General features: G+C 62.0%; 54 protein-coding genes and 1 other RNA gene (2 of these 55 only partly in view). 21 read left to right on the forward strand and 34 right to left on the reverse strand.

Annotation, left to right across the window (positions count from 1 at the left end):
- From ACZ1HH_RS08590 to ACZ1HH_RS08605, 4 genes are all read right to left on the reverse strand, one after another.
- On the reverse strand, positions 1-75 hold the start of the coding sequence (locus tag ACZ1HH_RS08590) for a DUF6497 family protein (RefSeq protein WP_472636394.1). It extends 378 nt beyond the left edge of the window; 75 of the gene's 453 nt are visible here — the first part of the coding sequence; the start codon lies at positions 73-75; the stop codon falls past the left edge of the window.
- Positions 76-545: 470 nt separating this feature from the next.
- Complete coding sequence (locus ACZ1HH_RS08595; protein ID WP_487320240.1) at positions 546-893, reverse strand: hypothetical protein; 348 nt, start codon at positions 891-893, stop codon at positions 546-548.
- Between the two features lie 88 nt (positions 894-981).
- The gene (locus ACZ1HH_RS08600) at positions 982-1,455 is read right to left on the reverse strand and encodes a hypothetical protein (RefSeq protein ID WP_472636396.1); all 474 of its coding nucleotides are present in this window, start codon (positions 1,453-1,455) and stop codon (positions 982-984) included.
- A gap of 46 nt (positions 1,456-1,501) precedes the next feature.
- A complete protein-coding gene (locus tag ACZ1HH_RS08605) occupies positions 1,502-3,034 on the reverse strand; it encodes an acyl-CoA carboxylase subunit beta (RefSeq protein ID WP_011539205.1) in 1,533 nt (510 codons plus the stop codon).
- Between the two features lie 362 nt (positions 3,035-3,396).
- Between ACZ1HH_RS08605 and ACZ1HH_RS08610 the strand changes: the two genes are divergently transcribed.
- Together ACZ1HH_RS08610 and ACZ1HH_RS08615 are read left to right on the forward strand one after the other, a co-directional pair.
- A complete protein-coding gene (locus tag ACZ1HH_RS08610; RefSeq protein WP_011539206.1) occupies positions 3,397-4,590 on the forward strand; it encodes a multidrug effflux MFS transporter in 1,194 nt (397 codons plus the stop codon).
- Between the two features lie 266 nt (positions 4,591-4,856).
- Complete coding sequence (locus ACZ1HH_RS08615; RefSeq protein WP_472636398.1) at positions 4,857-6,245, forward strand: helix-turn-helix domain-containing protein; 1,389 nt, start codon at positions 4,857-4,859, stop codon at positions 6,243-6,245.
- Positions 6,246-6,299: 54 nt separating this feature from the next.
- Here the strand turns inward: ACZ1HH_RS08615 and ACZ1HH_RS08620 are convergent, their stop codons facing one another.
- On the reverse strand, positions 6,300-6,539 hold the full coding sequence (locus ACZ1HH_RS08620; protein WP_011539208.1) for an HP1242/YdcH family protein: 240 nt from the start codon (positions 6,537-6,539) through the stop codon (positions 6,300-6,302).
- A gap of 384 nt (positions 6,540-6,923) precedes the next feature.
- Between ACZ1HH_RS08620 and ACZ1HH_RS08625 the strand changes: the two genes are divergently transcribed.
- The gene (locus ACZ1HH_RS08625; protein WP_254658827.1) at positions 6,924-7,316 is read left to right on the forward strand and encodes a hypothetical protein; all 393 of its coding nucleotides are present in this window, start codon (positions 6,924-6,926) and stop codon (positions 7,314-7,316) included.
- Positions 7,317-7,414: 98 nt separating this feature from the next.
- Here the strand turns inward: ACZ1HH_RS08625 and betA are convergent, their stop codons facing one another.
- The 3 genes from betA to ACZ1HH_RS08640 form a co-directional block, all read right to left on the reverse strand.
- On the reverse strand, positions 7,415-9,070 hold the full coding sequence (gene betA / locus ACZ1HH_RS08630) for a choline dehydrogenase (RefSeq protein WP_472636399.1): 1,656 nt from the start codon (positions 9,068-9,070) through the stop codon (positions 7,415-7,417).
- Positions 9,071-9,226: 156 nt separating this feature from the next.
- Positions 9,227-10,684 (reverse strand): betaine-aldehyde dehydrogenase, encoded by a 1,458-nt coding sequence (gene betB / locus ACZ1HH_RS08635; protein ID WP_416368712.1) that lies wholly within the window; start codon positions 10,682-10,684, stop codon positions 9,227-9,229.
- 203 nt (positions 10,685-10,887) lie between these two features.
- Positions 10,888-12,096: a choline transporter gene (locus ACZ1HH_RS08640; RefSeq protein WP_011539212.1), complete on the reverse strand. Its 1,209-nt coding sequence runs from the start codon at positions 12,094-12,096 to the stop codon at positions 10,888-10,890.
- A 197-nt stretch (positions 12,097-12,293) separates the two neighbouring features.
- Here ACZ1HH_RS08640 and betI point away from each other — a divergent pair, with 197 nt between their 5' ends.
- Positions 12,294-12,884: a choline-binding transcriptional repressor BetI gene (betI, locus tag ACZ1HH_RS08645; RefSeq protein ID WP_011539213.1), complete on the forward strand. Its 591-nt coding sequence runs from the start codon at positions 12,294-12,296 to the stop codon at positions 12,882-12,884.
- A 75-nt stretch (positions 12,885-12,959) separates the two neighbouring features.
- Here betI and ACZ1HH_RS08650 read toward each other — a convergent pair whose 3' ends face one another.
- Positions 12,960-14,033 carry a DUF1036 domain-containing protein gene (locus tag ACZ1HH_RS08650; protein ID WP_472636400.1) on the reverse strand — a complete coding sequence of 358 codons (1,074 nt, stop codon included), beginning with the start codon at positions 14,031-14,033 and terminating at the stop codon, positions 12,960-12,962.
- A gap of 117 nt (positions 14,034-14,150) precedes the next feature.
- The gene (locus ACZ1HH_RS08655) at positions 14,151-15,083 is read right to left on the reverse strand and encodes a DMT family transporter (RefSeq protein WP_472636401.1); all 933 of its coding nucleotides are present in this window, start codon (positions 15,081-15,083) and stop codon (positions 14,151-14,153) included.
- A gap of 293 nt (positions 15,084-15,376) precedes the next feature.
- On the opposite strand from ACZ1HH_RS08655, the gene ACZ1HH_RS08660 reads away from it, so the two are divergent.
- Complete coding sequence (locus ACZ1HH_RS08660; protein ID WP_472636402.1) at positions 15,377-17,014, forward strand: ABC-F family ATP-binding cassette domain-containing protein; 1,638 nt, start codon at positions 15,377-15,379, stop codon at positions 17,012-17,014.
- Here ACZ1HH_RS08660 and ACZ1HH_RS08665 read toward each other — a convergent pair.
- Positions 16,963-17,904, reverse strand: coding sequence for a pirin family protein (locus ACZ1HH_RS08665; protein ID WP_168610572.1), 942 nt, complete (start codon positions 17,902-17,904; stop codon positions 16,963-16,965). The genes ACZ1HH_RS08660 and ACZ1HH_RS08665 overlap by 52 nt on opposite strands.
- A gap of 92 nt (positions 17,905-17,996) precedes the next feature.
- A complete protein-coding gene (locus tag ACZ1HH_RS08670; protein ID WP_472636403.1) occupies positions 17,997-18,626 on the reverse strand; it encodes a LysE/ArgO family amino acid transporter in 630 nt (209 codons plus the stop codon).
- Positions 18,627-18,735: 109 nt separating this feature from the next.
- On the opposite strand from ACZ1HH_RS08670, the gene ACZ1HH_RS08675 reads away from it, so the two are divergent.
- Both ACZ1HH_RS08675 and ACZ1HH_RS08680 read left to right on the forward strand, forming a co-directional pair.
- The gene (locus ACZ1HH_RS08675) at positions 18,736-19,656 is read left to right on the forward strand and encodes a LysR family transcriptional regulator ArgP (RefSeq protein WP_472636404.1); all 921 of its coding nucleotides are present in this window, start codon (positions 18,736-18,738) and stop codon (positions 19,654-19,656) included.
- 20 nt (positions 19,657-19,676) lie between these two features.
- A complete protein-coding gene (locus ACZ1HH_RS08680) occupies positions 19,677-20,534 on the forward strand; it encodes a COG3904 family protein (protein ID WP_487320241.1) in 858 nt (285 codons plus the stop codon).
- A gap of 243 nt (positions 20,535-20,777) precedes the next feature.
- On the opposite strand, the gene ACZ1HH_RS08685 is transcribed toward ACZ1HH_RS08680, so the two are convergent.
- Complete coding sequence (locus ACZ1HH_RS08685; protein ID WP_011539221.1) at positions 20,778-21,518, reverse strand: YebC/PmpR family DNA-binding transcriptional regulator; 741 nt, start codon at positions 21,516-21,518, stop codon at positions 20,778-20,780.
- Positions 21,519-21,979: 461 nt separating this feature from the next.
- On the opposite strand from ACZ1HH_RS08685, the gene ACZ1HH_RS08690 reads away from it, so the two are divergent.
- The 3 genes from ACZ1HH_RS08690 (at position 21,980) to ybiA (ending at position 26,222) form a co-directional block, all read left to right on the forward strand.
- Positions 21,980-23,755 carry an SLC13 family permease gene (locus ACZ1HH_RS08690; RefSeq protein ID WP_011539223.1) on the forward strand — a complete coding sequence of 592 codons (1,776 nt, stop codon included), beginning with the start codon at positions 21,980-21,982 and terminating at the stop codon, positions 23,753-23,755.
- Between the two features lie 288 nt (positions 23,756-24,043).
- Positions 24,044-25,717, forward strand: coding sequence for an FAD-binding dehydrogenase (locus ACZ1HH_RS08695; protein WP_472636406.1), 1,674 nt, complete (start codon positions 24,044-24,046; stop codon positions 25,715-25,717).
- A gap of 31 nt (positions 25,718-25,748) precedes the next feature.
- On the forward strand, positions 25,749-26,222 hold the full coding sequence (gene ybiA, locus ACZ1HH_RS08700) for a riboflavin biosynthesis intermediates N-glycosidase (protein ID WP_472636407.1): 474 nt from the start codon (positions 25,749-25,751) through the stop codon (positions 26,220-26,222).
- Between the two features lie 93 nt (positions 26,223-26,315).
- Here ybiA and ACZ1HH_RS08705 read toward each other — a convergent pair whose 3' ends face one another.
- Positions 26,316-26,780, reverse strand: a complete 465-nt coding sequence (locus ACZ1HH_RS08705) for an META domain-containing protein (protein WP_472636408.1) — start codon at positions 26,778-26,780, stop codon at positions 26,316-26,318.
- A 117-nt stretch (positions 26,781-26,897) separates the two neighbouring features.
- Complete coding sequence (locus ACZ1HH_RS08710; RefSeq protein WP_487320242.1) at positions 26,898-28,676, reverse strand: SLC13 family permease; 1,779 nt, start codon at positions 28,674-28,676, stop codon at positions 26,898-26,900.
- A gap of 281 nt (positions 28,677-28,957) precedes the next feature.
- Between ACZ1HH_RS08710 and ACZ1HH_RS08715 the strand changes: the two genes are divergently transcribed.
- Together ACZ1HH_RS08715 and ACZ1HH_RS08720 are read left to right on the forward strand one after the other, a co-directional pair.
- A complete protein-coding gene (locus tag ACZ1HH_RS08715) occupies positions 28,958-29,581 on the forward strand; it encodes a serine hydrolase domain-containing protein (RefSeq protein WP_472636410.1) in 624 nt (207 codons plus the stop codon).
- A complete protein-coding gene (locus ACZ1HH_RS08720) occupies positions 29,582-29,851 on the forward strand; it encodes a hypothetical protein (RefSeq protein ID WP_472636411.1) in 270 nt (89 codons plus the stop codon).
- A 341-nt stretch (positions 29,852-30,192) separates the two neighbouring features.
- Here ACZ1HH_RS08720 and ACZ1HH_RS08725 read toward each other — a convergent pair whose 3' ends face one another.
- Positions 30,193-31,005: a TIGR00282 family metallophosphoesterase gene (locus tag ACZ1HH_RS08725; RefSeq protein WP_472636412.1), complete on the reverse strand. Its 813-nt coding sequence runs from the start codon at positions 31,003-31,005 to the stop codon at positions 30,193-30,195.
- 376 nt (positions 31,006-31,381) lie between these two features.
- Between ACZ1HH_RS08725 and ACZ1HH_RS08730 the strand changes: the two genes are divergently transcribed.
- Positions 31,382-32,221, forward strand: coding sequence for a 2OG-Fe(II) oxygenase (locus tag ACZ1HH_RS08730; protein ID WP_011539230.1), 840 nt, complete (start codon positions 31,382-31,384; stop codon positions 32,219-32,221).
- A gap of 164 nt (positions 32,222-32,385) precedes the next feature.
- Here ACZ1HH_RS08730 and ACZ1HH_RS08735 read toward each other — a convergent pair whose 3' ends face one another.
- A complete protein-coding gene (locus tag ACZ1HH_RS08735) occupies positions 32,386-32,973 on the reverse strand; it encodes a 5-formyltetrahydrofolate cyclo-ligase (RefSeq protein ID WP_472636413.1) in 588 nt (195 codons plus the stop codon).
- Between the two features lie 22 nt (positions 32,974-32,995).
- Positions 32,996-34,384 (reverse strand): magnesium transporter, encoded by a 1,389-nt coding sequence (mgtE, locus tag ACZ1HH_RS08740; protein ID WP_011539232.1) that lies wholly within the window; start codon positions 34,382-34,384, stop codon positions 32,996-32,998.
- A gap of 138 nt (positions 34,385-34,522) precedes the next feature.
- Between mgtE and guaD the strand changes: the two genes are divergently transcribed.
- Positions 34,523-35,812: a guanine deaminase gene (gene guaD, locus ACZ1HH_RS08745; RefSeq protein ID WP_472636414.1), complete on the forward strand. Its 1,290-nt coding sequence runs from the start codon at positions 34,523-34,525 to the stop codon at positions 35,810-35,812.
- A gap of 98 nt (positions 35,813-35,910) precedes the next feature.
- Here guaD and ACZ1HH_RS08750 read toward each other — a convergent pair whose 3' ends face one another.
- The 3 genes from ACZ1HH_RS08750 to ACZ1HH_RS08760 all read right to left on the reverse strand — a co-directional run bounded on the left by ACZ1HH_RS08750 (position 35,911) and on the right by ACZ1HH_RS08760 (position 38,915).
- Positions 35,911-37,251 (reverse strand): 8-oxoguanine deaminase, encoded by a 1,341-nt coding sequence (locus ACZ1HH_RS08750; RefSeq protein ID WP_487320243.1) that lies wholly within the window; start codon positions 37,249-37,251, stop codon positions 35,911-35,913.
- Positions 37,252-37,461: 210 nt separating this feature from the next.
- The gene (gene hisN / locus ACZ1HH_RS08755) at positions 37,462-38,256 is read right to left on the reverse strand and encodes a histidinol-phosphatase (protein ID WP_487320244.1); all 795 of its coding nucleotides are present in this window, start codon (positions 38,254-38,256) and stop codon (positions 37,462-37,464) included.
- A gap of 287 nt (positions 38,257-38,543) precedes the next feature.
- Entirely contained in the window at positions 38,544-38,915 is a 372-nt protein-coding gene (locus tag ACZ1HH_RS08760) for a helix-turn-helix domain-containing protein (protein WP_011539237.1), read from the reverse strand.
- A 364-nt stretch (positions 38,916-39,279) separates the two neighbouring features.
- Between ACZ1HH_RS08760 and ACZ1HH_RS08765 the strand changes: the two genes are divergently transcribed.
- On the forward strand, positions 39,280-40,254 hold the full coding sequence (locus tag ACZ1HH_RS08765; RefSeq protein ID WP_487320245.1) for an NADPH:quinone oxidoreductase family protein: 975 nt from the start codon (positions 39,280-39,282) through the stop codon (positions 40,252-40,254).
- Here the strand turns inward: ACZ1HH_RS08765 and ACZ1HH_RS08770 are convergent.
- Complete coding sequence (locus ACZ1HH_RS08770; protein WP_011539239.1) at positions 40,223-41,140, reverse strand: LysR family transcriptional regulator; 918 nt, start codon at positions 41,138-41,140, stop codon at positions 40,223-40,225. The two genes, ACZ1HH_RS08765 and ACZ1HH_RS08770, sit on opposite strands and share 32 nt — an antisense overlap.
- A gap of 122 nt (positions 41,141-41,262) precedes the next feature.
- Here ACZ1HH_RS08770 and ACZ1HH_RS08775 point away from each other — a divergent pair, with 122 nt between their 5' ends.
- From ACZ1HH_RS08775 to ACZ1HH_RS08785, 3 genes are all read left to right on the forward strand, one after another.
- Entirely contained in the window at positions 41,263-41,475 is a 213-nt protein-coding gene (locus ACZ1HH_RS08775) for a DUF1127 domain-containing protein (protein WP_011539240.1), read from the forward strand.
- A 228-nt stretch (positions 41,476-41,703) separates the two neighbouring features.
- A complete protein-coding gene (locus tag ACZ1HH_RS08780; protein ID WP_011539241.1) occupies positions 41,704-42,483 on the forward strand; it encodes a Bax inhibitor-1/YccA family protein in 780 nt (259 codons plus the stop codon).
- 104 nt (positions 42,484-42,587) lie between these two features.
- Positions 42,588-43,127 (forward strand): GNAT family N-acetyltransferase, encoded by a 540-nt coding sequence (locus ACZ1HH_RS08785; protein WP_472636415.1) that lies wholly within the window; start codon positions 42,588-42,590, stop codon positions 43,125-43,127.
- A gap of 101 nt (positions 43,128-43,228) precedes the next feature.
- Here the strand turns inward: ACZ1HH_RS08785 and ACZ1HH_RS08790 are convergent, their stop codons facing one another.
- The 7 genes from ACZ1HH_RS08790 to gatC all read right to left on the reverse strand — a co-directional run bounded on the left by ACZ1HH_RS08790 (position 43,229) and on the right by gatC (position 47,831).
- Complete coding sequence (locus ACZ1HH_RS08790; RefSeq protein ID WP_256378200.1) at positions 43,229-43,354, reverse strand: hypothetical protein; 126 nt, start codon at positions 43,352-43,354, stop codon at positions 43,229-43,231.
- Positions 43,355-43,689: 335 nt separating this feature from the next.
- Positions 43,690-43,857 (reverse strand): 50S ribosomal protein L33, encoded by a 168-nt coding sequence (rpmG, locus tag ACZ1HH_RS08795; protein ID WP_010441901.1) that lies wholly within the window; start codon positions 43,855-43,857, stop codon positions 43,690-43,692.
- A gap of 179 nt (positions 43,858-44,036) precedes the next feature.
- Positions 44,037-44,463, reverse strand: an RNA gene (rnpB, locus tag ACZ1HH_RS08800) — RNase P RNA component class A.
- A 115-nt stretch (positions 44,464-44,578) separates the two neighbouring features.
- Positions 44,579-45,238, reverse strand: coding sequence for an N-acetylmuramoyl-L-alanine amidase (locus tag ACZ1HH_RS08805; RefSeq protein ID WP_472636416.1), 660 nt, complete (start codon positions 45,236-45,238; stop codon positions 44,579-44,581).
- A gap of 9 nt (positions 45,239-45,247) precedes the next feature.
- Positions 45,248-46,012 carry a hypothetical protein gene (locus tag ACZ1HH_RS08810; protein ID WP_472636417.1) on the reverse strand — a complete coding sequence of 255 codons (765 nt, stop codon included), beginning with the start codon at positions 46,010-46,012 and terminating at the stop codon, positions 45,248-45,250.
- 40 nt (positions 46,013-46,052) lie between these two features.
- A complete protein-coding gene (gene gatA, locus ACZ1HH_RS08815; protein ID WP_472636418.1) occupies positions 46,053-47,540 on the reverse strand; it encodes an Asp-tRNA(Asn)/Glu-tRNA(Gln) amidotransferase subunit GatA in 1,488 nt (495 codons plus the stop codon).
- Positions 47,541-47,543: 3 nt separating this feature from the next.
- Positions 47,544-47,831, reverse strand: a complete 288-nt coding sequence (gatC, locus tag ACZ1HH_RS08820) for an Asp-tRNA(Asn)/Glu-tRNA(Gln) amidotransferase subunit GatC (protein WP_005679979.1) — start codon at positions 47,829-47,831, stop codon at positions 47,544-47,546.
- A gap of 411 nt (positions 47,832-48,242) precedes the next feature.
- On the opposite strand from gatC, the gene ACZ1HH_RS08825 reads away from it, so the two are divergent.
- Together ACZ1HH_RS08825 and ACZ1HH_RS08830 are read left to right on the forward strand one after the other, a co-directional pair.
- Positions 48,243-48,935 (forward strand): metal-dependent hydrolase, encoded by a 693-nt coding sequence (locus tag ACZ1HH_RS08825; RefSeq protein WP_011539246.1) that lies wholly within the window; start codon positions 48,243-48,245, stop codon positions 48,933-48,935.
- Positions 48,935-50,104 carry a M24 family metallopeptidase gene (locus ACZ1HH_RS08830; protein ID WP_011539247.1) on the forward strand — a complete coding sequence of 390 codons (1,170 nt, stop codon included), beginning with the start codon at positions 48,935-48,937 and terminating at the stop codon, positions 50,102-50,104. The genes ACZ1HH_RS08825 and ACZ1HH_RS08830 overlap by 1 nt, the downstream gene beginning before the upstream one ends.
- Before the next feature lie 220 nt (positions 50,105-50,324).
- Here ACZ1HH_RS08830 and ACZ1HH_RS08835 read toward each other — a convergent pair whose 3' ends face one another.
- From ACZ1HH_RS08835 to ACZ1HH_RS08855, 5 genes are all read right to left on the reverse strand, one after another.
- Positions 50,325-50,927: a DNA-3-methyladenine glycosylase I gene (locus ACZ1HH_RS08835; RefSeq protein WP_472636419.1), complete on the reverse strand. Its 603-nt coding sequence runs from the start codon at positions 50,925-50,927 to the stop codon at positions 50,325-50,327.
- Positions 50,924-51,217: a YciI family protein gene (locus tag ACZ1HH_RS08840; protein ID WP_472636420.1), complete on the reverse strand. Its 294-nt coding sequence runs from the start codon at positions 51,215-51,217 to the stop codon at positions 50,924-50,926. The genes ACZ1HH_RS08835 and ACZ1HH_RS08840 overlap by 4 nt, the downstream gene beginning before the upstream one ends.
- Before the next feature lie 31 nt (positions 51,218-51,248).
- Positions 51,249-51,818, reverse strand: coding sequence for a TetR/AcrR family transcriptional regulator (locus ACZ1HH_RS08845; RefSeq protein WP_472636421.1), 570 nt, complete (start codon positions 51,816-51,818; stop codon positions 51,249-51,251).
- 96 nt (positions 51,819-51,914) lie between these two features.
- Positions 51,915-52,757: an aminoglycoside phosphotransferase family protein gene (locus ACZ1HH_RS08850; RefSeq protein WP_472636422.1), complete on the reverse strand. Its 843-nt coding sequence runs from the start codon at positions 52,755-52,757 to the stop codon at positions 51,915-51,917.
- Entirely contained in the window at positions 52,754-53,206 is a 453-nt protein-coding gene (locus ACZ1HH_RS08855) for a nucleoside deaminase (RefSeq protein WP_472636423.1), read from the reverse strand. Before ACZ1HH_RS08855 ends, ACZ1HH_RS08850 begins: the two co-directional genes overlap by 4 nt.
- A gap of 107 nt (positions 53,207-53,313) precedes the next feature.
- Here ACZ1HH_RS08855 and ACZ1HH_RS08860 point away from each other — a divergent pair, with 107 nt between their 5' ends.
- Positions 53,314-54,565, forward strand: the 5' portion of a protein-coding gene (locus ACZ1HH_RS08860; RefSeq protein WP_472636424.1) for a pseudouridine synthase. The gene runs 17 nt beyond the window's last position; 1,252 of the gene's 1,269 nt are visible here — the first part of the coding sequence; the start codon lies at positions 53,314-53,316; its stop codon lies beyond the right edge, outside the window.

Raw genomic sequence — 54,565 nt, forward strand, 5'->3', positions numbered from 1 at the left:
GGAGGCCGCATGCGCCTGCGACAACGGGGAGGCGCAGACCAAGGCAAACAGGAGCGCGCATTGCAAACGCGCCATAAAAAGACCGACGCCTGCGCGGCGCAGAGCACGGGTCGTGACAGGCGCTGGTTTCGCGCCACCAAACGTCCCGAAGACGGACCCCAAAACTGACCGGGGCGTTGCTGCGGTCCCAAGTCCTGACGACTGAGCAAGCACCGACTTCACAACCCGAAGATGTATGAAAGCCCGGACCAAATTGCCGCAGCCCCGACCCCAATCAGATTGGGCTCCTCCTGCCGGGGCTGCGGGCGCAGCGCCTAGGGCGCGCGCTATACTCGGTCTGGATGTGCCGGAGCATGCATCTGATTCGGCCTCTGTGTCAAATACTGTTAGATTTTTGTGCAGCAGCAGCGCGCAGCGCCCGTTCTGCGCGCAGACTGCGAACTTGCGGTCTCCATCCGGCGCGATCCCTGCGAAAGCGCTGGAGTTTTGACGCAAGTGCCCCGTGGTTTTACGCAAGCCTGTGATTTTACGCAGGATCGAGGTCATCAGAGCCGCCTCCCAGACCGCGTGGCCTGTGCCACCCACCGGGCGCGATGCGCCGGGCACGCCAAGAGATCAGCGATTTCACCGCTCAGGCCCGGCGCCACCGGCGCGGCGACTCGCCCACCCGCTTCAACGCGAATCACGTCACCCTCTCGGGTGAGCTGCACCACGGGGGAAAACCCCCGCACCTTCTGCAGCTTGCGCCACATATCCTGCCGGATCTGGTGCGCCAGCCGCAGGGGATCGCCCTGAGGTAGAGTGGTGTTGGCCACCACATCAAAGCGCGCGGGCATTTGACGCGACAGCGTCAGCCCCCCCGCCCCGCGCGTGATATGCCAGCGCGCACTCATGCCTGCCCCCGATAGGACGCCGACAAGGTGCAGGCGCGCGCACGACCCTGCGGCGCGCGCCTCCAGTGATATGTGGCACCTGCCACCATTACCGCGAGCGCACCCCGAAATGGCGCAGCGCGCTGCATTTCTTTGTCATCGCCGCCGCTTGATTGGGAAAGCGGTGGTCCAGGTTCGACAGACCTTCTGCCGCTGCTTTTTCGGGCCAAAGCATGCTGACAATGATGTTTCTGTCGCGTGTTCTGCCCGCAAAGAGGTCCGGGGATTTTGAACGCATCACCTGACAAATCTCTTTCATCCGCTTTTCGCTGGTCCCCATGCGCTTTGAAAAGGTGCCATTCATCGCGACCACAAAAATATGCGCCTGACTGGAATTCGATTTCGAGTTTCCATCATCCCGCGACAGCGTCGAGGTCAGTGTGGTTTTATCAGAGTGCAGCAAGCACCAGCTGCTGCCATCCGACAGCGCGTAAGACTGCTGCCCCTTGCAGGCTGCCGAAGGCTGTGCGGCAGCGGCAGGCAAGGCCGCCGCTATCAAAAGACACGCGAAAAGATAACGCATAAATCGCTCCTTGGTTGAATAGAGCTTTTGCCTAGCGCAAAATGGCTCAGAGCGGAATATTGTCGTGCTTTTTCCACGGGTTCGCGAGCTTTTTGCCACGCAGGCTGGCAAAGGCGCGCGCCACGCGGCGGCGGGTGGATTTGGGCTGGATCACCTCATCAATGAACCCGCGCTCCGCCGCCACAAAGGGATTGGCAAAGCGGTCCTCGTAGTCGGCCGTATGGGCGGCGATCTTCTCGGGATCATTGAGATCGGCGCGGTGGATGATCTCGGTTGCGCCCTTGGCGCCCATCACCGCGATCTCGGCAGTGGGCCAGGCATAGTTGAAATCACCGCGCAGGTGTTTGGAGGCCATCACGTCATAGGCACCGCCATAGGCCTTGCGGGTGATGACCGTGACCTTTGGCACCGTCGCCTCACCATAGGCAAACAGGAGCTTGGCGCCGTGCTTGATGACGCCGCCGTATTCCTGTGCGGTCCCCGGCAAGAAGCCCGGCACATCCACAAAGGTCAGGATCGGAATTTCAAAGGCGTCGCAGAAGCGCACAAAGCGTGCCGCCTTGCGGGAGCTGTCAATATCAAGACAGCCTGCGAGCACCATCGGCTGATTGGCCACCACGCCCACGGTCTGCCCCTCAAGGCGCACAAACCCGGTGATGATGTTCTTGGCGAAGTCTTCCTGGATCTCGTAGAAATCACCCTCATCCGCCACTTTGGTGATGAGTTCCTTCATATCATAAGGCGTGTTGGCGTTTTCCGGGATCAGCGTATCGAGGCTGTCCTCAATCCGCGCGGGGTCGTCAAAGAACGGGCGCACGGGCGGCTTTTCACGATTGTTGGCGGGCAGGAAGTCCACCAGACGGCGCACTTCGGCCAGCGCTTCGACGTCGTTTTCAAAGGCACCATCGGCGACGGAGGATTTCTTGGTATGGGTGGAGGCCCCGCCCAGCTCCTCGGCGGTCACCTGTTCGTTGGTCACGGTCTTCACAACATCCGGGCCGGTCACGAACATGTAGGAGGTGTCCTTCACCATAAAGATGAAGTCGGTCATCGCGGGGCTGTAGACCGCACCACCGGCGCACGGCCCCATGATGACGGAGATCTGCGGGATCACGCCGGAGGCCATGATATTGCGCTGGAAAATCTCGGCATAGCCCGCCAGCGCGTCGACGCCTTCCTGGATACGCGCGCCGCCAGAGTCGTTGAGCCCGATGATCGGCGCACCATTCTGGATCGCCATGTCCTGAATTTTACAGATCTTTTGCGCGTGGGTTGCGGAAACCGAGCCGCCCAGCACGGTGAAATCCTGCGAGAACACATAGACCTGACGGCCATTGATGGTGCCCCAGCCGGTGATCACACCGTCGCCTGCGGGCTTGTTGTTCTCCATGCCAAAATCCGTGCAGCGATGGCTGATGAACATGTCGAACTCTTCAAAGCTGCCTTCGTCCAGCAGCAGTTCGATCCGCTCGCGGGCGGTGAGTTTGCCGCGTGCGTGCTGCGCATCAATACGTTTCTGTCCCCCTCCGAGGCGCGCGTTTTCGCGGCGTTCCTCGAGCTCGGCAAGAATATCCTTCATGGCAAATGCCCCCTGATCAGTTTGGGCCCACGGTTTCAAACGGGTTGAACCGGGTTCTTTGTGTGCGACCCTAGCCTGACGCAGGCTAGCACCCAAGGCAAATGTGGCAAATTTGCAAATACAATGCATAACCCTCGTGCAAAATGGCAAATCTGCTAATTACCCGTCACGAACCGGGCGGGCACCGGGCAGGCACCGGGCAGTCAGCAGCGCGAAAGCCGGAAGAAACGTGCCACTCCGTGATCTGCAACACAGACGTGCTAGGTGAAGCGCGTCTAGATTGTACCCTTCGGGCAGCAATGTTGGACAAGCCGCCCGCCGCAAACTAAACGGTTAACACGCAAACTAAACCGAGACGTATAGTGACACGCAGCACCCCACCGACCATCTGGACCCTGATCCTGCTCTCCGGCCTCTCTGCCCTTGGCATGAATATCTTTCAGCCGTCCCTGCCCGGCATGGCGGCCTATTTTGGGGTCGAGTATCGCCTGATCGCGCTTTCGGTGCCGTTTTACCTGGCCGCGAGCACGGTGATCCAGATCGTTGTCGGGCCGATTTCGGACAAGATGGGCCGCCGTCCGGTGATGATGGTCTCCTTGCTGCTGTTTCTGCTGGCCACACTGGGCTGTATTTTTGCAACCACGGCCGAGGTGTTTCTCGCCTTTCGGATGGCGCAGGCGGTGGTGGCCACGTGTATGGTATTGAGCCGCGCAGCGGTGCGCGACATGTATGAAGGGCCCAAGGCCGCGAGCATGATCGGCTATGTCACCATGGGGATGACAGTGGTGCCGATGGTGGGGCCGGCGCTTGGCGGGATCTTGGATCAGGCCTTTGGCTGGCACGCAAACTTCTGGCTGCTCTTTGCCACCGCGGCGGTGACGCTGGTGATTTTCTACGCCGATTTCGGCGAGACCGCGACGGCGAGCGGCAAGCCGTTGATCGCACAGTTTCGCGAATACCCGGCACTGCTGCGCTCGCCCCGCTTCTGGGGCTACTCGCTCGCGGCGGGCCTGTCGTCAGGTAGCTTCTTTGCCTACCTCGGCGGCAGCCCTTTTGTGGGCACCAATGTCTATGGGCTCAACAGTGCAGAACTCGGGATCTATTTCTCCGCGCCTGCGGTGGGCTATTTCCTCGGCAATTTCCTCTCCGGACGGTACTCGGAGCGCTTTGGCATCAACACGATGGTGTTCTGGGGCGCGATCGTGAACATCTTTGGCGTCGGGCTTTCGCTCAGCATTACGCTTGCGGGCATGGACACGGTGTGGACCTTCTTTGGACTGATGTGTTTTGTCGGCCTTGGCAACGGCATGGCGATCCCCAATGGCACCACCGGTGCGATCAGCGTCCGCCCGCATCTGGCGGGCACGGCGGCGGGGCTGTCCTCGGCGATCATGATCGGCGCCGGTGCGGCGCTGTCGGCCACGGCCAGCTGGCTCCTGGTGCCCGGCTCCAATGCCGCACCTCTGCTTGAGATCATGTTTGCCAGCGGTTGCCTTGGGTTGGTGGCCATTCTTTACGTGATGCGGCGCGAACGCCAGCTTGGGCTTGCGGCCTGAGATCGGAACGCCCCGACTGGACATAAAGTGTTTCGCTTCGGGCTTTGCCCGAAGCGACCCGCGCGCAAGCGCGCCCCGGTAGGGGCGCGCTTGCGCGCTTGGCCCAACTGCGGGCCTTGCTTTTTCTAAGCAGGGGCCGTGGGCGGGAGGTCTCCCCTCGCCCTTTCGGGGAGCTCAATATGGGCACGGTTATAACCAGTGCGGCTTGCCAGAGTGAGTTTGCAGTTATACAAATTAACTCAGCTCAATTTGCAAAGGCAAGCCACATGGCCACCCAAAAGCTCTATGCCGGGGCGAAGCTGCGCGAGATGCGCAATCGGATCGGCCTCACGCAAAAGGACTTTGCCGCCAAGCTCGGCGTCTCGCTGCCCTATCTGAACCAGATGGAGAACAACAACCGGCCTGTGTCCACCACGGTCGTCCTGGCGCTGGCGCAGGAGTTCGGGCTGGATGTGACAGAGCTGTCGTCTGGAGATAGCGAACGGTTGATCTCTGACATGCGCGAGGCCATGGCCGATCCGGTCTTTGCCGATGATGTGCCGCCCCTGGCCGATCTGCGCCTCACTGCGTCAAACGCCCCCGCCCTCGCCCGCGCTTTCCTCAGCCTGCACCGCGCTTACCGTCAAACCCACGAGCGGCTTGCCTCGCTGGATGAGGCGCTGGGGCGTGCGGATGCGCGCATTCAGGCCAGCCCCTGGGAAGAGGTGCGCGACTTCTTTCATTACTGCGACAACTATATCGACGCCGTGGACCGCGCGGCCGAGCGGTTCTCGGGCAGTGGCGACACCCGCCAAAACGCAGAGACCGCCCTGCAAGAGATCGGCGTGACCCTGACCCTGCGCGACATGGAGGGGTTGCGCGCCTATGATCCCGACACCAAAGTGCTGGCGCTGTCGCATCGCTCCGCGCCGCAAACGCGGCTGTTTCAGATGCTCTTGCAACTGGCGCTTTTGCGCTACGGGAATTTGCTGGAGGCGACACTCGATTTTGCAAAATTCCAGACCGATGAGGCCCGTTCGATTGCAAAGATCGGCCTTGCAAATTACTTCGCCGGCGCAGCCCTGATGCCCTACACGCGGTTTCTGGAGGCCGCACAGGCCTGCCGGCATGACCTGGAGCTGTTGTCGATCCGCTTTGGCGCCTCGATCGAGCAGGTGGCGCATCGCCTGTCGACCCTGCAACGTCCCGGCGCCAAGGGCATTCCGTTTTTCTTTGTGCGCGTCGATCAGGCGGGCACGATCACCAAGCGCCATTCGGCCACACGGTTGCAGTTTGCCCGTTTTGGCGGCGCGTGTCCTTTGTGGAACGTCCACCGCGCCTTTGAAACACCGGGGCGGTTTTTGCGACAGCTCGCCGAGACTCCCGACGGGGTGCGCTATATCTCGCTGGCGCGGGATGTCTCCAAACCGGGCGGATCCTTTGGCGCACCGGTGCGACGCTATGCGATCTCGCTGGGCTGCGAAGTCAGCCACGCGGATGCGTTGGTCTTTGCGGATGGGCTTGATGTGACGCAGGCCTCGGCCTTTGAACCCATCGGCATCTCCTGCCGGATTTGCGAGCGCCAGCATTGCCACCAGCGCTCGGTGCCGCCGCTGGAGCGACGACTTTCGGTGGACACCAACGAGCGCAGCGTGTTGCCCTACCGGGTCAATTGAACGCAAAAAGGCCGCCCCGCGTGAGGGCGGCCCGTGATGCGTCATCGCCTGAGATCAGGCTTTGGCCAGAATGCCCCAGATCTCATCCTTGAGAGCAGCGCGTTTCTTGCGCATGTCGTTCTCGGCCTGCTCGGACACCGGTTCCACATTGGTTTCGGCCCGGTGCACGGCGCGGTTCACCTCGTGGTACTCATCCGCAAGCTTGGCAAAATGCGCGTCCGACTGCTTGAGTTCGCTCATCAGAGCGGCTTTTTCGGGGAATTCCTCGGCCAGTTCATGAGGGGTATGGGACATCTTGTTTGCTCCTTCAATGCGTTGTTTGACAGGAGCTTAGAAGATGACTCGCAGACGCACTTTGACCGGGATCAAGTTTTTGGGGAATTCCAAACCCCAAATGACGTGCGGCCAGCATCGCTGCGATATCCGGGCCTCAAGTCAAGCTACCGCACCAACGCCCGAATTGAAGCGCCGCAACATATTATTCCCTGTGGTGGCAAAGGTTGCAGCCGTGTGAAGAGCTGTGCACCTGCTCCACCCCACTCCGACAAGGAGCAGATCTCTGATCGGGCACAGGGAGAGGAGTAAAAGGACAGCTTTCAAATCGGGGTGGTCTGCATTGAGCCCTTCACAGCTATAAAGCGTTGTTCGCTGGCTCGGATTATGCGAGCCGTTTCTTCCATGACAGACCTGTATTTGACCGAGCCTGACTTCGAAGCTGAGATTACGATCCTTACCGAAGAGCAGCGAGGGCGCCAAACGCCGCCACACAACTACATTCGCTGGGATTTCGGCTATGCAGAGGACAATCCTCTAGAGCCAGAGCGCAATCTGGATGCAGAAATCTACATGATTTGGCCAAATTTTCTGGATACCGAAGGCACACCTATTCAGAAGGGCATCCCGCTTGTAGGAACATACAAGGCTTGGATGCACATCTTGGTGAGAGAAATGGTGTGCTACCACCGGAAACGGATATCGGTTGGTCTAAAATTCAATTGCTATGAAGGCGGCCAGATCGTGGCAAGAGGGGTCGTAACAGAGCTTCGGGCCATTTCGCTCAACGGCAACTAAATACCGCTTTCCGACCACAATGACTTTCAGGCATGTCTATAAAAAACCGCCCCTCTGCGGATGCAGGGGGCGGCTAGGCGTGACTAACAGTGCAGGGTTCAACGCTGCGAGGTCTGCCAATCCGGATTAAACCAGGGTTCGGCATTCGACGACGGCAGCCGTCGGCCGAGGATATGGTCGGAGGCTTTCTCGCCGGTCATGATCGAGGGCCCGTTGAGGTTGCCGTTGGTGATGCGCGGGAAGATCGAACTATCGGCGACCCGCAGCCCCTCGACGCCGATCACCCGGCATTCGGGGTCAACCACGGCCATCGGATCATCCACCGCACCCATCTTGCAGGTGCCGCAGGGGTGATAGGCGCTCTCGACATGTTCGCGCAGGAATCCGTCGATCTCCTCGTCCGTTTGCAGGTCGGTGCCCGGCTGGATCTCGTGCTTCACAAAAGGCTTCATCGCATCCTGTGCAAAGATCTCACGCGTGAGGCGGACGCATTTGCGGAAATCGATCCAGTCCTGCTCGGTGGACATGTAGTTGAACAGGATCTTTGGCGCGGCGTTGGGATCGGCGCTGGCCAGCGTTACCTCGCCGCGCGACTGCGAGCGCATCGGGCCGACATGGGCCTGAAAGCCGTGGCCCTCGGCCGCCGCCTGCCCGTCATAGCGCACGGCGATCGGCAGGAAGTGATACTGGATGTCGGGATAGTCGATCCCCTTGTCCGAACGAATGAAGGCCGCGCTCTCGAACTGGTTCGAGGCCCCGAGCCCGGTCTTGGTAAAGAGCCACTGCGCCCCGACCAAGGCCTTGCCGAAGAGGTTCCAGTATTTATAGAGCGTGATCGGCTTCTTGGAGGCAAACTGGAAATAGAACTCCAGATGGTCCTGCAGGTTCTGGCCAACACCGGGACGATCCGCGATGACGTCGATGCCATGTTCGGCCAGATGCGCGGCGGGGCCAATGCCCGAGAGCATCAGGAGCTTGGGCGAGTTGAGCGAAGACGCTGCGAGGATCACCTCGATATTGGCGCGGATGACTTCGATCTTGCCGCCGCGCTCGACTTCGACACCGACGGCGCGGCCATCCTCGATCACCACCTTGCGGGCCAGCGCGCGGATCAGATCGCAATTGTCGCGCTTGAGCGCAGGTTTCAGATAGGCATTGGCAGCAGACCAGCGGCGGCCCTTGTAGACGGTCATCTCCATCGGGCCAAAGCCCTCTTGCTGCTGGCCGTTATAATCCTTGGTGACCGGATACCCCGCCTGCTGCCCGGACTTCACAAAGGCATCATGTAGCGGGTTGTCGCGGGGGCCACGGGTGACATGCAGCGGGCCGTCGGTGCCGCGCCAGTCGGGATCGCCGCCATGGCCGCGATCATCCCAGGTTTCCATACGTTTGAAATAGGGCAGCACGTCGGCATAGGACCAGCCGGTCGCGCCCGTTTCGGCCCAGTGGTTATAGTCGCCCGCGTGGCCGCGCACATAGACCATGCCGTTGATCGAAGAAGATCCGCCAATGACCTTGCCGCGCGGCGTCACCAACTCGCGCCCGCCCAGATGCGGCTCGGGCTGGGATTTGTAACCCCAGTCATACATCGACATGTTCATGGGGTAGCTCAATGCGCCGGGCATCTGGATGAAGGGGCCCGCATCCGTGCCACCATGCTCGATCACCAGCACCGATTTGCCCGCCTCGCTCAGACGGTAGGCCATGGCGCAGCCTGCGCTGCCCGCCCCAACAATCACATAATCCGCGTTCATCGCGTCTCTTCTCCTATCACCGGCTGAGACCCTGCCCTGCCCCGCCTCACGGCGCCGCAGGACATAACCTCTCTGGTCGCCCGCGTCCTTTTGGGGGACGGGGCGGGTGGGTGGGCGGCGCCCAAAAGGACGCGCCCTTACAGTTGTGTGTCGCCTTTAGAAGGCTGCTTCGCAGTCGCCCATGCGCACGTAGACCGACTTCACCTGGCTGAAGTGCTTGATCGCTTCCTTGGAGTTTTCACGCCCCACGCCAGAGGCTTTGACGCCGCCAAAGGGCGCCTCGACGGGCGCGTCATTGTAGGAATTGATAAAGCAGCTTCCGGCTTCAAGCTGACCGATCACCCGGTGCGCGCGGGTGAAATCCTTGGTGAAGACCCCTGCTGAGAGACCAAATTCGGTATCATTGGCGCGGGCGATCACCTCGTCTTCGCTCTCGAAATCCAAAACGCACATGACCGGGCCAAAGATCTCTTCGCGGGCGATCACCATATCGTCTTTGACATCGGCAAAGACCGTGGGCTCAACAAAAAAGCCATCCATATCAGCGCGTTTGCCACCACAAATCAGGCGCGCGCCCTCGGATTTGCCCTTCTCGATATAACCGAGCACGATCTCCATCTGGCGCTCGCTGACCATCGGGCCAAAGTTCACGCTCTCATCCATCGGATCGCCAAGTTTGGCGGTGGCGGTGCGCTCGGCCAGACGGGCGAGGAACTTCTCCTTGATGTCCTTGTGAACAAAGACGCGGGTGCCGTTCGAGCAGACCTGACCCGAGGAATAGAAGTTGCCGTTGATGGCACCGGAGATGGCGCTCTCGATGTCGGCGTCTTCAAAGACGATCATCGGGGATTTGCCACCCAGCTCCATGGTTACATGTTTCATGCCCTCAGCCGCAGCCGCATAGACCTTTTTGCCGGTCGGAACGGACCCGGTGAGCGAGACCTTGTCGACGCGCGGGTCCGTGACCAGTTTGCCGCCCACTTCGCCCATGCCCTGAATGACGTTGTAAAGCCCGGCTGGCGCGCCGGCCTCCATCAGGATCTCGGCCACCTTGAGCGCGCAGAGCGGCGTGGTCTCGGAAGGTTTGAACACCATGGCGTTGCCACAGGCCAATGCGGGTGCGCCCTTCCAGCAGGCGATCTGGGTGGGGTAGTTCCACGCGCCGATCCCCACACAGAGGCCAAGCGGCTCGCGCACGGTATAGACCCAGTCTTCGCCAAGCTGGATGTGCTCGCCGGTGAGGCTGCCCGCGAGGCCCCCGAAATATTCCAGTGCATCCGCACCAGAGGTGGCATCCGCGACCAGGGTTTCCTGCAGGGGCTTGCCGGTGTCATAGGTTTCCAGCACCGACAGTTCGTGATTGCGTTCACGCATGATGTCGGCGGCGCGGCGCAGCACCCGGCCGCGCTCGGTGCCGGACATCTTGGCCCATTCTTTCTGCGCAGCCTCAGCGGCGGTCAGCGCCTGCTCGACGATTGCAGGTGTGGCCGCGTAAACGGTGGCGATGGTCTCGCCAGTGGCAGCATAGATCACCGGGATCGGGGTGCCGGAGGTGTCTTCGACATATTCGCCATTGATGAAATGGCTGGCTTTGGGCTGGGCCGGATGTGTCATGTCTTTCGCCTCATTCATGTTCGAGGTCAACGGAATGCCCCGCGAGGGTGCGGAGCGCTGTCAATAGGCCTTCGCGGCCCTCTCGGGCACGCGAAGCTGTGCGGCTTCTTTCGGGGACCGGCACATGCAGGAAAGCCGCCGCGGCGTCTCTCGTGAATGGGTCGGACGGCAGCGTCCCACATGCGGGGACGCTGCCAGCGTGTTTAGTGTACTGTCTCGATCTTGGAGAAATCGAGGTCGTTTTCTTCGGGGCTGGCTTTGATCGCCATGACCTCTTCGCGCTTGTTGACGAAGATATAGATCAGACAGGCCACATAAAGACCGATCACCACGGCACCGATCCACTGGATCTGCAGCCACTGGCTCTGGAAGGCGACGGTCAGCGCAAAGAGCACAACCGCATTGCCCAGGATATAGGGCAGCTTGCCAAAGCGTTTGCTGGTGAGGTTCAGGTTGTCGGTATAGAGGCGGATCAACGAGTCAAACGAGTTGATCACAAAGATCACGCCCACAACCACCATGGAGATATTGATGACGAGCGTCGTCGGGATCTCGTTGAGGTGGTAGTAGTAGAGCACCGAGAACCACACGCCGAGCGGGATCGACGGAAAGATCAGCAGCGCGGCCAGCACCTGCCAGGTCTTCAGACCACCCACAAAGCGCGAGGTGAACTGACCGATCATGATCGACCATGCAAACCACCAGAACAGGTAGAACTCATGGTAGTCGGTGAGTGGCAGCACGAACTTGTGGATATTGGCGAAATAGCCGCCGATGTTGGAGGCGGTGCCCGCAAACTCGCCCAGCCCCATGCCGGAATAGGCCCACATCCCGAGGATCAGCAGCGCAAAAAGGCCGGTGGAGCCCAGCGACAGGATGCGCACATATTTGATGTCGGTCGAGGAAAAGGCCGCAAACAGGATCACCAGGAAGGTGATGACGTAGAAGGCCGGGATCACCGTCTCGCCGTCGCCCATGAAGGTGGCGTAATAGGGCAGATAGATCAGGAACAGCGCACCGGTAAAGGCACAGGTGCCGATGATGACGATGTTGTTGATCCACTTGACCACCGGGATCTCGAAGAACTTCACGCGCGGTTCGATCACGCAGAAGTAGAAGGTGGTCAGGAAATAAAAGCCCCAGATCAGGAAGCCCCAGAAACCGAATTCAAGCGCAAGCGGGTTTGTGAACCCATAGGCAGGTTCGGTTGCGGTGTCGGCATAAAGCGGGAAATCCCACGCCAGCGGAAACATCACGAGCCCGACGTCTAGGCCGGATGTGAACAGGATTGCGATGAAAGTGAACAGCGGCACGGGCGTGACACCGACCACCTCCAGGTTCCACCACTTGATGACGCAGAATGCCACCAGCGCAAAGGCCAGCAGAATGCCTGCGGAGATCAAATAGGTCATTCGTTTTTCACCTCCCAGTGAAGTTTGTCGCAGGCGGTCCCTCTGGTGCCCGCGTTGAGCGATGTTATTGTTATTGGCAGCGACGGCCTGGAACGCCCTCGCCTGAATAAACTAACCAAATTTTGAATGGTCATTCAAGTTTTGGTTTTTCGAGGACAAATATTGAATAATCCGCCGCAGTGGCGCAGTCTGATTTTATGGCACGTAAACGCATTCGCGACATCCGCAACGAAGAGCTTATTGAAGCAACGATCATCACCGTCCACAAACGTGGCTACGGGACTGTAACCATGGCGGAAATCGCGCGTGAAGCCGGGGCTTCGGCAGCGTCGATCAGCTATTATTTCGGCTCCAAGGAAGGGCTGATGGAAGCCACAATGCGACATCTGTTGCGCAAGCTGCGCAAGGCGATGGTCGAGGGCTATGCGCAGGCCCGATCACCACTGGAGCGGCTCTATGCAGTGATGGATGCGAACTTTGCAGATTCGCTGTATAGCGTGCCGCAATGCAGCATCTGGATGCAGTTCTGGGCCAATGCGCCCTACTCTCCCAGTCTTGCCCGGCTGCACCGGATCAACCGCGCGCGGGTGCGCAGCCATTTTGTCGCCGAGTTGAGCCAATTGGTGCCCGCCGATCAGGTGGAAACCGCGCGCCAGGCCCTGCAGAGCTATATGGATGGCGTCTGGCTGCAGGCCGCGCAATCGGAACAGCCGCTGGACACCGAGGCGGCCCGCACTGCGGCGCATCGGGTGGTGGATCTCGTCACCTCGCGCGCGCTGGCGGCCTAGGCGCAGGGCGCAGCCCATGCGCCGGGGCGCTGCCCCGGACCCCGGGATATTTGAGGTTAGAAGAAGGCCGCAGACTCAGCCCTCGCGGCGGTAGACCAGTTCGGTCCCGCGCGGAAGGTAGATCAGCGCCAGTTCGGTGTCAGTGAGGCGGGCAATAGCGTAGCACAGGCTGGTGCCGGAATTATTGTCCCAAGTAAAAAGGAAGGGGCTCTCGTCGCCCGCCTCGGCGCAGGGTTTGTGCAAAGAGAGGTATTCGACCGATGTTTCCGCCCCGGCATAGGCGTTTATGCGCTCGGCCCCGCTGACGCGAAAGCTGTCATTGGGATCGATGGTGGAGCGCCAGAGACCCTGCAGGCTGGCCAAGAGCTGATCCGAGCGATCCTCGGGCTCTGGTCGGATGGCGCGCAGAACCAGTTCTGACGTGGTGTCAAAAAGATCCTCTCGCAAACCCTCGAGCGTGTAGCGTCGCCCGCGGATGGCTTGCTGGATCTCCTGCCAGAGCGCGGCGGAGGTGCGCCCGTCGTCATAAACCAGATAGCGCCGCCCGGCGCCGATGAAGGTGCAAAAGCTGGCATAGGCGGTGGTTTCCGCATCACAGCCTTGAAACACGGCTTTGGTGCTGAACCCGGACTGGACCACATGGCGCGCCGGGACGTCGGATTTGATCGGAGTGAGATGGGCGCTGAGGTGGTGCGTGTAAGTCCTGAGCGCGGCGTCGGACCCAGTGTCCGGATCTGCGGCTGGCCGCGTCTGGGCTGTTGGGTCGGGTGCAGCGGCGCCCCTGGTGTCGATCCGTGCGAAATTCTCCTGGCGAAAGCCACGGCGCGCGCACCCATCTTCGCCCTTGATTTCAAAATCCGTGTCCGCGACGCAAAACCCAAGCCTGTCATCGGTGAAGGCCCAGCCCTCGGTCTCTACCCGCAGATAATAAAACCGGCTTGTTGACGGGGAAGAGAGCACCTCTGTACAGCTGCCTGCAGGCAAATCCCACCAGCCTTTTGAGGTCCAGTCGCCCGCCTCCTGAAAGCCGATTGCTACCCGCTGCGCCGCGGTGGTGTCGTTGCACAGGTCAAGCGCCGCCTGCCCCGCAGACGGCAAGGCGAGCGTAGCGGCCAGCAGGCACAGGCGCCTAACAGCCGGGAACGACATGAGGGATCATTTTGTACATCACGATGCAAACATCTATGACAGAAGTGTAACACTCTGACGACAGGTGCGGCGGCCCTTAACGGGCTTTTTCCATGATATTACGGTGATATATCGTGATCAGGACTTTGTGGCATGCGGTGCGGGGGTGATGGCGCGCCGCTTTACCATCGCCTCGCGCCAGGTGATGAAGGTCACCGCGCCAAGGATCATGGTGCCGCCCACGACCACCCAGACATCGACGCTTTCGCCAAAGGCCAGCGCGCCAAGAAGCGTGGCCCAGATCAGCTGCAGGAAGGTCACCGGCTGTGTCACCGTCAGCGGCGCCGAGGCAAAGGCCAGCGTCATCGTGTAGTGGCCAGCGGTGGCAAAACAGGCGACCCCAAAGAGCAGCGCCAGTTCAAAGAGGGTCGGCGTGACCCAGTTGGCCAGCGCAAAGGGCGCAAGTCCGATGGTCACCCAGATCGACAGCATCGCCACCACAACGGTGGGATTGGTGCGCCCGACCATGGTTTTGGCCAAGAGGTATGAGAGCCCAAAGGCAAAGCCGGTGATGAGCATTGCCAGATGCCCCGGCGACACCTCGCGAAAGCCCGGGCGCAGGATCACCACCACCCCGAGAAGTGCCACCCCGACGGCTGCAATGCGGCGAAAGGCGAGTTTTTCGCCCATAAAGATCGCCGCTCCCAGTGTCACATAGACGGGCGAGAGGTAGTTCATCGCGGTAACCTCGGCCAGCGGGATGCGGGTCATGGCAAAAAACCACATGATCACACCGAGCGCATGGACCGCGCCGCGCAGCGCAAAGAGACCATGCAATTGGGACGTCCACTCCACCGCCTTGATCGAGCGGATCATCGGGATCAGGAACACCAGCCCGAGAAGATAGCGCAGAAAGGCACCCTCGGCGGGGGGAATGCGTGGGCCCATGTATTTGACGAGCGCCGTGACCGCGACAAAGTTCAGCCCCGTCACCAGCATCCAGAACACGCCGCGCATCGGATTGGAGGTGGGCTCTGTGGCCGGGGCTTTGGTCTGGGATACATCGCTCATGCGGGCAAAAAGACACCTATTGCGGCGGCAAGACAACCCTTCACTTGTGAAATATTGTACCCCTTTCGGGGATGCAATTGTGCGTCGGCCGGACCGGCAGCTGCGCGGGGCACAACACTGAGGGCGCCCTGGCAGGCGGCTTTCTGCCTGACGTGATGTTGCATCGATGGGTGCTTGCCTTTGCGAAAGAGGCGCATATAGTTCGGGTCGTAACCAGCAGAGGAAGACCCGATCCATGATCCAGACCCTTGCCGCATTCGCCCTGTTTGTGTCGCTGCACGTGGTCCTTTGTCATGTCCTCTCCCTCCGCTTGCGTCCTGCTCGACGGGTTGCGCTGGTCCGCCGCTGACGCGCGACCGCTTTTCTCTGATCTTACCCTTCATCTGCAATCCGGACGGATGGGTCTTGTCGGCCGAAACGGCTCTGGCAAGACAACACTTCTGCGTCTGATTGCAGGCGACCTGCCCCCTGAGGGCGGGCGCGTACAGGTCTCTGGCCGTCTGGGATGGATGCGACAGGAGGTGGCCAGCGCGGCGCATCTCACGGTGGCTGATCTCTTTGGGGTAGCCCCTGCCCTTGCGCGGTTGCGGCGCATCGAGCGCGGCGTGGCCACGGATACCGACCTGGCCGAGGCCGATTGGACCCTGCCCGCGCGCATCGAGGCAGCCTTGCAGCGCTGCGGGGTGTCCGTTGCGCCAGAAGAGCCGCTCGTGCCGCTTTCGGGAGGGCAGCGCACGCGTGTGGCGCTGGCCGCTCAGATCTTTCAGGCACCCGATATTCTGCTTCTGGATGAGCCCACAAACACGCTTGATGCCGAGGGGCACGCCATGGTGCGGGGGCTGTTGCGCGACTGGCGCGGCCTTGCGCTGGTGGTGAGCCATGATCGCGCTCTTTTGGAAGAGATGGACGCGATCGTGGAGCTGCGGGCGGGTGGCGCCCAGCGCTATGCAGGCCCTTACAGCCGGTATCGCGCCGAGCGGGACATGGAGCTGGCAGCGGCCTATCAGGACCTTCATGAGGCCGAAAAGACCCGCAAGGAAACCCTGCGCCGCGCCCAGGACGCCACAGAGCGCAAAGCCCGGCGCGACAGCCAAGGCAGGGCGGCGCGGGCGTCAAGAAGTCAGCCCAAGGTGTTGCTCGATAAAGCAAAAGAACGTGCCGAGGCCTCCAAGGGAGCGGGCGTTCGGCTGCGCGAGGCCCGGCGCACCGAGGCCGAGGCCGCCCTTGCTGATACGCGTGAGCGCATCGAGGTGCTCGAACCGATCCAGATGGAGATCCCCGCAACCGGCCTGCGGAACCAGACGCGCCTCGTCGCGCTGCAGCACATCACCGCAGGCTATGGCCCCCATACGGTTTTGCGGGATTTTTCACTGGAGATCACCGGGCCGGAGCGGATCGCCGTGATGGGCCCCAATGGCTGCGGCAAGACCACGCTGTTGTCGCTGATCCTCGGGCATCTTGAGCCACACGCCGGGCACATCACGCGCCCGGCAGAGGCGGCACTGCTGGATCAGCATCTGAGCCTTTTGAAGAGCGACAAAACGCTCTTGGAAAACTACCTTCGGCTCAACCCCGATGTGGGAGCGCAGGATGCACATGCGGCGCTGGCGCGGTTTCGGTTTCGCGCCTCCGAAGCGCTGTGGCAGGCCGCGGCGCTCAGTAGCGGGCAGCGGCTTCGGGCGGGGCTCGCCTGCACGCTGGCACGTCCAACTCCGCCGCCGCTTCTGGTGCTGGACGAGCCGACCAATCACCTTGATCTTGAGGGGCTGGAGGCACTGGAGGCGGCGCTTTTGGGGTATGACGGTGCGCTCATCGTGGTGAGCCACGACAGCGCGTTCCTTGACCGGATCGCTCTCACCCGCCGCCTCGTGCTGCCGTCTCAGCGGTCGGGCAGCGGGATAAATTCGCTGTCATCGCCCGGTGGCAGCTGAAAGCGGGGATTGCTGGCAAAATCGCCGCGCGCCCAGGCCTGTTTGGCCTCTTCGATCTTCTCCTTGGAGGAGGCGACGAAGTTCCACCAGATGTGGCGCGGCCCGCCCATGGTCTCACCGCCGAGCGCCATCAGCCGCGCGCCTTCGGGACCTGCGGTGACCGTGATCGCATCACCGGGGCGAAAGACCATCATCTGCCCGGCGCCGAAGGTCTGGCCTGCGATCTCGACTGCACCACGGGTGATATACAGCCCGCGGTCCTCGTGGTTGTCGGGCATCGGCAGCTTTGCCCCCGCCTCCAGGATCACGTCCGCGTAGAAGGTTTCCGAGTGCATGGTGACAGGCGCGGTCTCTCCCCAGGCGGTGCCGAGGATCAGGCGCACCTCTTTGCCTTCTCCCAGCAGATGCGGCAGGGCTTCTTTGCCGTGATGCTCAAACACTGGCGCCATGTCTTCCTTGTTTTCCGGCAGCGCGATCCAGGTCTGGATGCCAAAGAGGCTGCTCTGGCCCTTGCGGGTGGCTTCCGAGGTGCGCTCGGAATGGGTGACGCCGTTGCCAGCCACCATCCAGTTCACCTCGCCCGGATAGATCATCTGATGGGTGCCGAGGCTATCGCGATGCTCAAACTCACCCTGATAGAGGTAGGTTACGGTGCCAAGGCCGATGTGGGGGTGCGGACGCACGTCGATGCCCGCGCCGGTGAGGAATTCTGCCGGACCCATCTGATCAAAGAAGATGAACGGCCCCACCATCTGCCGCCGGGGCGCAGGCAGGGCGCGGCGCACTTCGAAACCACCGATGTCGCGCGCGCGGGGCACCACCAGCGTCTCGATACTGTCGAGATTGCCCGCTTCGGGGCACATGGGTTCAAGTGTCGGGTTCCAGCTCATGGATCTGTCCTTTCCTCGCCGCTTTCCTTTAAGCTAGGCGAAAGACAGCGTTCTGGCAGCCCTTTGCTTTTGCACAGGGTCTGCGCAGGGTCTCACATCAGCGCGAGCTTGACCGCAAGCGCCAGCATGACCACGCCGATCAGCGCGTCCAGCACCTGCCACGCGCGGGGGCGGGCAAAGATCGGTGCCAGCAGCCGCGCGCCATACCCGAGCGTGAAAAAGAACACAAAAGAGGCCGTCACCGCACCAAGGCCAAAGACCCAGGCCGGCGTATATTGCGCCGAGATCGCCCCCAGCAACACAACCGTGTCGAGATAGACATGCGGATTGAGCCAGGTGAAGGCGAGGCAGGTCAGAACCGCTGGCCAGAGCGCGGTCTGACCCCCCTGCCCCTCGGTCGAAAGCGCAGCCCCGCCCGTCCACGCCGAGCGCAGCGACCGTAGCCCGTAGCCGGTCAGGAACAGCGCGCCGCCGATGCGCATCACGGGCTCGAACCACGGCAACGCAGAGGTCAGCGTCCCAAAGCCCGCAACCCCCGCCGTGATCAGCAGCGCATCCGACAGAGCGCAGGTCAGCACGATTGGCAAGACATGCTGGCCGCGTATCCCCTGCCGCAGCACAAAAGCGTTCTGCGCGCCAATCGCAAGGATGAGGCTGAAGCCAAGGCCAAAGCCTGCCATCAGAATTGGCAGCATGTCTGGGGTCATCGGGAGGGGCTGCATGGCGTCTGTCCTTTGGGCTGTGTGCGCCGCTGGCCTGCGGCTGCCTTTGACTAACCAGCCGGGGTGGCGTAATCAAATTAAAGATACTGTGGCATATTAAGACTGGCTAATGCGATACGATCCCCTTCAACTGGCGGCTCTTTCGGCGGTGCTCGACCTTGGCAGCTTTGATGCGGCCTCGGCGGCGCTTGGGGTGACACCCTCGGCGATCTCACAGCGGATCAAGGCGCTGGAGGATCGCATCGGCACGCCCCTCGTCAATCGCTCAAGCCCTTGCACTGGCACAGAAACCGGGCTTCGGATCGCCAAACATGCAGAGGATGTCGCGCTCCTTGAGCGTCGCCTCAGCCGGGACTTGTCGCTCGAGGGCGCCGAAACACCTGCGCGGCTCAAGCTGGCGGTCAATGCGGACAGTCTTGCGACCTGGTTTGTCGAGGCGATGGTGGCGGCGGGGGATGTGCTGTTTGATCTTGTGATCGACGATCAGGACCACAGCACCGACTGGCTGCGCCGCGGGGTGGTTTCGGCGGCGGTCAGCGCCGAGCCGCGTCCGGTTGCGGGCTGCGATGTGCATGCGCTTGGGCATCTGCGCTATGTCGCAACGGCCAGCCCCGCCTATATGGCGCGCTGGTTTCAGGGTGGCGTGACGCCAGAAACCGCAAGCGTCGCGCCCTGCATGGTGTTCAACGCGAAGGATCGGCTGCAACATCGCTGGCTTGCGCGCCATGTCGCCCCCGGCCTCACACCGCCCTCACATGCGTTGTCATCGACGCAGGCCTTTCTCGATGCGGCGGCCGCGGGGCTCGGCTGGGGCATGAACCCCGAGACACTGGCCGAACCGCATCTGGCCTCTGGTGCTCTGGTCGAACTGGTCCCCCAGAGCCCGCTTGAAACACCACTCTATTGGCATGTGAGTCGGATCATGGCCCCCGCACTTGTGGAGATCACCCAAGCCGTGCGCCGTGCTGCCAGCGCCAATCTGCATCCGCCCCCAAAGGCCTCCAACGCGCGTGCTGGCCGTGGCGGGTGAGTTGATGCTAGGCTTGGCCTATGCTGTCAGTGCCCCACCTCCCCAAAGGATCGTTTGCCCATAGCGTTTGGCTGCATCTGGTGTTGCCGCGTGCCGCAGTTCTTGCCGCGCTCTGGGCCATGAATCAGAGCCTGCAGCTGCCGATCTGGCTGGTCTACCCGGCAGCGGTTCTGGATGCGGGGTTTCTGGTCTGGCAGCTCTGGCGTTATCATCAGGCCGCCGAAGCCCATATCCGCGACACCGGTGCAATGGCGCCGAGTTGGGGCGGGTATCTGCTGTGCCTGCTGGCGCTGTTATCAAGCGCAACCCTCTGGTGGGACACGGTCTTGATCGCCAACAGGCCGCCCCCCGAGGAACAGCACAGCGAGCAGATGCGCCGGGCGCGCGAGGCGCTGTATCAGCTCACCCTCAGCGCCGATGGGCGCACAGTGCAATTTGAGGGCGAGATCACCTATGGGCTGAAGGCGCGGCTGACGCAGATCATAGAGGACACTCCGGATCTGCGCGTGATCCATCTCGGCAGTCCGGGTGGGCATGTCTTTGAAGCACGCGGTGCGGCGCAGGTGATCATGGGCGCGGGTCTCGAGACAACGGTGAGTGAAGCCTGCAGTTCGGCCTGCACGCTTTTGTTCATGGCCGGAACACGGCGCCACCTCGACCCGCAGGCGCGGCTCGGGTTTCACGGCTACGGCCTCAGTGAATGGGTGCATTTACCCGGCTATGACATTGATGCGGCGCAGGAAAAAGACCGCGTCTTCTTTTTGGCGCAGGGAATGCAGCCCGGGTTTGCGGCGCGGATCTTTGACCGCCCCCCCGAAGAGATGTGGTACCCCGATCATGCTGAACTGCGGGCCGCAGGGGTTCTGACGTCCCCGTAGAACACCGCTGCGCGAGCGAAACAGCTACGCATGAAGGGCCCCAGAGGAGGATCCAGAGGCGGATCTGCTGCGGGGACGCGGTTCCGTCCCCCACCCCACGCGAGGCGTGCGCCTTTTCACTCGTGCCTGTTCACTCAAGGCAAGGATCGCGATGCCACCGACCGGCACAGGCCACCCAGAAAAGAAAACGGCCCCACGCCTGAAAACGTGGGGCCGGTATCACAAGCCTGCCTGATCCCAAGATCAGAGCTGGGCCATCACCTCGTCGGAGGCCTCAAAGTTGGTGGTCACGCGCTGCACGTCATCGTCGTCTTCCAGCGCATCCACCAGCTTCATCAGCTTTTGCATGCCTTCGAGATCAAGCTCGGTGGTGGTGGTGGGCTTCCAGATCAGCTTGGTGCTCTCGGATTCGCCAAGCTCCGCCTCAAGCGCGTTGGACACCTCGTTGAGATCGGTGTCCGCACAGAAAATCACGTGCCCGTCTTCAGAACTTTCCACATCCTCGGCGCCCGCTTCGATTGCGGCCATCATCACCGTGTCCGCATCGCCCACAGAGGCTGGATAGGTCACTTCGCCCTTGCGTTCGAACATGAAGCCGACAGAGCCGGTTTCACCGAGGTTGCCGCCGTTCTTGGAGAAGGTCGAGCGCACGGTGGAGGCGGTGCGGTTCTTGTTGTCGGTCATGGTCTCGACGATCACTGCGACACCATTTGGGCCGTAACCCTCGTAGCGGATCTCGTCGTAGTTCTCCGCATCGCCCCCGGTCGCCTTCTTGATGGCGCGGTCGATCACGTCCTTGGGCACGGAGTTCGACTTGGCTTCCTTCACAGCAAGGCGCAGGCGCGGGTTCTTTTCAGGGTCCGGGTCGCCCATTTTGGCGGCGACGGTGATTTCTTTGGAAAGTTTGGAGAAGAGCTTGGACCGCGCAGCATCCTGGCGACCTTTACGGTGCTGGATGTTTGCCCATTTGGAATGGCCTGCCATGGTGCATCCTGTGTTTTGATTTCAGAAACTGGCGCTCATATAGCCTCTGAGAGCGCAGGCTTTCAAGCGCGGGCTGTTTTTCTTCTGCGCGCATCCCGATTTCCGGCCCCAAAGACGGGCCGCGACACTGCTGCGTCCAGGGCTCAAGCCCCGTCGGTCGCATCGTGCAGGGGCCACTGCCTCTTTCACGCAGAGTATCGTCGGCGATGCGATCTTTCTCCGCCACCCTACCGAACGCCGCCTCAGCCGCATGGTGTGGATCAAGGGGCGCGCCGCGATATACCAAGACGAGAGCATGCCAGAGATTTTGGGCGCGACGCATTGGGCCAGTCAGATCATGCCCAAGAGCGAAGCCACCGGAGTAAACTATTGATTTTCCTTGCATGAGGCTGCACTTCTGTTCTGAGACACGCGACATCCGAGCTTCTTCGGTGGCGTATCACGATGCGGCGGAGCCCCGAATGACATTGGATCAAACCCTGCTTTTTGGCCTCTTTGCGACCGTGTTCGGCCTGCTGCTCTGGGGCAGGTTTCGCTATGATCTGGTGGCCTTTGGCGCACTGATGGTGGCGGTGGTCCTGGGGCTGGTGAAGGCCGAAGATGCCTTTGCGGGCTTTGGTCATCCGGCCACCCTGGTGGTGGCGCTGGTGCTTGTGGTGTCGGCCGGGCTGGTGAAATCCGGGGCCGTGCATCTTATCACCCGGACACTGGTGGACCAGAGCCGGGCGCTTGGCGCGCATATTGCGCTCATGGGCAGCGTGGGCGCGGTCTTGTCGGCCTTTATGAACAATGTGGCCGCTCTTGCGCTGTTGATGCCGGTGGACATCCAGACAGCACGCAAGGCGGGGCGCACGCCGGGTCAGAGCCTCATGCCCTTGTCCTTTGCCACCATTCTTGGCGGCATGGCGACGCTGATCGGCACCCCGCCCAATATCATCATCGCCAGCATCCGCCATGACACGTTGGGCGAACCGTTCAAGATGTTCGATTTTGCCCCCGTGGGGTTGGCGGCGGCAGCGGCGGGGCTGGCCTTTGTGGCGCTGGTGGGCTGGCGGCTGATCCCGGATCGTTCGGGCGCGGCGGGCGCTACCGAGAGCCAGCTTGCCCCCTATATCGCAGAGCTGACAGTGCCAGAAGACAGCGATCTGATTGGCCAGCGGCTTGGCAGTCTGGATCCGGAGGCCGAGAAGGCCGATGTGGCCATCCTGGGGCTGATCCGCGGCGGGCAACGCCGCTATGGCCGGGCAGCGGGGGCGCTGCTGCAGGCGGGCGATACCATCGTGCTGGAGGCCACCCCGGATGCGCTGGATGAATTCCGCGCCACGCTCAAACTCGATTTTTCCGATGCCGCGCGCGAAGAAAAGCTGAAGGCTGCGGGCGAAGGGCTCGAGTTGATCGAGGTGGTGGTGCCTGAATATTCCCGTATTGCGGGCCGCAGCGCGCAGGGCGTCGGACTCGCCTGGCGCCAGAGCGCGGTGCTCCTTGGCATTGCGCGTCAGGGCGAGCGGCTGACCAAACATTTGCGCCAGACCGAAGTGGCGCCCGGAGACATCCTGCTGATCCTCTGCCCGCGCGATCGCGGGGCAGAGGTTGCAGAGTGGCTGGGCTGTCTGCCACTTGCGGCACGCGGTCTTTCGGTGACGGCCAATGACAAGACCTGGTGGGCAATCGGGCTCTTTGCCGCGGCGGTTCTGGCGGCGTCGGTGGGGCTGGTCTATCTGCCGGTGGCGCTCGGACTGGTGGCGATTGGCTATGTCTTGCTCAAGATCCTGCCTGTGGCAGAGATCTATGACCATGTGGAATGGCCTGTGGTGGTGCTCTTGGGGTCAATGATCCCGCTGGGACAAGCACTCGAAACGTCAGGCGGCACCGAGCTTCTGGCCCATGGGCTTGTTGAGCTGACCACAGGGCTGCCCGCCTGGGCGATCCTGACAGTGCTGATGGTGGTGACAATGACGCTGTCGGATGTGCTCAACAACACGGCGACCGCGATTGTGGCGGCGCCGGTGGGGATCTCCATGGCTCAGGCGCTGAATGTGTCGCCCGACCCCTTCCTGATGGCGGTCGCGGTGGCGGCATCGGCGGCTTTCCTCACCCCCATCGGCCATAAGAACAACACGCTGGTGCTGGGCCCCGGCGGCTATAAGTTCGGCGATTACTGGCGGATGGGGCTGCCGCTCGAGATCCTTGTGATCGCGGTCTCGATCCCAGCGATCCTGTTCTTCTGGCCCCTCTGAAGCGCCCCAAGGACCGAGAGCATGTGCCTGCCCCGCTCCGGATATGACACAGCCAGCCTCAAAAGCGTTGAGCCGCGCCAAGGGCGCGCCCCAAGCACGCCGCGCGATGCGCGCCCCGCTGCCGAGGGTCTGAGGCACGCCTCACGACCGGCGACGGCGTGCCCTTGGCCGGGGTGTCCCATCACACCATACGTTGCCCTTGCGGCAGCCCCACACGCAAAGATTGCGCGACTGGCCGCCTTGCGCCTAGGCTCTGGAGGAAAGGCACGCCACTGAAGGAGGAGCGCCATGGCCGCCGCACAGCGCGACAACCACGCCGATGTCATCGTGATCGGGGCCGGTCTGGCAGGTCTGGTTGCGGCCAATGAGCTGGCGGATCGCGGCAAGCGGGTGATCCTGCTGGAACAGGAGCCGGCTCATTTCATCGGCGGACAAGCCCATTGGAGCCTTGGCGGCCTCTTTATGGTGGACACCCCCGAGCAGCGCCGCATGGGCATCCGCGACAGTCTGGATCTTGCGCAGCGCGACTGGGCGGGCAGTGCACAGTTCGACCGTCCCGAGGATCAGATCCCGCGTCAATGGGCCAAGGCCTATCTCGAGTTTGCCGCAGGCGATATGCGCGCGTGGCTGCATGATCTGGGCCTGCGCTGGTTTCCAGTCGTGGGCTGGGCCGAGCGCGGCGATGGGCGCGCCGAAGGGCATGGCAACTCCGTGCCGCGGTTCCATATCACATGGGGCACCGGGCCGGGCGTGGTCGCCCCATTTGCCCAGCGCGTGCATGCCTATGTTGCGACGGGACGGATCGACGCGCGCTTTCGCCATCAGGTCAGCCATATCATCCAGCAGGGCGGTCACATCAAAGGGGTTTCGGGCGAGGTGCTGGCCGATGACCAGGGCCCGATCGGCGCACAAACCAACCGGCATGAGGTCGGCGAGTTCGAAGTCTACGCGCCCTCGCTCATTGTGGCCTCGGGGGGGATCGGCGGCAATCTGGAGATGGTCCGCGAAAACTGGCCGACAGAGCGGCTTGGCCCGGCGCCCAGCCGGATGGTGTCGGGCGTGCCGGCCCATGTGGACGGGCGCATGCTGAAGGTCGCGCAGGCGGCGGGCGGCCATATCATCAACGGCGACCGCATGTGGCACTATTGCGAGGGGCTGAGAAACTGGGACCCGATCTGGCCCAACCACGGCATCCGCATCCTGCCCGGCCCGTCGTCGCTCTGGTTTGACGCACATGGCACCCGCTTGCCCGATCCGGCGCTGCCGGGGTTTGACACGCTTGGGACGCTCAAGGCAATCTTGGCCAGCGGGCAGGACTACAGCTGGTTCATCCTCAGTCAGAAGATCATCCAGAAGGAATTTGCACTGTCGGGCTCGGAACAGAACCCAGACCTCACGTCCGGCACATGGGCCGAAGTGCTCCGGGCGCGGATCTTTTCCGGCGGCAAGGCCCCCGTCCCGGTCGAAGCCTTCAAGAAACATGGCGCGGATTTTGTGGTGGCCGAGACGCTCTCGGACCTTGTGCGCGGCATGAATGAGATCGCGGATGTGCCGCTTGACGAGGCACATATCCGCGCCCAGATCGAGGCGCGCGATGCGCAGGTCGACAATCCCTTTGCCAAGGACCGCCAGATCCAGGCGATCCACGCGGCGCGCAATTATCGCGGTGACCGGCTTATTCGCACGGCGAAACCGCATCGGTTGCTGGACCGCGCCAATGGGCCGCTGATCGCGGTGCGGCTCAGTATCCTCACCCGCAAGACATTGGGCGGGCTGCACACCACACTGGAGAGTCAGATGATCGGCGCAGACGGGGCGCCCCTGCCCGGCCTCTTTGCGGTGGGCGAAGCGGCTGGCTTTGGCGGGGGTGGGTATCACGGCTACAATGCGCTTGAGGGCACGTTTCTGGGGGGCTGCCTCTTTTCGGGGCGTCAGGCTGGGCGTTCGGATCAGATCGCGTGATCTGGGCGGAAACGTGTGCAAGGCAGCCGCGATGACACCGCCCTCTCCAGATACGATCTATTTTTACGCGCAAACGGACCCTTATGCGGAGTTTTCGAACTTCGCGCCCTATGGGGTGTGCTTTGAGGACATTTGGTGGCCGACGGTGGAACACTATTTTCAGGCGATGAAATTCCACGATGCAGCCTATCGCACACGCATTCGCCGGTGCCAAAAACCCAAGGATGCCAAAGCCCTTGGCATGACGCGCAAGGTCCCCCTGCGTGCCGACTGGGAGGAGGTCAAGGATGACATCATGTATGCGGCGGTCTTGTGCAAGTTTCGCACCCATGGCGCGCCGCGGCAGTTGCTTCTCGGCACCGGCGATGCCCCATTGGTGGAGAACGCGCCTATGGATGCCTATTGGGGCTGCGGCCCGGATGGGCTGGGTCTCAACAAGCTGGGCCGGATCCTGATGCGGGTTCGGGGTGAACTGGCTGAGGATGCGGCGGCTCTGAAACGCTGATGAGGCGGCGCTGGCGGTCCAAATCAGGGATGGGCGAGGACCGCTGAGACCAACGCTCCCCGGGGTATTTCGTCTCGGATGTGCCCGCCAGCATCAGCCACTGGTCTCAACCAGACCTTCTTTTTCGACCTCTCGGCTGTAACGCAGAAGCGCCTGCCCGTCGCTGTCCAGCAGGATCAACGCGTCCGGCTCGATCTGGTAATGCGTCACCTCTGGGAGGAGCGACAGCAGCTTTTCTTCCTGTTCTGCAAGGCCCTCCGGGCAGGCCATCATGGTGCCGGCGATCTTGTCGGGAAAGGTGATTTCATCGCCTTCGATCTCCACCTCGCCCATGAACCGGTTGCAGCCCGCGCTGGTGCCAAAGCGACCATCCTCAAAAAAGGTGAGGTCGAGATCACGCCCTTCGAGCGGGGCTTTGCCCTCAATCTCGCTCAGGGTCCATTGCGTATCGGTCAGCGGCGGAGTGGCTGGCTCGGTCGCGCGGGTCTGCGCGCTCATCACGATGGCGGAGGCTGCCACCAGAACGGTGGCGATAAAAGCTCTTCGGGTTGTCATCATGGGTCCCATTCCCAATTCTGTCTCTATCGAAAACAAAAGTGGGAAGCGGGACGCTCTACCACAAGGGGAATAACAACAATCGCAGATGGTATGCGCGAAAAGACGCGCATCCCGATGTCAGAGTGGCCAGAGCAGCGGGATCACGGCCGAGGCCAAAAGCCCCATTGAAAGATTGAGCGGAATGCCCACCCGGAGGAAGTCCGAGAACTTGTAGCCCCCCGGACCATAGACCAGCATATTGGTCTGATAGCCGATGGGCGTGGCAAATGAGGCCGAGGCTGCAATCATCACCGCGATCACCAGCGGGCGCGGATCAAGCCCCATGGCCTGCGCCAACCCCACCGCAATCGGCGTGACCACCACGGCAACGGCATTGTTGGACACAAGCTCGGTGAGAACCGAGGTCAGAAGATATACCGCCCAGACCAGAAAGAAGGGCGGCAGATCCACTAAGGCCGGGGAGATCGCGTTGACAATGAGTTCGACCGCGCCGGAGCTTTCAAGCGCCGCGCCAATGGCCAGCATGGAAAAGATCAGCGCCAGAAGCCGCCCATCCACAAAGGAAAACGCCTCATCCGCGTCGATACAGCGGGTCGCCAGCACCAGCGCCACCGCAAGGATCGACAGCATCAGGATCGGCGCCAGACCAAAGGCGGCGGCGATCACGATGCCGACCATGGCGGCCACTGCAACCGGCGCGTGGCTGCGGCGATAGGCACGCTGCGTGGGCTGGGACACATCGGCCATGTCCGTCTCTGCCGCAAGGCGCTGGATATCGCCCGGCGCGCCCTCCAGCAGCAGCGTATCCCCCACGCGCACCACCAGATCATCAAGCTGCACGCCGATGTTCTGGTTGCGCCGGTGTACCGCCAGCACATAGACGCCATAACGCCGACGCAGGCGCATTGCCCCAAGGCTGCGCCCCACCATGCGACAGCCAGGCGTGATGAGCACCTCGACCGTCTTGGTTTCCACAGCCGAGACCTGATCGACGCGCTTCAGCTCCTTGTTGCGCTGCAGGCTCAGAAGCTCTGTCATCTGGGTGCGCAGCACAACCCGGTCGCCCACCTGAAGCTCCACGCCCTGCAGGTTGCGCCGCAGCGAGTCATCGCCGCGGATCACGTCGATCAGCCGCACGCCCGGGCGTTTGAAGAGCTGCACGCCCGTGACTTCGCGGCCGATGAGGTTGCTGTCAGGCGGGATCACCGCTTCGGTAAAGAATTTCATCTTCGAGCGATCCGAGAGCATCATCGCCATACTGTCCCGTTCCGGCAGCAGGCGCGGCGCGATAAAGCGCAGATAAATCAGCCCCCAGACCACAACCACGATGCCCAAGGGCGTGACCTCGAAGATAGAGAATGGCGCAAGACCCTGCGCGCGGGCCACCCCATCGACCAGCAGGTTGGTAGAGGTCCCGATCAAGGTGAGCGTGCCGCCCAGAACCGCTGCATAAGAGAGCGGAATCAGCATCTTGGAGGGCGAAACATTGAGCGTGCGCGAGATCTGGATAAAGACCGGGATCATCACCACCACCACCGGCGTGTTGGACACAAAGGCCGAGGCGATCACCACAAAGCCCATCAGGAGCGCGATTGCCATTCTGGGGCTCACTTCGGCCTTCTTTCGGGCCACAGAGGTAAAGGCATCAAGCGCCCCGGTGCGCACCAGGGCCCCCATGATGAGGAACATCGCCGCAATGGTCCAGGGCGCCGGGTTCGCCAGCACCGGCAGCGCCTCGGCATAGGGCAGCACCCCGGTGATCAGCATCAAGGAGACGCCACAGATCGCCACCACCTCGGTCGGATAGGTTTCGCGCAGAAAGGCCACGAACATCGCAAGAACGATCAACAACGCGATAATGGCGCTTGTGGTGTCACCCGATTGAAAGAGAAACATTCAAATCCACACTGTTTGGGGTGCTCCCGCCGCATTTTGGGGCGAGGCTTCAGCCGACGGACATATTCACCGATCAAAGGCCGTGCAGCAAGCAATTGTATCAGCAAAATTCGGCAGATGCGGCGAGATTGGCACCTGCGTCACAGGTGGATGCACTGATCCCCGCATCACCCCCCGAAACCGCAGGCCCTTCACCCCGTGCAGGTATCAGGTCTTGTCCGCTGGCCTCTCAATTCATTGCGGGAGATTGCGCTCGCTCCGCGAGGGCTTATGGTGGCCGAATGACCCCGGATCGACCCATTTTCACCCATCGTCTCTCTGCCTCGGGATCGGAAAGCCCGCGTGCTGACGCGGGTGAGATTTTCCCCTATTGGAGCTTTACAAAGACGGTGATCGCAATCTGCGCCCTGCGGATGGTGCAGGACGGTCGGCTCGACCTCGACGCCCCTCTGGCGGGCTTTGATTTCTCGTTGCGACAGCTGCTTGATCATACTGCGGGGCTGCCGGATTATTTCACCCTGCCCACCTATGGGGCGGCTGTTGCGCAAAATGAGGAGCCCTGGTCTGCCGAGGCTCTGCGCGCGGCCACCCTGGCGCAAGGCCGGCTGTTTGCCCCCGGCACGGGCTGGTCCTATTCCAATCTTGGGTACATGGTGACGCGGGACCTGCTTGAGGAGGTGGCCGGGCGGTCATTCTCTGATCTCCTCCAGCAGATGATCTGCGCTCCGCTTGAACTGCGTTCCATCACGCTTGCCCAAACCCGCCGCGATTTTGAGAGCCTCCATTGGGCTGCCGCAAAGCGCTATCATCCGGGCTGGGTCTATCATGGCTGCCTGAAGGGCACAGCCGCAGATGCGGCGCGGCTCCTGCAGGGGCTCTTTGAGGGGGCGCTGCTTGATGCGTAGATGCTGCGCGAGATGCGCAAGAGCCATCCCCTCGGCGGGGCAATCGAGGGGCGCCCCTGGACCGAATGCGGCTATGCGCTGGGGCTCATGAGTGGGCGCGCAGGGGAGGCCGGGCGCATGATCGGCCATTCCGGCGCTGGCCCTTTCAGCGTCAACGCGGTCTATCATTTCCCCGATTTGTCACCGCCTGTTACCGTGGCCAGTTTCACCGACGGCACCCTTGAAGGGGTTGCAGAACATGCGGCGGTTGCGGCGGCCCTGTCAGCCTGACCGGACCACTTGCGAGCGTCTCCGCGGGAAGCGTGGCGCATGAGGATGTTCCGCCGCTTGGTATTGCGCGTGCAAACCTGCTGGCTGTCACATTCCACTTTGAAAATCGCAAAGCGGCGCCTGCAGATCCTAGGCATTCACGTTGCTTCGGTCCGGCTGCGGCCAAGTGATGATCCAGTGATGATCCAGTGGCGGCCGGTCGGAACGCGCCTCTCAAACGAGGGGACGCTCCCGCCCAAGACACGCTGCTCTGGCCTGCGCCAGAGAAACGGGAGGAGGGCTTTTCTCAAAAAGCATGACGACGGGCGGGAGCGCCCCGGTTTTGCGTGGCGGGCGCGCGGTTAGGGCGCGACTTGTTGCAAGAGGCCACCCTGACGCACCATCTCGATGCGTTTGGCGGCGCCGGTGCGGTCATCGGTTTCCACATAGACGCCCGAAAGCGTCGCAGCGCCGGTTGCCGGGGTGAAGCGGCTCTTGGGCATGCCAGTGAGGAACCGGCGCATCGGTTCCGCCTTATCCATTCCAATCACGGAATTATAGTCGCCGCACATGCCCGCGTCCGTCAGATAGGCAGTGCCGCCCTCAAGGATCTGTGCATCCCCGGTTGGCACATGCGTATGGGTGCCAACCACAAGCGAGGCTTTGCCATTGCAGAAATGTCCCATCGCCATTTTCTCCGAGGTGGCTTCGCAATGCATATCGACAATGATCGCCTGCGCCAGCCCACCGCGAGGATGGGATTTCAGCACGCCTTCGACCGCCCCAAAAGGATCATCAAAGGCCCGTTTCATAAACACCTGCCCCAGCGCCTGCAGCACCAGAACCTTCTGCCCGCCGCGCGCGGTGAACAGCCGATGTCCCCGCCCCGGCGCCCCCTTGGCAAAGTTCAATGGCCGCACGATACGGCTGTCCTGCTCAATGTACTGGAGCATGTCCTTCTGGTCGAACGCATGATCGCCAAGCGTCACGCAATCCGCCCCTGCTTCGAACAGGATCTTGGCGTGCTCGCCAGACAGCCCCATGCCGTTGGAGGCGTTTTCGCCGTTCACCACGACAAAATCGAGCCGCCATTCGTCCCGCAGACGCGGCAGGGTTTCGGTTATCGCCGCACGCCCCGCGCGGCCCATGACATCGCCAAGAAACAGTATACGCATGTCCCCGCAATAGGCGCAGAGACCGCCCGCCACAAGGGGCAATGGCGCTGAAACGGCGCAAACACATCGCCTCTGCGCCCTGACCAGAGCGAAGACCGCGCGCCGGGACGCCTAACGCCCGGATCATGCGAAGGCCACGCCATATCGTGTATGCCAAGGCACGTCAGGGCGTGTCACGCCAAGGGCGCGACTGTTCCAGCGCGGCAAACAATTTCCCCGATTGCCTCCGATTGCATGCGGTTTTGAGGATATATCCCCGCCAGCGTCGCCTTTTTTAATAAAAGAGTTGCGATCAGGCCGGCAGCCGACAAGTCTGGACACAGAGCCGCGCCCGACCCGATGGAGCGCCTCACGCCATTTCAGACGAGTCCTCATCATGTCCACACCCGTATTGAACCTTGATCCCGACACGCTTTTGATGTCCTCAAAAGACGCCCGCGCTGCAGCCGCTCCCTATGCGGCAGAGTATCAGGGCCGCGGCCCCTTCAACTACGGTGGCTATGACAACTTCCTGAACCCAGAGATCCTCGAGCGTGTCCGCGAGGAGCTGAAGCAACTGCCCGAAGCAGCCAACAGCTATGATCGCCCGCAGGAGCGACTAAAGACCTCTTATGTGCCCGAACGCCTGCCGATGTATACACGGCAGCTGTTTTACGCGCTGAACTCGCGCCCGATGCTGGCGTTCATCGAGGAACTCACCGGTATCAAGGGGCTGATCCCCGATCCCTATTTTGCAGGTGGCGGCGTTCATGTGGTGGCCAATGGCGGGCATCTGGATATTCACGCAGATTTCAATCACCACGCGGGCCTGAACCTCGAGCGTCGCGTGAACCTGCTGATCTACCTCAACAAGGACTGGCGGGAGGAATATGGCGGTTCCTTCGAGGTCTGGGACGAGAATATGGCTGGAAAGCTTGCCAGTTACGTGCCGCTCTTTAACCGGATGTGCATGTTCTCCACCTCCTCCGAGAGCTGGCATGGCAACCCCGAGCCGGTGAACCACCCCGATGGCGAGCCGCGCATGTCGATTGCGCTCTATTACTACACCGCGACATGGGACAGCACCCGCAAGAGCCACACCACGCTCTTTAAACCGCGCCCCGGCACCAAGGACCAGCGCGACCGGCAGGTGGCGCGGCGTGAGCTCTTGCAAGACCTCTTGCCGCCGGTGCTCCACCGCAAGCTTGCGTGGCGTCTGGAGAAGCTGGGGTTTTGAGCCCGCCCTGCCCCTGACGCCCGCCTGCCCTGACAAACCCTCTGGGATCCGCCGGATCCGCGTGATCCGGCAGGCTCAAGATCACCGCGCGATGGGGGCCTGAGAAAAACGTCCCCGCAGCCGGAAAAGCGCCTGTGCCAGAGGCGTCAGTCTCGTCAGTCGCATCAGGGGCGTTTGAAATCCAGCACCCGGCTCTCGGTCACGATCATGTCGAGCGGCTGATCGGTAGGCTCGAGCGGCAGGCCTTCGGCTTTTTGGGCGTCAAAGGCGAACCCGATCGCCAGCGTCGCACGCTGCGCCCGAAGCCGTTGCAGCGTCCGGTCATAAAACCCGCCGCCATAGCCCAGGCGATTGCCCGCCGCATCAAAGGCCACCAGCGGCACAATGAGGATTTCGGGATCGAAGTAATCGTCTACTTCCGGAACCTTAGCGCCAAAAGGACCGTCGCGCAGCGCGCCTTCGGGCTGCCAGCGGCTGAATTTGAGCGGCAGGCCTGCGCCCTGGATCACCGGCACCCCCACGGGTCCGTGGGCGGCGGCTTCGGCCATCACACCCAGCGGATCAATCTCGGTGCGAATGGGCATATATCCCGCAAGAGGCACGCCGCGATAGCCTGCGAGCACCTCGGCCAGATGGCCCGCCGCTCCGGGGCGCTGCGTCTCAAAGGCGCCTTTGCGCCGCACGAAGGCGGCCTTGCGCGCCGCTGCCTTGATGGCGGTCAAATCGCCTGCGTCCTGATCCGTGTCACTCATGCGCTGATGTCCCTGCGTCGCGTTAGATTAAGACCGCCCCCGCAAGGCCCAGGAAAGCAAAAAAGCCCACAACATCCGTCACCGTGGTCACAAATGCCCCCGAGGCGAGCGCCGGGTCGATCCCAATTCGGTCCAGAATAACCGGGATCACCGTCCCTGCGAGCCCGGCGACGACAAGGTTGATCACCATTGCGGCAGCGATCACCACACCGAGCATCGGCGTGCCGAACCACACAACGCCGATGACGCCCATCACCACGGCAAAGATCCCGCCATTGATGAGCCCCACCAGCACCTCGCGTCGGATCACACGCCAGACGTTTGATCCGGTCAAATCTCGTGTGGCAAGCGCGCGCACCGCCACCGTAAGCGACTGCGTGCCTGCATTGCCGCCCATCGAGGCCACGATGGGCATAAGCACCGCCAGCGCCACGAATTGCGCAATCGTCGCCTCGAACTGCGCAATCACCAGAGAGGCAAAGATCGCCGTCACCAGATTGACCGCCAGCCACGGGAAGCGCTGTTTGGTGGTCTCGGAGACCCGATCCGACAGGCTCCCCTCGCCGACACCGGCCAGACGCAGGATGTCTTCTTCGTGCTCCTCGTCCAGAACCGCCATCGCATCGTCTATGGTGATGGCGCCGACCAGACGGCCGCCCTCGTCCACCACCGGCGCCGATATCAGGTGATACTGGTTGAAGGCATAGGCCACGTCCTCTTCGTCCTGGCCCACGGGAATGACCTGAAAGGTCTCCTCGAGGATCTCGATCAGCGGTTTGGTGCGGCGCGAACTCATCAATCGCCCAAGAGTGACCTGCCCGATCGGATGCATGCGCGGATCCACGATCACCACATGATAGAACTGTTCGGGCAGCTCCTCGGCCTCGCGCATGTGGTCAATGGCCTGCCCAACGGTCCAATGCTCGGGTGCGGTGACCACCTCACGCTGCATCAGGCGCCCGGCAGAGTTTTCAGGGTAGGACAGAGATTGCTCGATCGCGACCCGGTCGCTGTCTTCCAGCGCGTCGAGAATCGCCTCTTGCTGGGGCTCTTCGAGATCTTCGAGCAGATCGACCACATCGTCACTATCGAGATCGCGCACCGCATCGGCCAGAACCTCGGGGTTCAGCGCCGCAATGACCTCCTCGCGGATGGATTCATCCAGCTCCGACAGGATGTCGCCGTCAAACTCCTTGTCATAGAGGCGGATCAGTCGGCCCCGGTCGTAAGCGTTGATCTGTTCCAGAAGGTCCGCAATATCAGCCGGGTGCAGTGGATCCATCAGTTCCACAAGCGCATCGCGGTCGTCGCGATCCAGCGCAAAGAGGATCTGCGCGACGCGCTTTCTGTCCAACTCGTAGGCGTCCTCGCCCATGGTTTCTGCTTCGGGGGTGTTCTCGCCTGTGGTCATTCGCCGCCCTCCGGTTTACCTGAGTTCCCTGTCTAAAGGATGCGGAAGGGCAAAAACAACGGCCCATCAGCAATTTACCCCTGCCGCCCCACGCCCTATCCTGTGCAGAGCTGATTTGACAACGAATGTGACATCGCAATGAAACAAGATCTCATTCTTCTGGGCCGAGTGCTGTCTTTTTGCGCCTCCCCTTTCGCGCCCGATGGGCCCGAGGCGGCCGTCGAGGAACACGAAGCCATTGCCCTGCGCGCGGGCAAGATCGTGGCGCTTGGCAGCCGGGCAGCGCTCAGCAAGGTGCTGCCAGAGGCAGAGATCGTCGATCACGGGCAGAAGCTGATCGTGCCGGGCTTTGTCGATGCCCATGTGCATTATCCGCAGACCGCGATCATCGCCAGCTGGGGCAAGCGGCTGATCGACTGGCTCAACACCTATACCTTTCCCGAGGAGATGCGGTTTGGCAACCCGGCCTATGCCGCAGAGATCGCAGCGCGCTACCTGGATCTGACCACCGCCTGCGGCACCACGACGGTTGCGAGCTACTGCACCATCCATCCCGAGAGCGTTGATGCGTTGTTCGAGGCGGCGCAGGCCCGCGGGCAGCGCGTGGTGGCCGGCAAGACCTGCATGGACCGCAACGCGCCCGAAGGCCTGCGCGATACGCCGCAATCCGCCTATGACGACAGCGCCGCGCTGATCCAGCGCTGGCATGGGAGGGAGCGGCTCATCTATGCGATTACGCCACGGTTTTCACCAACCTCCACCCCAGAACAACTCGAAGCGCTCGGCGCACTCTGGACGGCGCATCCTACCTGCCTGATGCAGACCCATCTGAGCGAGCAACTGGACGAGATCGAATGGGTGCGCAGCCTCTTTCCCGAGGCGCGCGACTACCTTGACACCTACGAGCGCTACGGTCTTCTGCGCGAAGGCGCGCTCTTTGGCCACGCCATCCATCTTGAACCCCGCGAACGCGCCCGCCTCCTGGAGGCCCGCGCCAGCCTGATCCACTGCCCCACCTCCAATACCTTCATCGGGTCAGGGCTTTTTGACATGAACGGCCTCATGCGCGAGGGCCACCGGATCGGCCTTGCTACCGACACCGGCGGCGGGTCGAGTTTTTCGATGCTGCGCACCATGGCCGCCGCCTATGAGGTCGCCCAGCTGCGCGGCACGCCTTTGCACGCGGCACAGCTCCTGTGGCTTGCAACCCTCGGGTCGGCCACGGCACTTGGGCTTCAGGACAAGGTCGGTAATCTCGCCGTGGGACGGGAGGCCGACCTTGTGGTGCTTGATCTTGCCTCGACCCCGGCCATTGCCCAGCGTGCGACACGCGCCGAGACCCTCTGGGAGGCCCTCTTTCCCACGCTGATGATGGGCGATGACCGCGCCATTGCCGAGGTCCGCATCAACGGGCAGAAAGCGGTCTAGCAAAAAGGGCCGCAGCCGCGCGCCCCTCTTCTTCTAACCAAAATATCCCGGAGCGCGAGGCAGAGCCTCGCATCCCCGCTCGCGCCCAACCGCGACGCTCAGTCTCCGTTCGCCAAGGCCTGCGCCAAGGCACCGTGACGGCGGATCACCGCCGCCGTATCAACCGTGGTCAACCGACCAGAGGCCACCACCTGACGCCCCTCGACAAAGAGATCCCGCACCTGGCGCGGACCGGCCAGAACGAGCGCCGCTGGATCCCAGCTGCCGCTGGACGCCAGCCCGGAGACATCCCAGACCGCGATATCGGCGCGTTTCCCGACCGCAATCCGGCCGCAGTCCGGCCGCCCCAGCACGTCGGCCCCGCCGCGTGTCGCGATCTCCAGCGCCTCATAGGCGGACATGGCGTCGGCACCATTGGCAACCCGCTGGAGCAGCAGTGCCTGACGGGCTTCATCCCAGAGGCTGGCCATGTCATTGCTGGCCGAGCCATCGACGCCGAGCCCCACCTTGACGCCTGCATCGCGCATCTGGCGCACGGGTGCGATGCCGCTACCGAGGCGACAGTTGGAACAGGGACAATGCGCCACGCCGGTACGGGTTTTGGCAAAGAGGTCAATCTCTTTCACGTCCAGCTTCACGCAATGCGCGTGCCAGACGTCATCGCCGGTCCAGCCGAGATCCTCCGCATATTGTCCGGGGCGACAGCCAAACTGGGCCTCGCTATAGGCGATGTCCTCGTCATTCTCGGCCAGATGCGTATGCAGCATCACCCCCTTGTCCCGCGCCAGAAGCGCCGTGTCGCGCATCAGCTCCCGGCTCACCGAAAAGGGCGAACAGGGCGCAAGCCCAACCCGGCACATCGCCCCATCGCTTGGGTCGTGATAGGCGTCAACCAGCCGGATCATATCCTCGAGAATGTCTGCCTCGCGCTCCACCAGACTGTCGGGCGGCAAACCGCCATCGCTTTCGCCGATGCTCATGGCGCCGCGGGTGGGATGAAACCGCAAGCCCACCTCCGCCGCCGCATGAATGGTATCCTCGAGCCGACCCCCATTGGGAAAGAGATAGAGATGATCCGATGTGAGGCTACACCCCGAAAGCGCAAGCTCCGCCAGACCAAGCTGGGTGGAGACCTGAAGATGCTCCGGCCCCATGCGCGCCCAGATCGGATAGAGCGTCTGCAGCCAACCAAAGAGTAGCGCATCCTGCCCCCCCGGCACCGCCCGCGTGAGGTTCTGATAGAGATGGTGATGCGTATTCACGAGCCCCGGCGTCACCACCGCACCGCTCACATCCACCTTGGTTTCAGCGCCCCCGAGCGAGGGGCCGATCTCGGCAATCACCCCCGCGCGTACCCGGATGTCGACCGCGTGAAGCACGCGTCGGTCGTCGTCCATGGTCAAGACGGTTTGGGCATTTTTCAAAAGAAAGTCAGTCACAGCTTCACGCTCCCCATTCTGCCCGTTTCATATGGTGGAGGTGAAGGATCGCCGACGGAAGACGGGCAAAGGACTCGGCGCGGGTGTATTGCTAGCTCAGCCCGCGCCCTCAGGGCAAGTCAGCCAATGGCAAAAACTGTTTCTGCGATTGCCATCAAGTCCTTGCCCTGCGCCCTTGATGCCAGCCCCCGGAACGGGCAATGCGAGTTCTCAAGCCTCGCGCAACAGCTCCAGCGCCGCGGCGTGGATGGTTGGGTTGGACGCTGCCAAGGCGCGCCCCCCCTCATGGGCCGCCCCGCCCTGCCAGTTGGTCACCAGACCGCCTGCGGCTTCGATCACGGCAATCGGTGCCTGGATATCATAAGCATTGAGCCCCGCCTCGATCACAAGATCCACGGTCCCCGCCGCCAAGAGCGCATAGGCGTAACAATCCATGCCATAGCGCGTGAGTTTCACATGCTGTGCCACCTGTTCAAAGCCCGTGCGCTCTGCCTCTGTTCCAACCTCGGGGAATGTGGTGAACAAAATCGCCTCGGAGAGCGCTTCGGTCTTGCGTGTCAGGAGCGGGCGGGTGCCATGCGGCCCCACCACCTGCGCGTGACCGCGACAGCCTTCGAACCGCTCGCCGATATAGGGCTGATCAATGATCCCCAGCATTGGACCTTTTGCGTCCGAGAGCGCAATCAGAACACCCCATGTGGGGGTGCCACTGATAAATCCACGCGTGCCATCAATGGGATCGAGCACCCATGTCCGCCCGCTGGTGCCGGTGGTGGCAGCAAATTCCTCGCCCAGCACGCCGTCGTCCGGGCGCAGCTCGCGCAGGACCGCGCGCATTGCTTCTTCGGCAGCGCGATCTGCAACCGTCACCGGATCAAAGCCTGCCTCCAGCTTGTTGTCAGCCGCCGTGGCGCTGTTGCGAAAATGCGGAAGGATTGCTGCACGGGCAGCCTCGGCAAGGCGGCGGGCAACGTCCAGATCAGACAGCGTCGAAGGATGTGTCATAAAAAGCCCCGATGATTGAGGTGGCAGGCCCGGATCGGGTGCCACGCCACGCAGTCGCTTTCAAGCCAAATCTGCCCACCGGGCTTGGTTGCGCGGCCTGCGCCCCTGCCAATTGGTCCGGGATCTGTGGTCGGGCGCTCTTCGCGTGAAAGCCCTTCCGCCTGCTCCGCAGAAGGCCGTGTGAGGCGCAGTTACGCAAAGCAAAAGGCCGCCCAAAGGCGACCTCTGTATAGTTCGCAGGAAACACCGCGCAGATCGCGGTCACCCGGACTTGGGCCAGCCCGTGCTCAGGCGACGTCGCTCAGCACCCGAGCGAGTTCAAAGAGACGGCGACGCTGATTTTCCGGGATCGCATAGTAGGACCGCACGAGATCCAGCGCTTCTTTATCGCCCATCAGATCGGCTGGGACACGGGCTTTGTCAGGGACCGATTTGGTCTCGTCCTGCAGGCCCTCAAAAAAGAAGCTGATATTCACATCGAGTGCGTCGGAAATATCCCAAAGGCGCGACGCGCTCACACGGTTGGCACCGGTTTCATATTTCTGGATCTGCTGAAACTTAATTCCGACTTTCTCAGCCAATTGTTGCTGCGTCATGCCGATCAGCCAGCGACGGTGCCGGATGCGTTTGCCAACGTGAATGTCGACGGGATGTGCCATATGTAGTATCTCCCAGCTACGGCCTCCGAAATCGGGTGGATGACGCGCCCAAAGGCGTCGAAAACCCTTGTCCCGGACCCGCAATCCGATGGCGTGACATCCGTCATCGGTATCGTTTGGTTAGGGTGAGAAGTTCAGTTATGTGGAAAGTGTACGCCCTTCGTAGTTGAATACAAGTTACCCAACACGCGCCCTGCGATCCTCTGGAGGCAAATATATGATTTCATGCATCAAAAATTATCGCGAAAGGCGATCAGAATCCGGTTTGCAGCCACTCACCATAAATGGTGAGGCATGAAATCGGTATTGAACCACCCGTACTTGATTCGAATCATACAGGCCACAAACTGAGAGAATAACCATAATGCTATCCTTTCGTATAGTAAAACATGGAACAAATGGGACTCTTTGCGACACGCCTTTCGCGCCCCCCGGCCCAGGTCAAATCGAAATAGAAATACATGCCTGCGCTTTGAACTTTGCCGATTTGCTGATGATCAAGGGGAATTACCAGGATACGCCGTCCCTTCCGTTTACCCCGGGGCTGGAATGCGCAGGACGGATCACCGCTATTGGCCCGCAAATTTCGAATTTCCGAATTGGCGACCGTGTTGCGGTTTTTGGCGGACAAGGCGGATTGGCCGAAATCGGCGTTTTTGATGCCGCTCGTGCGGTGCCGATCCCGGACACTGTCAGTTACGAGGATGCAGCGGCCGCGTTGATTGCGCATGGCACCAGCCTTCTGGCGCTGGAGCATCTGGCCCGGCTCCAGCCCGGCGAGCGCCTGCTTGTCACCGGAGCCGCCGGTGGCGTGGGCCTGACCGCAGTCGAAATCGGCAAGCTCATGGGCGCAGAGGTGATCGCGCAGGCGCGTGGGGCAGAAAAGCTCGCGGTGGCCAAGGCAGCCGGAGCGGATCACCTGATTGACGCCTCAGACGACCTGCGCCAGCGCGTCAAGGATCTGGGCGGTGCGGATGTGGTCTATGATGCGGTGGGAGGCGACACGTGGGAGGCTGCCTTTCGCGCCACCAATCCGGGGGGGCGTTTGTTGCCGATCGGCTTTGCCGGTGGGGCGGTGCCGCAAATCCCCGCCAACCACCTGCTCGTCAAAAACCTCACTGTGTTCGGCTTTTATATCGGTGGCTTGATCAAACTGCGCCCTGAGCTGGGGCAGCAGACGTTCGAGACCCTGATGCGCTGGCTGGCGGAGGGGCGGATCACGCCTCACATCAGCCACCGCCTCCCCCTGAGCGAGACGGACGCCGGGCTCGAACTGATCCGCAGCCGCGCCACCACCGGCAAGGTGATCATACAACCCCAAGCTGGACGGGTGCGCTGACCATTTCTGTGCCCACGGCGCGCAACCCCGGCTGAGACAGCCCGGCAAAACCCTGACGGATCAGGCTTGCGAGATGGTCGACATATTGCGCCCGTGACCGTTCAGCGCCGTAGAGGTTGATGTGTTGCACTGGCAGCTGCGGCAGGCTGCCCCCGTGGTCGATCACCTGCTGATGCGCGGGCTGCGTGCCTTCCAGCAAGACGCCAACTGCGAGATCGGCGCTGACCGTGGCCTCCACGGTACGGTCGGATTCGCTGTCCACGGCCATCTCCCACGGGATGCCCGCATCATCGAGCGCCGCTGTCGCCAGTCCGCGAAAGATACAATTGCGACAGAACCCGATCCGGAGCGGGCGCTGCCGCCAGGTCTGCCCACCAAGCGCGCCAATCCAGCGCAGCGGCATCTGGTGAATGACCTCGCCGCCCTCGCTTGCGGTGGTTTCAGTGGTCACGATGAGATCAAACCGCCCCTGGGCAAAATCCATCTTGAGATCGCGCGTATTGGACGTGCAGAGGTTCACCTTCACCCGTGGGAACTGCACATTAAAGCGCTGCATCACCATCGGGATCACCGGATGCACCACATCATGGGGCACACCAAGTGTCACTTCGCCCTCAAAGGCCTGATCGGTCAGGCGGGTGATGATCTCGTCATTGAGGCTGAGCATCTTGCGCGCAAAGCCCAAGAGCTGCTCTCCGGCCGAGGTCAGGCCGATGTTGCGCCCTGAACGGTCCAGAAGCTCCACACCCAACATTTCCTCAAGACGCTTGAGCTGCATGGAAACCGCCGATTGCGTCAGGTGCAGGAATGACGCCGCACGGGTGACACCGCCGGTGTCTGCAACCGCCACAAACGAGCGCAGGGTGGTTATGTCCAAGTTCCGCATCATCACACCTCTTGATGGGTTAGTTCAAAATCATTCGTTTTGAGAATGAGCCCGCCCAACGTATATCAAGATCAGTGATGCAATCAAGCGCATCCATCACAATTCAAATTATGGAGCTCCTCATGGCCAACTGCATCGAACACAGCCGTCCCATTCCCCTGCGGCGTCCTTCCCTCCTGTCCACGATCACCCAGATGATCGCCCTGCGCCGCCAGCGGCAGCATCTGGATCGTCTGAGCGATGAACAGCTCAAGGATATTGGTGTGACCCGCGATCAGGCCGAGGCCGAAGCCCGCCGCAAAGCCTGGGATGCACCGAACTTCTGGCTGAGCTGAGGCCACCTCTGTGCTGATCCAGACCCTTGTCAAAACCAAACCGGCCCCGCCCTGCCCTGATGTGGCGCAGCGGGTCCGGTAAAAACTTGTAAATCTGCTGTCCATTTTCGCCCTCCTGCGTCCCGGAACCCCTTGAACCTGCGGGCTCAAACGCCAATATTTGACGCAACAGGCATATTCGCGTCGCGGATGTGCTCTGAGGGAGAATCTAGACGGAGACCATGACTCATGGCACAGTTTGACAGCATTCGGTCTGCTGCCGGCGCACGCAGCGCCGAGATCGACGCAGGGCTTCGCGCCCACATGAACAAAGTCTACGGCACCATGTCCGTAGGTACACTGATCACATTCCTTGCAGCCTGGGCGATTGCCGGCCTGTCGGTCACCTCTGACCCGGCCAATGCCGTCGCGCAGCTGAGCTCTGACAGCTACCTGACCAACTTCGGTTACGCGATCTATGCCTCGCCGCTGAAGTGGGTGATCATGTTCGCACCGCTGGCCTTTGTGTTCTTTGGCTTTGGCGCCGCCGTGAACCGCCTCTCCGCCGCGGGCGTCCAGGTCGTGTTCTACGCCTTTGCTGCGCTGATGGGTCTGTCGATCTCTTCGATCTTCGTGACCTTCACCGGTGAAAGCATCGCGCAGGTGTTTCTTGTGACCTCCATCGCCTTTGCGGGTCTGTCGCTGGTGGGCTACACCACCAAGAAAGACCTCTCCGGCATGGGTTCGTTCCTGATCATGGGCCTCATCGGCCTGATCGTGGCGTCGGTTGTGAACATCTTCCTCGCCTCCTCGGCGATGGCCTTTGCGATCTCCGTGATCGGCGTGCTGATCTTTGCAGGTCTCACTGCTTATGACACCCAGCGCATCAAGAACGACTACCTGCAGATGGCACATGCAGGGGACCAGGAGTGGCTCGGCAAAGCCGCCATCATGGGCGCCCTCAGCCTCTATCTGGACTTCATCAATATGTTCATGATGCTGCTCCAGCTGCTCGGGAACCGCGAATAACCGCATCTTCCCAACTTGCAGACAGACGGGGCGGATCACATCGATCCGCCCCTTTTCTTTTTTTCCGACCCCCGATTTTATTCTGACGTTCCAAGGACTCCACGATGAAAATAGAACCGATTGGCCCGGATCGGGCAGCGCGTCTTGTTCCGCTCCTCGAAGATCTGCATGCGGTGCATGTCGCGCATCACAGGGACCGATACACACCGAACCCTGATCCAGCGCATCTCTCAGAGTGGCTCTCGGAGTGGCTCGCAGAGCCCAATGTCCACGCGCTTGCAGCCATAAGCCCGCAGGAGGCGCTGATGGGCTATCTGATCTATGACATCGAAAAGCGCCCGGCCCTGCCCGTGCGCCCGGCTGAGACGCGTGCCATGCTGCATCACATCGCCGTCGCCGCGCCATTGCGCGGTATCGGTGTGGGCAAAGCCCTGATGACCCAGATGAAAGATGACGCGCTGGCCAAAGGCGCGGATGTGATCGGCGTCACCTATGCGCCCTTCAACGCGGCCTCAGCCGCGCTGATGCGCCACTTTGGGCTGGAGCCGGTGATGACCATGGCAGAATGGCGCAGCCCCTCTGATGAGGCCTCTCAGAAGCCCCCTCAGCGGACATCCGAGACATCGCGGCAGGAAGCGATATAGCCTGCTGAAAGTCGGGGTAAAACGCCCCAGACAGGGGAGATACGGGCGAGGAGGAGATACGGCAGAGGAGGACTGCGCCACGCGCTCCTCCTCGCCTTGGTTCAGAGTTGCGCCACCTCGACCGCGACCGGGGCCGGAAGGTTTACATCGGCCTTGCTATGATCGGTCAGGGCCACGGTTGCAGGCATCAGCAGCAACAGCGCAGACAATCCAAACAGTTTTTTCATGGCAAACCACCCCTTACACATATTCACTCCACGCATCATGAATGCCGGGAGAATGCGGCAGAAATGTGCAATTCAAGGGGAGGCGGGGCTCATATATATCTTGTTTTTTAGATAAATGGATATGCCATCACGCAGCATGGGGTGCCCGGACGGCCTATCAAGATGCCTTTGGTTCTGGAGGGGGTGAGGCGCGCGGGCCTCGGTGTGTCGAGTTTTAAAATACGTTTCGAAGACGTTTCAATGACACTGCCAACACGAAAAAGGCCAACACGAAAAAAGGCCGCGGCAGATGCGCGACCTTTTCAAAATCTGAGATCAGATCGACCTCGAAAGGCTTACTTGATTTTGCCTTCTTTGTACTCGACGTGCTTGCGCGCGACCGGGTCGTACTTACGAATGGTCATTTTCTCGGTCATCGTACGCGCGTTTTTCTTGGTCACGTAGAAGTGGCCCGTGCCCGCGGTCGAGTTCAGGCGGATTTTGATGGTCGTCGGCTTCGCCATTGTGCTTCTCCTGCGTCCGAAAAGGCAGGGGGCCTCTCGGGTCTAATTCCTATATGAGCGTGCGCTTTTACCTTTGTGGTGGCGAGTGTCAATAGGATTCGCCCGGCTAAATTGCAGCTCTTGTTAAAATCGCCTCTCTTGCGAGGGGGCGATACCGTCTCACCCCAAGGGGGCGTGTTTTGCGCAGAGAGCCTATAAGCCGGATCTTGTTCCCCCTGCCCCAAAAGACAGGGTTCGATGACCATTCTTCTGGGATGCCCGTTGCCGGACATCTCTAGCTGCCAACCCGGCCTCTCTCGGGTGAAACATCCCTAGCGGCGGTTTCGGTTGCCCGACCTGCCCGCGCGGAGGCCCTATTTGGCATTGCTCCCGGTGGGGCTTGCCGTGCCACCCCTGTTGCCAGCGGTGCGGTGGGCTCTTACCCCACCGTTTCATCCTTACCCCGTCGCATCCTTTGGCGAACCTCCAGAGCGGCGAAGCGGTCTCTTTTCTGTGGCGCTTTCCGTCAGGTTGCCCTGCCCGGGCGTTACCCGGCACCGTCGTTTCAGGGAGTCCGGACTTTCCTCGCGGGGGCAGATGCCCCAACGCGGCCATCCGGCTCTCTGCGCGAGGTCTGCCTACGCCTGCGCGCAGGGTGCGTCAAGATGCTATGGGGTGAAGGGGCTTTGCCCCTCTGCGCGGGCGCGCATTCAGCCCAGGATATTTGGCGCTAGAAGAAGAGCTACGAGAGAAGTGGCGCAACGTCCTCGCCACAGAGGGGGCCGCATGCCCAGGGACGGTAGCGCAGGCGCACAGCCTGAAGAAGCGTGGCGTCGTCAACCTCGGCGGTGAAGCCACAGGCCTGCGCGGCCTTGCGCAAAGCCTCAGGCGTGGCGGCGGGCGCGGCAAGCGGCTGGCCATTGGGCCGCGCAAGACCAAGGGTGGCGAGCCGCTGCCAGTCGAAGCGCGGCCCCGGATCCCATTTGCGCCCCGGCGCCATGTCAGAGTGACCGATCACACCGGTGGCCGGGATGGTCCAGCGCGTCATGATCTGCGCCATGAGCGTCTCAAGCACGCACATCTGAGGCTCTGAAAACGGGTGGTCGCCGCGATTATCGAGCTCGATGCCGATCGAACGCGAGTTGATGTCCGAAAGTCCCGCCCATTCTCCTTGGCCCGCGTGCCAGGCGCGGTGGTCTTCTGCGACCATCTGCCAGAGACGGCCATCGCCGCCGATCAGATAATGCGCCGAGACCTCAAAGGCGGGATCACAGAGCCGCTGGAGCGCGGCTTCGGCGCTTTCCATTGCCGTGTAGTGCAGAACAATGAGATGCGGCTGCAGCCCGTCCCTCCGGGCCCCGAAGTTGGGGCTCGGGTGCCAGATGGGGTCAGCAGAGGCCATGGTAAGAGATCAGTTGCCCGCCGCGCGAACGGCAGCCCGGAAGGGCGCGGGATCCCAGCCACAGGCGTAGCCATCACCATCGGGATCAAGCGCTTTGCGGTCCCGTTTGGGGCCACCCATCTCGAGAAATGCCGTCTGGGCGAGGTCTGCAGAGGGGTATTCGGCGCAGTTGCGGGCCGAGCGGGCCTGCAGATTGATCCCCGTGCGGCTGTAGATCCGTTGCCCGCGCGGGTTTGACGTCGAGAGGGCGTAGCGCACGATGTTGGGGGCCAGATCCTCTGGACGGTCCGGCACCGCAGTTGGCGTCACCACCTGATATTGCGCGCGCTGGCGTGCGATACGCTCGGCGTCGCTTTCGATGGTTTGCCGGGCAGAGACCGCCTCAAAACTGTTCTCATCCGACAGGTTCGGGTTGCCCACCAGGGCAGGCGCGGGGTTGGAGGGGCTGGCCTCGAGCGGTGCGCGCCCCGAATTCTGCCCTGCCGCAGAGAGCGCAGCAGCGGTTTCACGCGCAATGTCGTCATTTGCAGATGCGGCAGCCCCTCCCGAGGGGCGAGGCTGCTGCCAGTTGGTATTGGTGGCGGTGCTCTCGTCCGAGATTTGGGTGGCAGGTACCAGCGGGTCGCCGTTCAGGGTACGCCCCGCCTCGACTTCGGGCGGTGCGTTGAAGGGGCTTGTTGCATCCCCCACCCCTGCTGCGCTGTCGGGCACTTGCGGGCTACAAGCCACAAGTGCAATCGCGCTGACCGCGACCAAGATTGCTGGAACTCGCATTGCTGCCACCTGTCTGCTCAGTCTTGCTTCGGAGGTCCTTTTACCACCACTGGGCGGGCTTGGCCACAAATCCGGCCGCTTGCTCCAGCGCATAGGCGGTATTCAGAAGATCGCCCTCGTCCCACGGACGTCCGATCAGCTGAAGTCCCAGCGGCAGCCCCTGCGTGTCGACGCCGGTTGGCACCGAAATCCCGGGCAGGCCCGCTAGGTTCACGGTGACAGTGAAGACGTCGTTGAGGTACATCTTGACCGGATCTTCGTCGTTCATCTCGCCAAGGCCAAAGGCCGCGGAGGGCGTCGCCGGGGTCAGGATCGCGTCCACACCCGCAGCAAAGACATCTTCGAAATCCTTCTTGATCAGGGTGCGGACCTTGCGCGCGCGGTTGTAGTAGGCGTCGTAGAACCCCGCCGACAGCACATAGGTGCCGACCATCACGCGGCGCTGCACCTCATGGCCAAAGCCTTCGGCGCGGGTTTTCTCGTACATCTCGGTGATGCCGTCGCCCTGCGCGAGAGTCGCCCGATGGCCGTAGCGCACGCCGTCGTACCGCGCCAGGTTCGAAGAGGCCTCAGCCGGGGCAATCACGTAATAGGCGGGCAGCGCGTATTTCGTGTGCGGCAGCGAGATGTCTACGATCTCAGCGCCCGCGGCCTTGAGCATCGCGGCGCCCTCATCCCAGAGCTTGGCGATCTCGGCGGGCATACCGTCCATGCGGTATTCGCGCGGGATGCCGATTTTCTTGCCTTTGATGTCGCCGGTAAGCATCGCCTCGAAGTTCGGCACCGCAAGGTCCGCAGAGGTCGAATCCTTGGCGTCATGGCCGCACATGGCCTCGAGCATGATGGCGGCGTCGCGAACATTCTTGGTCATCGGGCCAGCCTGATCGAGCGAGGAGGCAAAGGCCACGATGCCCCAGCGCGAGCAGCGCCCATAGGTGGGCTTGATGCCAACGGTGCCGGTGAAGGCCGCAGGCTGGCGGATCGAGCCGCCGGTGTCGGTGCCAGTGGCCGCAAGGCACAGGTCTGCCGCCACAGCCGCGGCCGAGCCACCAGAAGAGCCACCGGGCGTCAGCGGGGTTTCGTCCCCCTCGCGCCGCCATGGGCTGATGGCATTGCCGTAGGCGGAGGTCTCGTTCGACGAGCCCATGGCAAATTCATCCATGTTGAGCTTGCCGAGCATCACCGCGCCTGCGTCCTGCAGTTTCTGCGAGACGGTGGATTCATATTCGGGCGTAAAGCCCTTGAGGATGTTCGACGCCGCCTGGCTGTCGACGCCTTTTGTGCAGAAGAGGTCCTTCATGCCGATGGGCAGGCCGCACATGGCGGGCGCATCGCCCGCGGCAATCCGCGCGTCCGCCGCCTTGGCCCGGTCCAGAGCGACGTCGGGGGTCTTGTGCACAAACGCGTTGAGCGCATCCGCGCCGTCGATGGCCTTGAGGCAGGCCTCGGTGAGTTCCACAGAGGTGGTGTCACCCTTGCGCAGCATATCGCGGGCCTCTGCAAGGCCCAGTTTGTTCAGGTCAGACATGTCTTACTCCACAACCTTGGGCACAGCAAAGAAGCCTTCGCGGGCATCTGGGGCATTGGCCAGCACTTTGTCCTGCTGGTTGCCATCGGTGACCACATCCTCGCGGCGCTTGAGGCGCTGCGGGGTGACGGAGGTCATCGGCTCGACACCCTCGACATCTACTTCGTTCAGTTGCTCGATGAACCCGAGGATCGTGTTGAACTCTTCTGCCAGCGCAGGCAGAGCGTCCTCTTCGACCTTGATCCGGGCCAGTTTGGCCACTTTCGCGGCTGTGCTTTGGTCAATCGACATCAATAACCCTCATCTCGTCTTGTCCACGCGTTTACCGCTCGCGCCAGCGCGCCGCAAGCCTGCCTTGGGATTTCTCCGCCAGCAGATGAAAAACGCCGCATCAAAGCGCCCCGCATGCCGCAGACCCCAAGGCGCATGAAAGCCCCGAGTGACGTTTCGAGCTGTTTCGCATCGGGCCTTGCCCGATGCGACCCGCGCGGACAGCAAAGCTGTCCGCGCGCCAGCCTCAATTGGTCAAGGCTCGCAACCGACAAAACGGGCTCGCCCCGGACCCAAGCGCGGGCGCCCTCCTCCCGTTCTTCGGCATTTCTATCAAGGGCTTGCAGAGATGCATGGATTTTCTTGAATGTCGTGATAAGGGTGGATCAGGACACACTCCACTCATTGCAGATACAACGCGGGGAATGGCGCATGAAACTGATCTGGCTCGGTCATGGCGGCTTTCGTCTGGAAACAGGCGAGACCACCCTTCTTATCGACCCTTGGCTTACCGGCAATCCGATGCTCGAAGACAGCCAACATGACGCGGCAACCCAAGGGGCCACCCATATCCTGTTGACCCACGCGCATTTTGATCATGTGGCGGATGTGCTGGAGCTGGCAAAACACCTCTCGGTGCCGATCGTTGGCCAATATGACCTGATGGGATATTGGGGCGAAACCGAAGGCGTGCAGACCGTGGGCTTCAACAAGGGCGGCACTGTCACGGTCGGGGACACGCGCGTCTCAATGGTGCCGGCCTCCCATTCCAACACGTTTTCCACCCGCGACGGGCTGCGCACTGCGGGCAGCGAAGTGGGCTACATGATCCGGGCAGAAGGCAAGACGCTCTATGTGTCGGGCGACACCGACATCATGGCCGACATGGACTGGATGGGGGACTACTACAAACCCGAGATCGGCATTCTGTCGGCGGGGGGGCATTTCACCATGGATATGAAGGCCGCCGCCTATGCCGCGCAACGCTATTTTGCCTTTAAAACGGTCATCCCCTGCCACTACCGAACATTTCCATTGCTGGAACAGAGCGCACAAGACTTGATTGATGGGCTTCCCGGCGTCAACGTCATCGAGCCACAGATTATGAAAGACATCGAACTCTAATGCCTGCCAACGATTTTACCACAACCGAATACGCCCGCAGACTGGAAAAGACCCGCCGCGCCATGGCCGCAAAGGGTCTTAAAACACTGGTGATCTGCGATCCCTCGAACATGGCATGGCTCACCGGATATGACGGCTGGAGCTTCTATGTGCCTCAGGCCGTGATTCTCCATGAGGACGGCATGCCCATGTGGTGGGGCCGCACCCAGGACAAACCCGGTGCGGCGCTTACGACCTGGCTTGAGGCGGATCATCTCTTTGACTGGCCCGAAGAACACGTCCAGCACCCGGATCACCACCCGTTTGACTCGCTGGTGGATCTACTGCGGGAATTTGGCTGGACCGAGGCCATTGGCGTCGAAATGGACAACTACTATTACTCGGCGCGCAGCCACGAGATCCTCGAGACCGCCTTTGGTCGCGATGCTTTTGCCGATGCTACCGGCCTTGTGAACTGGCAGCGCGCCGTCAAGAGTGAGCAGGAACTGCAGCTGATGCAAGCCGCTGGTAAGCTCTCGGCGCATATGCACGGGGTACTGCGCGCGGAATTCAACGAAGGCATCGCCAAGAACGCGCTGGTGGCGCGGGTGCAGGCCGCAGGTATCGAAGGGCTGCCGCTTCTGGCGGGCGACTATCCGGCAATCTCGCCGATTGCGCCCTCGGGGATCGAGGCCTCTGCCTCGCATATCACCTGGAACGACCGCCCGCTGGCCCCTGGCGAGGCAACCTATTTCGAAATCTCGGGATGTGTGCGCCGCTATCACTGCCCGATCAGCCGCACGCTGTTCCTCGGTAGCCCGCCCGAAGACATCCGCCGTGGTGAAAACGCGATCCTGCAGGCCATCGAGGACACCTTTGCCGTCGCCAAACCCGGTGTCACCTGCGAAGAGGTTGCGGCCTGCGTCTATGAGAGCTTTGGCCGCGCGGGCTACATCAAGGGCAACCGCACCGGGTATCCCGTGGGCCTCAGCTATCCGCCGGACTGGGGCGAGCGCACCATGTCACTGCGTCCGGGTGACACCACCAAGCTTGAGGAAAACATGACCTTCCACCTGATGCCGGGTCTCTGGACACCCGATTGGGGCATGGCCATCACCGAGACCTTCGTGGTGACCCCCAATGGCGGTGAGCCTCTGGCGGATGTCCCGCGTGAAATCGTGGTGAAATAATTCGGCGCTTTTACAAGTCGGTTTCACTGACAGGCGGGTGACCTCCCGCCCGTCAGCGTTGTTTATAAAAAACCACGCTTCCCGTTGGGCCAAGCGCCGCGCGCCCGACGGGCGCGCGGCGCGGGTCGCTTTGGGCACAGCCCAAAGCGACACCCTCAAATGACACCCTCGACGTGTCTCTAATCCCTTGGCTTCAAACCGCAGGAGTTCGGCGCGCTGATCAGACCGGTTTGGCAAAACCCTGGCGCGCTTTCGCCGCGAGCGCGCGGCAATAGCAACCCACCGCGTGGTCATTCACCAGCCCCATGGCCTGCATGAAGGCAAAACAGGTCGTAGGTCCGACAAATTTCCAGCCGCGCGTCTTCAGCTCTTTTGACAGGGCCACCGATTCAGGACAGGTCGAGACCGTCTGCGGCTCGGGTGGGGTCTCCACCTCGTAGCGCCAGAAAAACGCCGCGAGCGCGCCCTCGCTTTGCTCCATCTCCACCGCCCGCGCCGCGTTATTGATCACCGCCTCGATCTTGCCGCGATGACGAATGATCCCCGCATCTTGCAGCAGCGCCGCGACCTTTTCAGGTCCGTAGGCCGCCATCGCGTGATAATCGAAACCATCAAAGGCAGCGCGAAAATTCTCGCGCTTGGCTAGGATCGTGCGCCAGCTCAGCCCAGATTGGAAACTCTCAAGGCAGATCTTTTCAAAGAGCCGTCGATCATCCCCCACGGGAAACCCCCACTCTGTGTCATGGTAGGCGTCAAACTCCGGGGCCGAGGCAGACCAGGCGCAGCGCATGCGGCCATCCCCGCCTGTAACAGTTCGGCTCATGCTGCCACCTTGAGAAATGAAAGTCGCGCATCCGCCTGTGACGGGGTAAAGGCGGTGATATCCACCGCAACCAGCCCGTCGCGCACAAAAGGATCTTTCGCAAGTCTCTCCTCCAACGCGGCGCGGTCCTCGCCAGCTGCCAGGATCAGTCCACCCGGTCCATCATCCAGCGCGCCCGCCAGAAGGAAGACTCCGTCTTCAAATCCCTGCGCCAGCCAAGTCTTGTGCGCCTCAAGAACGCCAGAGATGCGCTCCCTGTCTGCGGTCAACTTCAAACAGATCACAAACATGGTGATCCTCCTTCGTGTTATGAATAGTGTCTCAGGCGGGCGCGGCGATCTGTTGACGCGCCCAGTCTGTCATCTGCTGCACCTCTGCTTCGATCAGTGCCGGATCCGCAAATGCCTGCGCCAGTGCCGCGACGCCCTGGCTGCGCCCCATCAGATGAGTCGCCAACGCCTCGGCGTCCTGCTTGCGACCGGCGCGGCGAAACTCCTCGGCAAGCCAGTCGATAAAAAGCCGGAACAGCTCTGCCGCATGCGTATGTGCGACATGCTCGAGCTTTGAGAGCTCGCTTACCAAAGTGCCCACCGGGCAGCCCCAAGCCATGATCTTGCTGCGGTTCTGAATTAGAATCCGGATGAAACAGATGATGCGATCAAGCGGCGTGTCGCTCTCGGTTTCCCAGGCGCGCAGCCTCAACGCCGTGCGCTCCAGCCGAAGGTCGATCACCGCCTCAAGGATCTCGTCTTTTGTCTTGAAATGATAATAGAAATTCCCGCGCGACAGGCCGAGAGGCGCAGCAATGTCGGCCAGGGACGTGGCCTCAAAACCACGCGTGTAGAACAGCTCATCCGCCTGCGCGATAATGCGCTCTCTGGTCTGGGCCATAGGTACACATCCCCTCACAAGTTCGGCAACATCACCAATTGGCAGGTGCGGACCCTTCTTAGGTCACTTGCCCTAGGCTCTCTTAGGGCAAATGACCTAATCTGGCAATCCATCTTCTGAAACCTTCAGCATCTGTCGCAGCAGCAAGCGCTCCCGGGGGTTTTCCTCACCGGACCACAGCATCGACAGCAACACCTTCAGGATCGCCCAGTGCAGCTGCGTGCTGGCGCCGCATCCCGCGACCTCTCCCCAGAGGATGGCGCGACGCCGGATCACAGTCACGCGGGCGCTGACATCGGCGCATCCGCGCGGATGGCGAAACGCATTGGCAAGTTCATAGGCGGGCGGCCCTGCCAGCCCCTTGGGATCGATTGCGCGCAGCCCCGCTGGGGTCTTGATGACATTGTCGTGGTGCAGATCGCCATGGAGCGCTGCGACCTCGCCCCCACCCGCCGAAAAATCCGCCAGCAAGGGCAACACCATCGCCTGCGCCGCACGGGCCTCCGGCGCGGTGAAACGTACCGCCTGCAAGGGAGCGATCAGCTCTGCCAGGGGCGCCAGCCTTTCGGGAGAAATCGCTGCATCAAAGGCTCTGCGCGCGACCTCTGCAAGTGCGCCATCCACTACCTCAAGCCGTTGATCCGTATGAGGAATCTGATCGCGCACAAGATCGCCAAGGGACGGACCGTCGAGCCATTCCATCAGCACTGCATCCGCACTACGCCCAAGGACCCGCACGGCGCCCGCCTCCTGTGCGCGTTCGAGAAACAAAAGGCCTGTTGCCTCGTTGCCCATGTGCCCCGCCGGATAGTGTTTCAACGCGCCCCAATCTCCAGAGCGCAACCGCACCTTCCAGACCTGCGCGTGCCGGGTGCCCGCAACCCATTCAGGATCTCTGAGGCCAAAGCGCCGCAAGAGCGCCTCGGGCGGCGGCCTCATTTGCGGCGTAGCGCAAAGAACGCGCGCAACAGCGCCTCGGATTGGGCTGCCGAGAAGCCCTCATAGACCTCGGGCGCATGATGGGACTGCGGATGGTCGAACACACAAGCGCCATGGGCAACTCCGCCAGATTTCGGATCAGAGGCACCGTAATAAACGCGCGCGATGCGGGCCGCTGCAATGGCAGCCGCACACATGGCACAGGGCTCCAGCGTCACGTAAAGATCATGCCCCAAGAGCCGCTCGCTCCCCAGTGCGGCGCAGGCGGCGCGGATCGCCAGCACCTCGGCATGGGCCGTCGGATCATTGAGTTCCCGGGTGCGATTTCCCGCCCGCGCGACGACCTTGCCCTCTGGGCTCACCAGCACCGCGCCTACGGGCACTTCGCCACGCGCGGCCGCAGCGCGCGCCTCTTCGAGCGCCTCTGCCATGAAGGATCGAAACTCCACCTCTGCGTTGCTCCTTTTGTCGCCCGTTTTGTCGCCCGTTCCAATGCCCGTTGGCACGCTCCGGCCCCATCATTGGGGGACGTCCGTGCGGCTGGCCGGTGTAATGGATGCTTTCGCCGCTCTCGCGAATAGGCTATGGCAGCGCCATGAGCAAGAAAACCCCATCCAAACCGCCCGCGCGCCGCGCCGCCAACGCTGCCCGGCCAAAGGCCACCCCCTCCGCGACACCGCGCGCGCACAAGGGCCCGCAGGCAAGCGCACCCGCAGACGCGCGGCCCTCGCAAGACGGTGACCGCATCGCCAAGGTGCTGTCGCGCGCAGGCGTGGCCTCTCGTCGCGAGGCGGAACGGATGATTGCGGAGGGGCGCGTTGCGGTCAATGGCAAGGTCATCGACAGCCCCGCGCTCAATGTGACCAATCTGGATCGCATCGTGGTGGATGGCAATCCGCTGCCCGAGGCCGAGGCCCCGCGGCTTTGGCTCTATTACAAGCCCAACGGGTTGGTCACCACGACCTCGGACGAGAAAGGGCGCAAGACGATCTTTGACGCGCTGCCCGAGGACCTGCCGCGGGTGATGACAGTGGGCCGGCTTGACCTCAATTCCGAAGGCCTGCTGCTGCTGACCAACGACGGCGGCGTCAAACGCCAGTTGGAGCTGCCCTCGACAGGCTGGCTGCGCCGCTACCGCGTGCGGATCAATGGCCGCCCGCAGGATCATGAATTTGACGTGCTGCGCAAAGGCGTGGTGATCGACGGCGAGCGTTTTCAGCCGATGACCATCTCGCTCGATCGCCAGCAAGGCGCCAACGCATGGCTCACCATAGGGCTGCGCGAAGGCAAGAACCGCGAAATTCGCCGCGCCATGGAAGAGGTTGGCTATCCGGTAAACCGGCTTCTGCGGATCTCTTATGGGCCGTTCCAGCTTGGCACGCTCAAGGAAGGCGAAGTAGAGGAGTTGCGCCCACGCGTGGTGCGGGATCAACTGGGTCTAGCCGCACCCGAAGGGGATGGCGAAGCCAAGAAGAAACCCACCCGCCCCGGACGCGGCCCGCGCAATCCTGGCGCAAAGACTGCTGGAAAAGGCATCGGCGCGCCCAAAGCTCGCCCGACAGGCAAAGGCGCAGTCAAAGCCCCCGAAGGCAGAGTTTTTTCTGGCAAGACCTTCTCGGGCAAAACCACCGGCAAAACCGCTGGCAAACCTGCGGCTCATAAGGGCCAGGGCGGCAAACCCTCGGGTCCCAAGAGTTTTGGGACCAAACAGGGCGGCGGCTCGGGCGCGCGAGGATCCGGTAAACCTAATGGCGCATCCGGTGGGGCATCCGGCGGCAAATTCAGCCCCGGCGGGCGCCGTTTTGGCA

This window comes from Epibacterium sp. HA2-3, from assembly GCF_055693725.2.

Bases quoted from the DNA above. Each gene is read 5' to 3' on its own strand.
- mgtE (WP_011539232.1), bottom strand. From the start codon at position 34,384: ATGACCACAGGCGAGAACACCCCCGAAGCAGAAACCATGGGCGAGGAC.
- gatA (WP_472636418.1), bottom strand. From the start codon at position 47,540: ATGTCTGACCTGAACAAACTGGGCCTTGCAGAGGCCCGCGATATGCTG.
- ACZ1HH_RS08730 (WP_011539230.1), top strand. From the start codon at position 31,382: ATGTCCACACCCGTATTGAACCTTGATCCCGACACGCTTTTGATGTCC.
- ACZ1HH_RS08595 (WP_487320240.1), bottom strand. From the start codon at position 893: ATGAGTGCGCGCTGGCATATCACGCGCGGGGCGGGGGGGCTGACGCTG.
- ACZ1HH_RS08845 (WP_472636421.1), bottom strand. From the start codon at position 51,818: ATGGCCCAGACCAGAGAGCGCATTATCGCGCAGGCGGATGAGCTGTTC.
- ACZ1HH_RS08690 (WP_011539223.1), top strand. From the start codon at position 21,980: ATGACATTGGATCAAACCCTGCTTTTTGGCCTCTTTGCGACCGTGTTC.
- hisN (WP_487320244.1), bottom strand. From the start codon at position 38,256: ATGACACATCCTTCGACGCTGTCTGATCTGGACGTTGCCCGCCGCCTT.
- ACZ1HH_RS08650 (WP_472636400.1), bottom strand. From the start codon at position 14,033: ATGTCGTTCCCGGCTGTTAGGCGCCTGTGCCTGCTGGCCGCTACGCTC.
- ACZ1HH_RS08765 (WP_487320245.1), top strand. From the start codon at position 39,280: ATGCTATCCTTTCGTATAGTAAAACATGGAACAAATGGGACTCTTTGC.
- rpmG (WP_010441901.1), bottom strand. From the start codon at position 43,857: ATGGCGAAGCCGACGACCATCAAAATCCGCCTGAACTCGACCGCGGGC.
- betI (WP_011539213.1), top strand. From the start codon at position 12,294: ATGGCACGTAAACGCATTCGCGACATCCGCAACGAAGAGCTTATTGAA.
- ACZ1HH_RS08840 (WP_472636420.1), bottom strand. From the start codon at position 51,217: ATGTTTGTGATCTGTTTGAAGTTGACCGCAGACAGGGAGCGCATCTCT.
- ACZ1HH_RS08600 (WP_472636396.1), bottom strand. From the start codon at position 1,455: ATGCGTTATCTTTTCGCGTGTCTTTTGATAGCGGCGGCCTTGCCTGCC.
- ACZ1HH_RS08715 (WP_472636410.1), top strand. From the start codon at position 28,958: ATGACCCCGGATCGACCCATTTTCACCCATCGTCTCTCTGCCTCGGGA.
- ACZ1HH_RS08695 (WP_472636406.1), top strand. From the start codon at position 24,044: ATGGCCGCCGCACAGCGCGACAACCACGCCGATGTCATCGTGATCGGG.
- ACZ1HH_RS08825 (WP_011539246.1), top strand. From the start codon at position 48,243: ATGAAACTGATCTGGCTCGGTCATGGCGGCTTTCGTCTGGAAACAGGC.
- ACZ1HH_RS08835 (WP_472636419.1), bottom strand. From the start codon at position 50,927: ATGAGCCGAACTGTTACAGGCGGGGATGGCCGCATGCGCTGCGCCTGG.
- ACZ1HH_RS08720 (WP_472636411.1), top strand. From the start codon at position 29,582: ATGCTGCGCGAGATGCGCAAGAGCCATCCCCTCGGCGGGGCAATCGAG.
- betB (WP_416368712.1), bottom strand. From the start codon at position 10,684: ATGACACATCCGGCCCAGCCCAAAGCCAGCCATTTCATCAATGGCGAA.
- guaD (WP_472636414.1), top strand. From the start codon at position 34,523: ATGAAACAAGATCTCATTCTTCTGGGCCGAGTGCTGTCTTTTTGCGCC.
- ACZ1HH_RS08620 (WP_011539208.1), bottom strand. From the start codon at position 6,539: ATGTCCCATACCCCTCATGAACTGGCCGAGGAATTCCCCGAAAAAGCC.
- ACZ1HH_RS08785 (WP_472636415.1), top strand. From the start codon at position 42,588: ATGAAAATAGAACCGATTGGCCCGGATCGGGCAGCGCGTCTTGTTCCG.
- ACZ1HH_RS08665 (WP_168610572.1), bottom strand. From the start codon at position 17,904: ATGAGCTGGAACCCGACACTTGAACCCATGTGCCCCGAAGCGGGCAAT.
- ACZ1HH_RS08805 (WP_472636416.1), bottom strand. From the start codon at position 45,238: ATGGCCTCTGCTGACCCCATCTGGCACCCGAGCCCCAACTTCGGGGCC.
- gatC (WP_005679979.1), bottom strand. From the start codon at position 47,831: ATGTCGATTGACCAAAGCACAGCCGCGAAAGTGGCCAAACTGGCCCGG.
- ACZ1HH_RS08675 (WP_472636404.1), top strand. From the start codon at position 18,736: ATGCGATACGATCCCCTTCAACTGGCGGCTCTTTCGGCGGTGCTCGAC.
- ACZ1HH_RS08770 (WP_011539239.1), bottom strand. From the start codon at position 41,140: ATGCGGAACTTGGACATAACCACCCTGCGCTCGTTTGTGGCGGTTGCA.
- ACZ1HH_RS08725 (WP_472636412.1), bottom strand. From the start codon at position 31,005: ATGCGTATACTGTTTCTTGGCGATGTCATGGGCCGCGCGGGGCGTGCG.
- ACZ1HH_RS08780 (WP_011539241.1), top strand. From the start codon at position 41,704: ATGGCACAGTTTGACAGCATTCGGTCTGCTGCCGGCGCACGCAGCGCC.
- ACZ1HH_RS08850 (WP_472636422.1), bottom strand. From the start codon at position 52,757: ATGAGGCCGCCGCCCGAGGCGCTCTTGCGGCGCTTTGGCCTCAGAGAT.
- ACZ1HH_RS08810 (WP_472636417.1), bottom strand. From the start codon at position 46,012: ATGCGAGTTCCAGCAATCTTGGTCGCGGTCAGCGCGATTGCACTTGTG.
- ACZ1HH_RS08685 (WP_011539221.1), bottom strand. From the start codon at position 21,518: ATGGCAGGCCATTCCAAATGGGCAAACATCCAGCACCGTAAAGGTCGC.
- ybiA (WP_472636407.1), top strand. From the start codon at position 25,749: ATGACACCGCCCTCTCCAGATACGATCTATTTTTACGCGCAAACGGAC.
- betA (WP_472636399.1), bottom strand. From the start codon at position 9,070: ATGAACGCGGATTATGTGATTGTTGGGGCGGGCAGCGCAGGCTGCGCC.
- ACZ1HH_RS08615 (WP_472636398.1), top strand. From the start codon at position 4,857: ATGGCCACCCAAAAGCTCTATGCCGGGGCGAAGCTGCGCGAGATGCGC.
- ACZ1HH_RS08775 (WP_011539240.1), top strand. From the start codon at position 41,263: ATGGCCAACTGCATCGAACACAGCCGTCCCATTCCCCTGCGGCGTCCT.
- ACZ1HH_RS08640 (WP_011539212.1), bottom strand. From the start codon at position 12,096: ATGACCTATTTGATCTCCGCAGGCATTCTGCTGGCCTTTGCGCTGGTG.
- ACZ1HH_RS08705 (WP_472636408.1), bottom strand. From the start codon at position 26,780: ATGATGACAACCCGAAGAGCTTTTATCGCCACCGTTCTGGTGGCAGCC.
- ACZ1HH_RS08655 (WP_472636401.1), bottom strand. From the start codon at position 15,083: ATGAGCGATGTATCCCAGACCAAAGCCCCGGCCACAGAGCCCACCTCC.
- ACZ1HH_RS08790 (WP_256378200.1), bottom strand. From the start codon at position 43,354: ATGAAAAAACTGTTTGGATTGTCTGCGCTGTTGCTGCTGATGCCTGCA.
- ACZ1HH_RS08830 (WP_011539247.1), top strand. From the start codon at position 48,935: ATGCCTGCCAACGATTTTACCACAACCGAATACGCCCGCAGACTGGAA.
- ACZ1HH_RS08670 (WP_472636403.1), bottom strand. From the start codon at position 18,626: ATGCAGCCCCTCCCGATGACCCCAGACATGCTGCCAATTCTGATGGCA.
- ACZ1HH_RS08660 (WP_472636402.1), top strand. From the start codon at position 15,377: ATGTCCTCTCCCTCCGCTTGCGTCCTGCTCGACGGGTTGCGCTGGTCC.
- ACZ1HH_RS08710 (WP_487320242.1), bottom strand. From the start codon at position 28,676: ATGTTTCTCTTTCAATCGGGTGACACCACAAGCGCCATTATCGCGTTG.
- ACZ1HH_RS08735 (WP_472636413.1), bottom strand. From the start codon at position 32,973: ATGAGTGACACGGATCAGGACGCAGGCGATTTGACCGCCATCAAGGCA.
- ACZ1HH_RS08625 (WP_254658827.1), top strand. From the start codon at position 6,924: ATGACAGACCTGTATTTGACCGAGCCTGACTTCGAAGCTGAGATTACG.
- ACZ1HH_RS08605 (WP_011539205.1), bottom strand. From the start codon at position 3,034: ATGAAGGATATTCTTGCCGAGCTCGAGGAACGCCGCGAAAACGCGCGC.
- ACZ1HH_RS08760 (WP_011539237.1), bottom strand. From the start codon at position 38,915: ATGGCACATCCCGTCGACATTCACGTTGGCAAACGCATCCGGCACCGT.
- ACZ1HH_RS08680 (WP_487320241.1), top strand. From the start codon at position 19,677: ATGCTGTCAGTGCCCCACCTCCCCAAAGGATCGTTTGCCCATAGCGTT.